Origin of the sequence: Marinifilum sp. RC60d5 (assembly GCF_052400665.1) — a bacterium.
Taxonomy (GTDB): Bacteria; Bacteroidota; Bacteroidia; order Bacteroidales; family Marinifilaceae; genus JBQTGK01.
The window spans coordinates 197,445-255,115 of sequence record NZ_JBQTGK010000003.1 but is presented as its reverse complement, the minus strand read 5'-3'; the positions used below and the strand labels follow the sequence as shown (position 1 = coordinate 255,115).

General features: G+C 33.2%; 48 protein-coding genes and 1 pseudogene (2 of these 49 cut by a window edge). 11 read left to right on the top strand and 38 right to left on the bottom strand.

The window, feature by feature from the left end; genetic code table 11:
• Positions 1-1,625, bottom strand: partial view of an L-lactate dehydrogenase (quinone) large subunit LdhH gene (ldhH, locus tag ACT3CE_RS08595; protein ID WP_444709358.1) — the 5' portion only. It extends 520 nt beyond the left edge of the window; 1,625 of the gene's 2,145 nt are visible here — the first part of the coding sequence; the start codon lies at positions 1,623-1,625; its stop codon lies beyond the left edge, outside the window.
• 9 nt (positions 1,626-1,634) lie between these two features.
• The gene (locus ACT3CE_RS08590; protein WP_444709357.1) at positions 1,635-2,108 is read right to left on the bottom strand and encodes a LutC/YkgG family protein; all 474 of its coding nucleotides are present in this window, start codon (positions 2,106-2,108) and stop codon (positions 1,635-1,637) included.
• 657 nt (positions 2,109-2,765) lie between these two features.
• On the opposite strand from ACT3CE_RS08590, the gene ACT3CE_RS08585 reads away from it, so the two are divergent.
• Both ACT3CE_RS08585 and ACT3CE_RS08580 read left to right on the top strand, forming a co-directional pair.
• The gene (locus ACT3CE_RS08585; RefSeq protein WP_444709356.1) at positions 2,766-3,146 is read left to right on the top strand and encodes a PH domain-containing protein; all 381 of its coding nucleotides are present in this window, start codon (positions 2,766-2,768) and stop codon (positions 3,144-3,146) included.
• A gap of 75 nt (positions 3,147-3,221) precedes the next feature.
• Positions 3,222-3,398 (top strand): hypothetical protein, encoded by a 177-nt coding sequence (locus ACT3CE_RS08580; protein ID WP_444709355.1) that lies wholly within the window; start codon positions 3,222-3,224, stop codon positions 3,396-3,398.
• A gap of 74 nt (positions 3,399-3,472) precedes the next feature.
• On the opposite strand, the gene ACT3CE_RS08575 is transcribed toward ACT3CE_RS08580, so the two are convergent.
• From ACT3CE_RS08575 to ACT3CE_RS08540, 8 genes are all read right to left on the bottom strand, one after another.
• Positions 3,473-3,988, bottom strand: a complete 516-nt coding sequence (locus ACT3CE_RS08575; RefSeq protein ID WP_444709354.1) for an LUD domain-containing protein — start codon at positions 3,986-3,988, stop codon at positions 3,473-3,475.
• Between the two features lie 533 nt (positions 3,989-4,521).
• Positions 4,522-5,874, bottom strand: coding sequence for an FAD-dependent oxidoreductase (locus tag ACT3CE_RS08570; protein ID WP_444709353.1), 1,353 nt, complete (start codon positions 5,872-5,874; stop codon positions 4,522-4,524).
• 537 nt (positions 5,875-6,411) lie between these two features.
• A complete protein-coding gene (locus ACT3CE_RS08565; protein ID WP_444709352.1) occupies positions 6,412-7,857 on the bottom strand; it encodes a sigma-54-dependent transcriptional regulator in 1,446 nt (481 codons plus the stop codon).
• 29 nt (positions 7,858-7,886) lie between these two features.
• A complete protein-coding gene (locus ACT3CE_RS08560) occupies positions 7,887-10,280 on the bottom strand; it encodes an ABC transporter substrate binding protein (protein WP_444709351.1) in 2,394 nt (797 codons plus the stop codon).
• 199 nt (positions 10,281-10,479) lie between these two features.
• A complete protein-coding gene (locus ACT3CE_RS08555) occupies positions 10,480-11,652 on the bottom strand; it encodes an ATP-binding protein (RefSeq protein WP_444709350.1) in 1,173 nt (390 codons plus the stop codon).
• Between the two features lie 142 nt (positions 11,653-11,794).
• Complete coding sequence (locus ACT3CE_RS08550; RefSeq protein ID WP_444709349.1) at positions 11,795-12,385, bottom strand: porin family protein; 591 nt, start codon at positions 12,383-12,385, stop codon at positions 11,795-11,797.
• 171 nt (positions 12,386-12,556) lie between these two features.
• On the bottom strand, positions 12,557-13,768 hold the full coding sequence (locus tag ACT3CE_RS08545) for an aminopeptidase C (RefSeq protein ID WP_444709348.1): 1,212 nt from the start codon (positions 13,766-13,768) through the stop codon (positions 12,557-12,559).
• A 242-nt stretch (positions 13,769-14,010) separates the two neighbouring features.
• A complete protein-coding gene (locus tag ACT3CE_RS08540) occupies positions 14,011-14,721 on the bottom strand; it encodes a cytidylate kinase-like family protein (RefSeq protein ID WP_444709347.1) in 711 nt (236 codons plus the stop codon).
• Between the two features lie 169 nt (positions 14,722-14,890).
• On the opposite strand from ACT3CE_RS08540, the gene ACT3CE_RS08535 reads away from it, so the two are divergent.
• Genes ACT3CE_RS08535 through kdsA form a run of 3 tightly spaced genes read left to right on the top strand, consistent with a single transcriptional unit; the run spans position 14,891 to position 19,027 of the window.
• Positions 14,891-16,861 carry a tetratricopeptide repeat protein gene (locus ACT3CE_RS08535; protein WP_444709346.1) on the top strand — a complete coding sequence of 657 codons (1,971 nt, stop codon included), beginning with the start codon at positions 14,891-14,893 and terminating at the stop codon, positions 16,859-16,861.
• 34 nt (positions 16,862-16,895) lie between these two features.
• Positions 16,896-18,170, top strand: coding sequence for a replication-associated recombination protein A (locus ACT3CE_RS08530; protein WP_444709345.1), 1,275 nt, complete (start codon positions 16,896-16,898; stop codon positions 18,168-18,170).
• Positions 18,171-18,208: 38 nt separating this feature from the next.
• The gene (kdsA, locus tag ACT3CE_RS08525; protein WP_444709344.1) at positions 18,209-19,027 is read left to right on the top strand and encodes a 3-deoxy-8-phosphooctulonate synthase; all 819 of its coding nucleotides are present in this window, start codon (positions 18,209-18,211) and stop codon (positions 19,025-19,027) included.
• A 52-nt stretch (positions 19,028-19,079) separates the two neighbouring features.
• On the opposite strand, the gene ACT3CE_RS08520 is transcribed toward kdsA, so the two are convergent.
• The 20 genes from ACT3CE_RS08520 to gcvT form a co-directional block, all read right to left on the bottom strand.
• Positions 19,080-20,870: an NADH-dependent [FeFe] hydrogenase, group A6 gene (locus ACT3CE_RS08520; protein WP_444709343.1), complete on the bottom strand. Its 1,791-nt coding sequence runs from the start codon at positions 20,868-20,870 to the stop codon at positions 19,080-19,082.
• A 45-nt stretch (positions 20,871-20,915) separates the two neighbouring features.
• On the bottom strand, positions 20,916-22,103 hold the full coding sequence (locus ACT3CE_RS08515; protein ID WP_444709342.1) for a complex I 51 kDa subunit family protein: 1,188 nt from the start codon (positions 22,101-22,103) through the stop codon (positions 20,916-20,918).
• A gap of 43 nt (positions 22,104-22,146) precedes the next feature.
• Complete coding sequence (gene nuoE, locus ACT3CE_RS08510; RefSeq protein WP_444709341.1) at positions 22,147-22,614, bottom strand: NADH-quinone oxidoreductase subunit NuoE; 468 nt, start codon at positions 22,612-22,614, stop codon at positions 22,147-22,149.
• 343 nt (positions 22,615-22,957) lie between these two features.
• Entirely contained in the window at positions 22,958-24,034 is a 1,077-nt protein-coding gene (gene buk, locus ACT3CE_RS08505; protein WP_444709340.1) for a butyrate kinase, read from the bottom strand.
• A 203-nt stretch (positions 24,035-24,237) separates the two neighbouring features.
• Positions 24,238-25,575 carry a serine hydrolase domain-containing protein gene (locus tag ACT3CE_RS08500; RefSeq protein WP_444709339.1) on the bottom strand — a complete coding sequence of 446 codons (1,338 nt, stop codon included), beginning with the start codon at positions 25,573-25,575 and terminating at the stop codon, positions 24,238-24,240.
• A gap of 333 nt (positions 25,576-25,908) precedes the next feature.
• Positions 25,909-26,466: a porin family protein gene (locus ACT3CE_RS08495; protein WP_444709338.1), complete on the bottom strand. Its 558-nt coding sequence runs from the start codon at positions 26,464-26,466 to the stop codon at positions 25,909-25,911.
• A gap of 96 nt (positions 26,467-26,562) precedes the next feature.
• Positions 26,563-27,867, bottom strand: a complete 1,305-nt coding sequence (locus ACT3CE_RS08490; protein ID WP_444709337.1) for an adenylate/guanylate cyclase domain-containing protein — start codon at positions 27,865-27,867, stop codon at positions 26,563-26,565.
• Positions 27,868-27,893: 26 nt separating this feature from the next.
• Positions 27,894-29,165 carry an ion transporter gene (locus ACT3CE_RS08485; protein WP_444709336.1) on the bottom strand — a complete coding sequence of 424 codons (1,272 nt, stop codon included), beginning with the start codon at positions 29,163-29,165 and terminating at the stop codon, positions 27,894-27,896.
• A gap of 102 nt (positions 29,166-29,267) precedes the next feature.
• Complete coding sequence (locus ACT3CE_RS08480) at positions 29,268-30,386, bottom strand: ABC transporter permease (RefSeq protein WP_444709335.1); 1,119 nt, start codon at positions 30,384-30,386, stop codon at positions 29,268-29,270.
• Between the two features lie 19 nt (positions 30,387-30,405).
• Positions 30,406-31,512, bottom strand: a complete 1,107-nt coding sequence (locus ACT3CE_RS08475; protein ID WP_444709334.1) for an ABC transporter permease — start codon at positions 31,510-31,512, stop codon at positions 30,406-30,408.
• Positions 31,513-31,530: 18 nt separating this feature from the next.
• Positions 31,531-32,277, bottom strand: coding sequence for an ABC transporter ATP-binding protein (locus ACT3CE_RS08470; RefSeq protein WP_444709333.1), 747 nt, complete (start codon positions 32,275-32,277; stop codon positions 31,531-31,533).
• A complete protein-coding gene (locus tag ACT3CE_RS08465; protein WP_444709332.1) occupies positions 32,270-33,196 on the bottom strand; it encodes an ABC transporter ATP-binding protein in 927 nt (308 codons plus the stop codon). Before ACT3CE_RS08465 ends, ACT3CE_RS08470 begins: the two co-directional genes overlap by 8 nt.
• 6 nt (positions 33,197-33,202) lie before the next feature.
• Complete coding sequence (locus ACT3CE_RS08460; protein WP_444709331.1) at positions 33,203-34,084, bottom strand: HlyD family secretion protein; 882 nt, start codon at positions 34,082-34,084, stop codon at positions 33,203-33,205.
• A gap of 12 nt (positions 34,085-34,096) precedes the next feature.
• Positions 34,097-35,335, bottom strand: a complete 1,239-nt coding sequence (locus ACT3CE_RS08455) for a TolC family protein (protein ID WP_444709330.1) — start codon at positions 35,333-35,335, stop codon at positions 34,097-34,099.
• Positions 35,336-35,395: 60 nt separating this feature from the next.
• Positions 35,396-36,010 (bottom strand): TetR family transcriptional regulator, encoded by a 615-nt coding sequence (locus ACT3CE_RS08450; protein WP_444709329.1) that lies wholly within the window; start codon positions 36,008-36,010, stop codon positions 35,396-35,398.
• A 189-nt stretch (positions 36,011-36,199) separates the two neighbouring features.
• Positions 36,200-37,450 (bottom strand): DUF1015 domain-containing protein, encoded by a 1,251-nt coding sequence (locus ACT3CE_RS08445; protein WP_444709328.1) that lies wholly within the window; start codon positions 37,448-37,450, stop codon positions 36,200-36,202.
• A 53-nt stretch (positions 37,451-37,503) separates the two neighbouring features.
• Positions 37,504-37,794: a four helix bundle protein gene (locus ACT3CE_RS08440; protein WP_444709682.1), complete on the bottom strand. Its 291-nt coding sequence runs from the start codon at positions 37,792-37,794 to the stop codon at positions 37,504-37,506.
• A gap of 142 nt (positions 37,795-37,936) precedes the next feature.
• A complete protein-coding gene (locus ACT3CE_RS08435) occupies positions 37,937-38,857 on the bottom strand; it encodes a 3-phosphoglycerate dehydrogenase (protein WP_444709327.1) in 921 nt (306 codons plus the stop codon).
• 202 nt (positions 38,858-39,059) lie between these two features.
• Positions 39,060-40,136, bottom strand: coding sequence for a 3-phosphoserine/phosphohydroxythreonine transaminase (gene serC / locus ACT3CE_RS08430; protein ID WP_444709326.1), 1,077 nt, complete (start codon positions 40,134-40,136; stop codon positions 39,060-39,062).
• A gap of 430 nt (positions 40,137-40,566) precedes the next feature.
• Positions 40,567-41,670 (bottom strand): glycine cleavage system aminomethyltransferase GcvT, encoded by a 1,104-nt coding sequence (gcvT, locus tag ACT3CE_RS08425; RefSeq protein WP_444709325.1) that lies wholly within the window; start codon positions 41,668-41,670, stop codon positions 40,567-40,569.
• An 817-nt stretch (positions 41,671-42,487) separates the two neighbouring features.
• Here gcvT and ACT3CE_RS08420 point away from each other — a divergent pair.
• From ACT3CE_RS08420 to ACT3CE_RS08405, 4 genes are read left to right on the top strand one after another with little or no spacing between them, the layout of a single operon-like run.
• The gene (locus tag ACT3CE_RS08420) at positions 42,488-42,943 is read left to right on the top strand and encodes an Hpt domain-containing protein (RefSeq protein WP_444709324.1); all 456 of its coding nucleotides are present in this window, start codon (positions 42,488-42,490) and stop codon (positions 42,941-42,943) included.
• 14 nt (positions 42,944-42,957) lie between these two features.
• Complete coding sequence (locus ACT3CE_RS08415) at positions 42,958-43,308, top strand: STAS domain-containing protein (RefSeq protein WP_444709323.1); 351 nt, start codon at positions 42,958-42,960, stop codon at positions 43,306-43,308.
• A 9-nt stretch (positions 43,309-43,317) separates the two neighbouring features.
• The gene (locus ACT3CE_RS08410) at positions 43,318-44,886 is read left to right on the top strand and encodes a response regulator (RefSeq protein WP_444709322.1); all 1,569 of its coding nucleotides are present in this window, start codon (positions 43,318-43,320) and stop codon (positions 44,884-44,886) included.
• Between the two features lie 52 nt (positions 44,887-44,938).
• A complete protein-coding gene (locus ACT3CE_RS08405; protein WP_444709321.1) occupies positions 44,939-45,253 on the top strand; it encodes a PQ-loop domain-containing transporter in 315 nt (104 codons plus the stop codon).
• Positions 45,254-45,279: 26 nt separating this feature from the next.
• Here the strand turns inward: ACT3CE_RS08405 and citC are convergent, their stop codons facing one another.
• The 7 genes from citC to clpB form a co-directional block, all read right to left on the bottom strand.
• Entirely contained in the window at positions 45,280-46,353 is a 1,074-nt protein-coding gene (gene citC, locus ACT3CE_RS08400) for a [citrate (pro-3S)-lyase] ligase (protein ID WP_444709320.1), read from the bottom strand.
• A gap of 178 nt (positions 46,354-46,531) precedes the next feature.
• Positions 46,532-47,911 (bottom strand): triphosphoribosyl-dephospho-CoA synthase, encoded by a 1,380-nt coding sequence (locus ACT3CE_RS08395; RefSeq protein ID WP_444709319.1) that lies wholly within the window; start codon positions 47,909-47,911, stop codon positions 46,532-46,534.
• Between the two features lie 101 nt (positions 47,912-48,012).
• Positions 48,013-49,569: a citrate lyase subunit alpha gene (gene citF / locus ACT3CE_RS08390; RefSeq protein WP_444709318.1), complete on the bottom strand. Its 1,557-nt coding sequence runs from the start codon at positions 49,567-49,569 to the stop codon at positions 48,013-48,015.
• A 29-nt stretch (positions 49,570-49,598) separates the two neighbouring features.
• Positions 49,599-50,471 carry an HpcH/HpaI aldolase/citrate lyase family protein gene (locus tag ACT3CE_RS08385; RefSeq protein WP_444709317.1) on the bottom strand — a complete coding sequence of 291 codons (873 nt, stop codon included), beginning with the start codon at positions 50,469-50,471 and terminating at the stop codon, positions 49,599-49,601.
• 23 nt (positions 50,472-50,494) lie between these two features.
• A complete protein-coding gene (gene citD, locus ACT3CE_RS08380) occupies positions 50,495-50,782 on the bottom strand; it encodes a citrate lyase acyl carrier protein (RefSeq protein ID WP_444709316.1) in 288 nt (95 codons plus the stop codon).
• Between the two features lie 925 nt (positions 50,783-51,707).
• On the bottom strand, positions 51,708-53,141 hold the full coding sequence (locus ACT3CE_RS08375) for an ADP-dependent glucokinase/phosphofructokinase (protein WP_444709315.1): 1,434 nt from the start codon (positions 53,139-53,141) through the stop codon (positions 51,708-51,710).
• Between the two features lie 204 nt (positions 53,142-53,345).
• Complete coding sequence (gene clpB / locus ACT3CE_RS08370; protein ID WP_444709314.1) at positions 53,346-55,937, bottom strand: ATP-dependent chaperone ClpB; 2,592 nt, start codon at positions 55,935-55,937, stop codon at positions 53,346-53,348.
• Between the two features lie 233 nt (positions 55,938-56,170).
• Between clpB and ACT3CE_RS08365 the strand changes: the two genes are divergently transcribed.
• Together ACT3CE_RS08365 and ACT3CE_RS08360 are read left to right on the top strand one after the other, a co-directional pair.
• A complete protein-coding gene (locus ACT3CE_RS08365) occupies positions 56,171-56,584 on the top strand; it encodes an OsmC family protein (protein ID WP_444709313.1) in 414 nt (137 codons plus the stop codon).
• A gap of 259 nt (positions 56,585-56,843) precedes the next feature.
• Positions 56,844-57,425 carry a peroxiredoxin-like family protein gene (locus tag ACT3CE_RS08360; RefSeq protein ID WP_444709312.1) on the top strand — a complete coding sequence of 194 codons (582 nt, stop codon included), beginning with the start codon at positions 56,844-56,846 and terminating at the stop codon, positions 57,423-57,425.
• A gap of 140 nt (positions 57,426-57,565) precedes the next feature.
• On the opposite strand, the pseudogene ACT3CE_RS08355 reads toward ACT3CE_RS08360, so the two are convergent.
• A pseudogene (locus ACT3CE_RS08355) lies at positions 57,566-57,671 on the bottom strand (glycoside hydrolase family 47 protein) (its annotated part continues 38 nt past the right edge of the window); the annotation flags it as partial.

The following is a 57,671-nucleotide window of genomic DNA, read 5'->3' as shown; positions in this document are numbered from 1 at the left end:
TTAATCTCAGGTAAATTATCCAGAGTATTATAAATCATTGTTTTAGCATTCTCTGGATCACCCGAAGCTATTGACGGTATACCACAACAAGCTGCTTTCTTAGGAATATCAACTTGTATCCCACTTTTTTGCAATAGTTTTACCATAGCCAATCCCATTTCAGGATAGAAATATTCTATCGCACAACCTGGATAAAAAAATACTTTTCTTTCGGAAGTAAATTGATCATAACCTTCTTTAAAAAAACGTTTGCTAAATGTCTTAGAAGCCAGAGCTGGAAATTTTCTAAAATCCATCTCTTTTGGTATCATTGGAACCGTACTTATAATTTTCTCCTGATTGGTCTTATTTATTTTTGTTAACGGAAATTGAAATGTTGAGCCTACACTTAATAAAGATCTCATGCGATCGGGCTTAGCAACAACATTTTTAAACACTTTCTTTTTAATTGGATTGATACCATATTTTTTACCAACCACTAGTTTTAATTCCGAAATTAAAGACTGAAGATCTATTCCTGAAGGACAATTAAACGAACAGGCACGACAACCAATACACATTTTTAGAATATCTTTTGCAGCATCATCACCCTGATAAAGCGCTGTTAATATAAGTCCAATAGAACCAATATAACGGTCACCATAAACATGTCCTCCCACCATTTCGTAGGCTGGACAAATATTAGCACAACTACCACAACGAATACATTTTAATGCCTCTTTAAACTTTGGATGCTCAAAAAATGCCAAACGCCCATTATCTAAAAACACATAATGAGTTTCTTTTATTCCATCTTCGTTTTTATAGGAAGGTGTTCGTCCCTTAATCCATGTAGTATATGAAGTAATAGTTTGTCCTGTTGCACTCTTTGGTAAAACGCGAACAATATCCAATGCCTGATTAAAATCATCGCAAAGCTTTTCATATCCAACCAATACAATATGTACAGGAGGAACAGTTGACGACAAACGTGCATTTCCCTCATTGGTAACTAAACCAATGGTACCCGTGCTTGCAACAGCAACATTCGCACCTGTCATTCCAATACCAGCTTTAAAATACGATTCGCGTAAAAAGCGGCGAGCAATTTCAACCATTGCTTTGATATCATCAGGATCAACATCTTCACCCGAATAATCGGAAAATATTTTTGCTACCTGCTGACGTGTTTTATGAATAGCAGGCATAACCATATGTGATGGATGTTCATTCGCCAATTGAAGAATCCACTCACCCAAATCAGTCTCAATTGGTTGCAATCCTTCTTTCTCTAAATAATGATTTAACAAAATTTCTTCTGAAGTCATCGATTTAGACTTTACCATATATTTGGTATTGTGCTTTTTCATAACTTCAGCAATGTATTTACAAGCATCCTCACCAGTTTTTGCCTGAAATACTTTACAACCATGTTTCTCTACATTTTCACGAAACAGGTTAAATTGTTGCATCACTTTATTTAAATCCCGGTCTTTTAAGTCATGTACACGAGTACGCAAAGCTTCAAAATCCATACCTTTATATGCATTCTCTTTTGATGCTTTATAAGCTGTAGCAAAACCTTTTAGGTTTTTATACAAAACCTCATCATTAATTTTCTCTTGTATTTTGTCGTGAATTCCCATCGCTTCTAATTATAAATCATTCAAAATATAAACTGTCATCTCCTTAGGTCCGTGCACACCAACGGTAAGTACACGTTCAATATCAGCTGTTCGACTAGCTCCTGTAATAAAAGCAACATACCCCCCCATATCTGCGGTTCGTTCCTCAATAAAATCTGCTACATCATTCAAACTGGAAACCAATTTACTTAGCGGAACAACTACCAATAATTTTTCGGCAAGACAAGTTGCCAGTCTTTTATTTTCATTGCAGCTATCTATTACCACAGTACCGGTTTCGGCAATTGCGTAGTCTACTTCAACAAGTGCATTAACAATTCCTTTCTCACCTGCTCTAATATCTTTTACTTGCTTAAAAACAGGAACATTTATATATTCGAAATTCTCTTGTTTTAATATTTGCGAAAATTCTTCTTTGGACAAGATTATATTCTCATTTCCAACTAAAGAGGACTTCTCTAAAAAGCTTTCTAAATCTTTCATTACACTTAGCTTATTTTATTAGAATTCTGTTTACACCTATTATTTTGCATTTCTCCTAACCAATAGCAATGCCAAAAATCACCACCCCCTTTTATCTAGAATCATTCTAACATTTAACCTTCTATTAATATGTACTTTAGTTATCGAAAAGGTTTTCGAAACCCTCATATACAAACGATTTCGCTCATGTTCAATTTTGAACGTTTTAGATTTTAAGGATGTGCATTTTTGCACAATTGTGCAATTTGACACGCTTTATTTTTTGGATTTAAATAAAAGAATACACCGTATTTAAGAATAGTAAACTTACATCAGTTATGTTAATCATTGGAGGGGAGTTATTTTACGAAAACAGACAAAAAATAATTTATAAATCAGAAGTACTCATTAATTATTTTACAAATTGTCACATTAAAAATATCTGCACAAAACAAAATATCTTACCTTTATTTACATATTTTTGATTTATGCACAATTTAAACTTAAACAACTTCTTTTAATTAACTAAACCATAGATCATCTAGCTAAATCAGCTCTTTCAAAAGTGAAATACTATAAATACATTTTGTTTAAAGTCAAAAAAATAAAAGAATTGAGTAATATCAGTAATACAAATGCGAGATAAAAAAATTTCAAAATCATATAACTACTAAAAATATGGGAATATTTTCATCCTTATTGGGCAATGCAGATGCTATTAGTCAAGAAAAACTAAAAAGTGAATTTGAACTGCTTTTAACAGACAATGAAGAAATTGAAATTGGCTTTAAACTTATTCGTGACACATTTATATTTACCAATAAAAGATTAATTATAGTTGATAAACAAGGAGTAACAGGTCAAAAAACTGAATATTTATCAATTAGTTACAAAAGCATATCGCGCTTTAGCATAGAAACTGCCGGCACCTTCGATCTGGATGCAGAACTCAAAATCTGGGTATCGAGCGAACAAGTACCTAGTATCGCAAAAAAGTTTAATAAATCGGTTAATGTTTACGATGTTCAAAAAATACTTGCCAAACATGTCTTGGGATAATTTAGCTGTAAACAACAGTCTCAATTACAGGAAAATAAAATAATTTCATATCAAAAAGAAAAGCACTAATTAACTATGAGAAAAAAGAAAATAATATACGACTTGCTTTTTGTATTGCTATCAGGTATATTTTTAACGGTTTTAGATAAGTATGGCTTATTACATAAATATGCTGGCTTTGCACTTATCCCGCTAGTAATTGCATATTATACAGGTCAAATCGTAGAAAGAAAATTTACTAACAAAAAATAACAAATACAATTTACATCATAAAATTAGCCTCCCAAATTGAGAGGCTAATCATCACTTTACACCCAAAAATTTCACTATAAATCTTCGATAAGATAAACCATTGTTTTTAGAGCTTTTAAGGATAAACTCAAACCTTTATTAGTTGCCGATGCATTTAGACCAGCAATTCCTCTGCCAATAGTCACTACTGTTTTATCTGTTATTAGTTCCAAATCATCCATTGTTTGCAAAACTTTACTAGCTGGCACTATAATATGTAGGGTTTCTGCTAAAAATATGGTAAGCAACTGATCCGAATCATGCAAATCCAGAACAAGAATTCCAGATTCAGCAATAGCATATTCAGCTTCTAGTATAGCATTTCGCGCGTTACTAATATTAAATGATTTTTTATTGATATCAAGACTGTTTAAACGCACAAATTCGAATTGAATATTCTCTTTACATGCTGCTTCAATAAATAATTCCTGATCTACTTTTAGAGAGTCGTTTCCAATTCGATTTGAATTCGCTAAAAATGAATCCAAAAGGTCTCTCCTCTTCTCTACCGAGAATAAATTCTGATTTTGTGTACAAGCTTTTACTTCCATACCCTTTAGATTTTAATTAAAAACATAACAAGTCTAGATCAAAGAAAATGCCAAAATATTCGAATTTAATCGAATAAAGAATAAATAAACACTAATCCTTGATTTACTGACACTTAACTACTGCACACTATCCGTAGAAACAATAAAAAACAGTGTTCAGTATTGAACATTTTTACAAATTTAGAACGCAAAATTGAACATTTGCCCTATAATGCACATTTTCAACACATTAATAAACGTGGCATTTCTCCACGACTGTGGACTATTTTCACACGTTAAGTAAACTTAAAAAGCAATCGAATTACCCATTATGTCATATTATACTTAACCAATAGACTTTTTAAATATTATCACATAAAACCCAGATAAGTTATTATGCTTATCTATTTATAAATCTAAAAGCATAAATGTAAACAAGCAGCACAAAAAAAAACCGTTAAAAAGAAACAATCACTCTCTTTAACGGATTTATTATAAACACCTTAAGCTAAAACAAAAGATTTACTGTATTTATACGAACTTCGATAATCTTTCTAATTATAATTATACATTTGCTGAACAGCTCGCATGGCAGCCAAAGCAACAGGATAAGCTGTAGGTCCTGCAGTAAGTTTAGGTTGCGTTCCGTATTGCATTAATGCAATTTCAGAAGCAGTCATATTTTTTTGAATAGCCAATCCCAGCATATTTATCATTTCACCAGTTGAATCGCCGCCAATAACCTGTGCTCCCAAAATCACCCCACTTCCTTCCGAAAAAATTAGCTTAACCATCTGTTCTGAAGTATTAGGAAGAGTTGCCGGATGATGGTCGACACCACTATGATGCCCAACAATTATTTTAAAACCTTCGGCTTTTGCCTGCTTTTCGGTAAGACCGGCAGCACCTACTGAAATATCATCAAGCGAACTGGAGAAAATAGCAATACTGCCTTTTACCTGACGAATAATTCGTAAATCGAAAAGATTCATACCAGCAACACGAGCTTCAGAAGCCGCAGTTGAAGCCAACATTAATTTTGATTGTTTACGGGTAAAAAAGTCATGATGCTCTACACAATCTCCCACTGCAAAAACATCTTTCACATTCGTACGCATGTATTCGTCGGTTACAATGCCACCATAAATACCAATCTCTATTCCACATTGTTTTGCCAATGTAATATTTGATCTATATCCAATGGCTAATATTACACGGTCAGCTTTAATTTCTTCACCACCTTTTAATTTTACCGCACTTACCTTTCCATTTACACCCTCAATTTTATCTACCATGGTATTTGTGCGAATATTTACTCCATGACTTTTAAGTATTGCAGCAGCTGGTTCAACAACATCATTATCAAAAGCAAGCGGTAAAATAGAATCCATCGATTCGATAAGCGTAACATTTTTACATACTTTGCTTAACTCATCACTCATTTCAACACCAATAAAACCAGCACCTACTACAACAATATCTTCACCTTGCTTTAGTTGAGGCTGAATTGATTTAATATATTCCATCTCTTTACGAATCGTTACCACACCTTCCAAATCGGCACCAGGAATTGGCGGAACAAAAGGTACAGAACCAGTAGCAACAATTAGCTTATCGTAAGAAACGGAATCACTATTTTTTATGCTTAATCTCTTATTATCTGTGTCTATTGATGTTACTTCATCTATAAGAAGATCTACCCCACCTTTTTTAAAACGTTCTGGATTAATGGCATTAGCCTCAATATTTTCAAGAGTCCCAAAAGTATAAGGAATACCACAGGGAACAAGTGATGTTGCTTCTTTTTTAACTATTAATACTGATTTGTTTTTATGCAACATTTTTGCAGAAATTGCTGCTGCTCCTCCAGCTGGATTACCACCAATTATTACTACGTCGTAATTCATTATTCTAATTTTAAATTGATTTTACTTTACTAAAGCGTTCCGATTAATTGTTAATCATCTTTTTAATATTTAAATACTGCTATAATTTATAACTAGAATAAGGCCTATTTATAAGACTGTAGCATTACATTTAAATATGATACAATATTAAAGAGGTATTAGACCATGAACAAAAGAGGTGTATTGGGATATTCGTAAGGTTAAATTGAAATTTAATAAGTTTTTTTTGATGAAATGATAATTCGAAAAAAAAGTGACAAACTTGTTTCAATAAACAATTGATCTGTTAAAATACAAGATAATAAAAAGAAAAGCTTAAAAATACTTTCTGGAGTTTTATAAGCTGGAAACTATAGCTTTATACATATTAAATAGAGTACAAAAAAACCGGTATTTCATGAATACCGGCAAACAGACTTCTGCCCTATTTTATTTATCTATTAAAAAAAGGTCTGAATAACTTTACTTACCCTCTTTATAGGATATTAGCTAAAAACTATTATTTGGGAAATTCTAGCTTAAAATAACTTTCTAATTCTATAGCTTATTCATTCTACTACGAAGAGCACTTCTTGTTATTCCCAGATATTCGGCTGTTTTCGACTTATTATTATCGAATTTTTTTAATGCTTTTCGTACAATTTCTAATTCCAATTGTTCAATGTGCAATCCATCATCGGGCAATACAATTCTACCAGGTGTTAATGGCTGATCTCCAGTATTTAGTTCTTCCTCGTCGGCTTGCAAAAATCTAATGTGTTCGGGTCTTAATTCCAAATTGTTATATAAAAGTGTTGCCCGTTCAATTGTATTTTTTAACTCACGAATATTTCCCGGCCATTCGTATTCATGCATTATTTTTTTCGCATCCTTACTTATAAATTTAAATTTACGTCCTCGTTTTTTAGCGTACTCATCTAAAAATATCTGCGAAAAAGATAAAATTGCTTCTCTCCTTTCACGCAATGCAGGAATATAAATTCTACCTGTATTTAATCGGTAATAAAGATCACTACGGAAAGTCTTCTCTGCCACCATTTCTTTAAGGTTTCTGTTGGTAGCACAAATTACTCTAACATCAAGCTCTATTGGCTTGCTTCCTCCAACCCGATACATTTCTCTTTGCTGCAAAACTCTTAATAGTTTGGGCTGCATATCGAGTGGCATTTCACCTATTTCGTCGAGAAACAAAGTTCCACCTTGTGCCAATTCCAGTTTACCTGGTTTTCCTTGCTTTCGAGCTCCTGTAAATGAACCATCCTCGTATCCAAATAATTCGCTTTCAAATAAAGTAGGAGAAATTGCCGAACAGTTAATAGATATAAAAGGTTGAAGCACCTCCTCTTCGTCTCCAAAATGAACTAATCGTGCCATTACCTCTTTTCCTGTTCCGGTTTCTCCTTCGATTAAAACAGGCACCGATCTATCGGCATGAAATTGCACAGCCATACGCACAACTCCTCTCATAGCATCGGAAAACACACCAATTTTTCCTACACTTGTAATTTCACGAATAGTAGTTTCATAGTAATTAATACGCTCGGCCTCTTCCCTTTTTACTGAAGAAATTTCTTTCTGGAAATTTTCTTTCAGATCTCTATTTTCTTCCTTTAGCCTCATATTTTCGGCCACACGTTCAATTAAAATTGCAAGCTCTTCAATATTAACAGGCTTTAACAAATAATCATAAGCTCCTCCTCTCAAAGCCTCTATAGAAGTTTCCATATCACCAAAACCAGTCATAATAACCACTTCAGTAGATTCTCCTTCGGGAGTTTCCTTAATCTTTTTTAAAAGATCTATTCCAGACATACCTGGCATTCTCATATCAGAAATTACCATTTTATAAGTATCCGTCTGCAATAAATTCAAAGCATCGTCGCCCGAATGGCAAAGACTAATCTCATAACCTAATTGTTCCTCAATAAACTCTGCAACCGCTGCCCCACTCGACCTGTCATCATCAACGATAAGTACCTTCATAAAATCAGTAATATATTAATTAAGAAACTTTATTCCTGTAATTTAAATTTTATAATAAAACTAGCCCCTCCATCTGAGTTGTTATAGTTTGATATTTCTCCCTGAAAACGATCAATAAAAGACTTAACAATAGCCATACCTAGACCACTTCCCGATTCGGGTTCTTTTGTTGTAAACAAAGGATCATATATTTTTTCCTGAATACTTGCTTCAATTCCTGTTCCATTATCATGAATTTCGAGAATTCCATTCGCTTGATCTTTTCGCACCACAATTTTAATTTGCTTGTTATCTCTTTTCACCTTATCCAAAGAATGAATTGAATTTACTATTAAATTTACGACAATTTGCTCGAACTGAATGTAGTTAGCATGTACCATCACTTTTTTATGGAGCAGTTCATACTCTAAATCAATACTATGATCATAAATTTGGCGTTTTATTAACGATAAAGAACTACTAACAGCTTTAGCTACATCAACTGTTTCAGTTAATATATTCTGAGGTTTTTCCCAAAAAGTTCTCATGTGCTTAATTATGGAGTCTATACGAGAAGTTCCTTCGGAAATTGTTTTTATTTTTCGGGCAAACATTTCTGGCAGTTCACCTGGATTTCTTTTTTGCCAAAACAAAACACTATCAGCCGTAATTTTAATGGCATTTAGGGGTTGGTTTATTTCATGGGTAATTCCTGCAGCCATTACTCCTATAGATGCCAATCTGGAAGATTCCTCTAATAAGCGAAGGGCTTCTATATTTTTTTGTTCTGCTTCAATTCTTGCATCCATTAACTGGTTACGCTCCCATGCATTGGCAATCATATTAACTGTTGAAAAAAAGATTGAAATTTCATCTCTCGACCAATTGTGAATTTGGCTTTGTGAAAATCCCATTATGCCCATTACTTTATTTTCAACCATCACAGGTAATATTACTACTGCACTAATATTTAATTTACGATAGTACTCCTGCTCACTTTGCTTTAAGTTAAGTAAATCATTTGAAACAAGACTCCTATTCATTTGTAATCTAGCAATTACATCTTTCAAGTCCGAAAAATAGAACTGATCAACATCTTTAATATTTTTCCCTTTAGTTGAAACACGACTTGTAATTTTTACGGCTGAATCGTTAAAATCGTGCAAAGAATACAAACTAATACGAGCCACATTTAATTCTTCAGTCATTACCTTAAGTACATCATCTAATACATGTTTAAAATCGGATGAGGCATTTAATAATCGACCAGCAATACCAAGTAAGCGCTCATGCTTTATAGATACTTTTAATCGATCTTGCTCTTTTATTAATGCTCTTTCAGCTCTTATGCGTCTTACAATTGCTTTCGATAAAACCACAATTATAACTGAGGCTAAAATTGTGATTCCCAGAATTATATCTATCCATTCTTTATTTTCGCTATAAAATGAACGAGGAGAATTTATAAAAAAAGTTTCTTCTGGAAGCGATTCCTTATTTATCTTAAATCTTTTTATCTCGTTATAATCTACCACATATTGATCTAATGGCTTACGATAAATTGGAATTGAATCGGCAGGAATCCCTCTCAACACTTTCTGTGCCATTCTCGCTGCCATTTCCCCATGAAAACTACCATTCACAACCTTACCTCCAATAACACCTTCATTAATATAAAATGCCCACGCAATATATATGGGTACTTTACTTTGCGGAATTAATAAATCAAGATTATCCTGAAAACTAATAAATTTACCATCCTTATCTTTATTAAATGTTAACAAAAGTATGGAAGTATCTCCCTTTATATTCTTTACATTATTGATCAATTCATCCATTCCCTGATCTTCGTAATACACAAACTTCAGTTTATCTTTGAATTTTTGCTCTAAATCGAGCATCAATAATTTATTTAATTTAGCAGTAGTTGTTTTATTATCGTTTATAACAACCAGATTTTTTGTATTTGGCTGTGTGGTAAGAATCAGATTAATTACACCATCCCAGTCTATCTCTTCTGCCACACCAGTAATATTTTTCATTCCTTCAATCATTTTATCTTCGAAATGATTAATTCCACAAAAAATTATAGGTGTATTCTTAAAGTATTTAGTTCGATGACTTTTAACAAAAGATAAAGCATTGTTATCCGAGACAATAATAGCATCGTATTTTTCTCTTTGTAGCTTTAAATCATATAATTCTATCAGTTTACTCAGATAATCGGAGGATGGATTTCTTTTTGTATCTAAATACTCATAATCGATTTCAAATTTGTTTCCTGTTGAATCCAACACCTGCTGAATTCCTCGATTTACATTATCGGTCCAACGCAAACCCTGATGATATGAATGTAGAACTAATACTTTTTTTCTATTACTGGAATATCCAGTAAGAAAACAGAAAATAAAAAATAGAATTGATGCAAACCGTAAAATTCTCATAACATACCGTATTGAGGAAGTTAATAAAGCCCTAAAATAATTTAAAACAAGATAATTTTAGTACTTAAAAAGATGTTACGTGAAAGGTTTTAAAAACTAATTAAATATTAAAGTTAAATATTGTAACTTTTACAATCGTAAAACACTTACAAACAGACACTTTTCTTGACATCACAAAAAAAGCTTATTATTTTAAAAACTAAACCGGCAGAGTAAAAGCAAAAATACTTCCTTTACCTAACTCACTTTTAAGGTAAATTTGTCCTTTGTGCTGTTCTACAAACTCTTTACACAAAATTAAACCAAGACCAGTACCTGTTTCATGTTCGGTTCCAATTCCAACAACACTTTCGCCTATCTTAAAAAGTTTATCTATTTTATCTGAATCTATTCCCACACCATTATCGGAGACTGATATTTCTATAAAGTCGTTTAGTAGTTTCGACTCTACAATAATTTTACCACCTTTGGGCGTAAACTTTATTGCATTTGTTATCAGATTCCGAACTACTGTATTAATCATATTAGCATCGATATAAGCAATAAGATTTTCGTCTATTTTTGCTTCTAAACTAATTTGCTTTTGCTCTGCACTTCCGGTAAGCAAGTTTACTACTTCGTTCACCAAATCCCACAGGTCAACCTGTTTTGGTTTCCAGGCAATCGATCCGGTTTGCATTCTCGACCATTCCAGTAAATTTTCTAACAAACGATACCCTTGCCGAGCAGAATTATTAATAATGGAATGAAAATTATGAAGCTGTTCATTTGATAATTCGCCACTACTATTTACCAAAAAATCGGAAGCTCCAATTAAGGAAGCAAACGGATTTTTAAGATCGTGAGCAATAATAGAGAAAAATTTATCCTTTGTGGCATTTAACAGTTCGAGTTCTTTTCTTTGCCTCTCTATCATTAATTTTTGTCTGGTAAGCTCTTCTTCCAAATGATCTTTCACAATCATTCTTTCTTTTAAATTTTGCAGTGGAATAAGAATTGAATCTATTATTTTAATGTCAAACTTTTTTTCTGCTTTTTTTAATTGCTTAAGAGTACATATTAATAAACTGGTTTTATTTTTTGCTGTTGCCGAGGCCGATCTACTTTCAGTATCAATTAAGGCATACTCTCCAAAGCACCGGTCCTTTTCCAGTTCTATAAAAATATGCTCCTGATCGTGAATTTGTACGCAACCTTTAGCTATAACATATACAGCTCCTCCCGATTCACCTTTTTTAAAAATAACTTGCCCTGAAGTATAGTCAATAACATCTACTTCCTGTGCTAAAAATTGAAATACTTCCTCGGTCTGATCTAGCATAAAATCGAGTTTTTTAAGCAGATTTATTTTTGAATTAAGAGAAAGTGACATGGAATTATATTTTTAAAAATTTAGATTTACCACAAAATTATGCCTTTGAAAGATTAAAGAAAGAAATTTTCTTTGAATAATAACAAAAAAAAAGACCACCAATTTATATTGGCAGTCTTAATCAATATGTTTTTCTCGGTTTTTAGAACAATTTAAAACCTAAGGTTACATTAAACATTTTATTCTTTTTCAAAAACTCAGAAGATACATCTGATAATCCAAATTCATAATCAACATCAAAAGTTAATTTCCAAACATCAACTCCGGCTCCCACTTTGGCATTCCAAACAGCTCCTTTTAAATCTTCATTTTGGAATTGATTCTTTAAGGTCGCTGAAAAACTATCGTCAATATTAAAAGATGCCACAGGCCCAGCAAATGCTCTCAATTTAAAAGCTGGCAATTTAACAAGCTTATACCCTAATAGAATAGGAATATCCATGCTTTTTGTTTTAACATCACCACTTTCACCATTATATACAACTTCACTTTTACGAGAAACATAATTTAACTCAGGTTGCAAATACCACTTATTTAAATTAACTCTTAAAAATGCCCCCAACATCATTCCATTGTCAGCTTTATCCTTAATAGTGGTCGCACCAGGAATTTTCGAATCCATTTTTGTACTAACCAATCCTGCATGTAACCCTAAACTAATAGGTGAAGATAATTGAGCAAACATTGCTGTAGAGAACAAGCAAATAGCTACAGATAAAATAAATTTTTTCATAGTTAAATAATTTTCAAATTTTAGAACTACTAATTTAATGCTTTTTTCACACTTATCATTAGACTAATGTTATTAATAAACAGAAAAAGTCTGTTTACTCTATAAATCAAATAGTTTAAAACAAAAGAATCCCGACTTTTAGTCGGGATTCTTTATTTTATTCAATTAGAATTACAATCCCAATTTTGCTTTCATTTCTTTCGACAAAGCATCTTTATGAATCATAAACGACATTGTTTTGTAGGATACAAATGGGTAAGATGCATAAAAGTAACCATCGTACTTGTTGCTATCGGCAGCCCATGAGTTTTTCACGATAAAATACTTGTTCTCTTTTTGATCTTTAGCAATACCAACAATATGCATTCCATGATCGTCGGTAGTTGTATAGTTATCGAATGCCATCTGGCGCATTTCCTGAGTAATTACTTTCTCTTTAACAGGACCAGCTTCACCATTTAACTTTGCATCTTTCTCGTCTTTCGAAAGCGATTCCCATTTCGAAATTTCAGAATCAGTCATATTTTTTGTTGTAGCATCCGGAACAATTGCAATTCCTTTTCTATACATGAATCCTTTTTCACTTACATCTGATGCCCAGCCGATTGTATAACCTTTCATAATGGCACCTTCCATAATTTCCATCATTTCGTTCATAGGTACATTGTAAACCTCATCCCACAACCAGTTATCAGGTACTTCGATAATAAATTTTTCGTAAAATGGATGATGAGTATATGATGAAATCTCGATATAATCGTCGGCATTAACACCTACAAAATCTTTAGCAAACGATTTTGGGGTGTACTCTTTTCCTTCATACTCAAATTTCTCTGGTTTCTCGCCAAGATATGCATCTAATATACCATCGAAACCTTTATGCCAAACCGGAGATAGCTTACGATTTTTATTTTTAATAACAGCACTTACATAATCATTTAAAACTGCATCCAGCTCTCCATGAGTATGACCTTCTTCGCCATATTTAATTCCATGGTATACACTTTCAGGTACCAATCCAAAATTTCTCATAACGTAAGTTACATCATGAAAAGCACCACCACCGCCAAAGTTGAATTTTCCATTCATTCTTACGTGCTTAACAGCTTTATCAGAGTAACAATTATACACAACAAACATTTCAGATAAATCAACCTCTGGTTTTCCCATTCTTATCATTTCCGATTCGATAAATGATAATCCGGAAAATGCCCAGCAAGTACCCGATCTGTGCTGATCTTTTACCGATGTAGCTGGTAATCTTTTAATATCAGTAAACTGATAGGATTCTTTTTCTTTCTTAACTTCTTTTTTAGCTTCGGCCGATGCGGAAAATAATAAACCGGCAGCCAAAAGCCCAATGGTAAGGAACTTTATTTTCATTGCTTTTGCTATTTATTAATTATCTATTCAAACGGTTGCAAAAGTAACAAAAACAATATGCCAGACAACGATATTTGTCAGTTTACCGATATTTTTCGATTAAACCTGTATTTTTCTAGTTGTATATTGTCACACAATTATAATATAAAAGTAACCGCATAAAATTTTAAGCAAAATTATATTTTTAAAGAGTTGCCAGGTATCCATAAAATTCCCAACAATTCACACACAAAAAACTTTAGTTAACCTATTACTATTTGTTTTCCTAAAACACCTTTTTTCTCCATTAAAGATATTGTGGAGTCCACAATTTGTTCTTCGTTCAGATTCTTTGCGTTGTATATCACATCAAAAACAGTATTTGCAAGTGACTTTTTATTAAAATAGTTTCTAAGTATTTCTCTTTTTTTATCAATATCCTTAGCATATTTTATCATTTCATCCATACTAAGTTTATATACTTTTTGCAATTGTGCAGCCCTCCACTCTATAGGAGCCTGCAACTTAATATGAAAAGATCTTGGAATATTGCTGGATAAAACCACTCCTCCACGACCAATAATTATACAATTCCCTTTACATGCAAAAGATTGAACAACATCTGCAATTGTTTTTTTTATCTTCCTGTCACTTTGATAGTATTTACTAGATAAAGCTGCAAAAATTTCGTCCCAGGTTGATTTCTCTTTTGAGTTAAATACATACTCAATTTTAGAAGGATTAAGATTCAATGCTTTCGCAGATTGCTCCAGAATCTCTTTAGTTAAACAATTCCATTGTGTACCTGTTTTTTCGCTTAATTTCTCAACCATAATGTTTGCAATATTAATTGCAGAACATCCGCATTCGCGTGAAATAGTAACAACAGGTCCTTTACAGAATATTTCTTTATTCGGATCTATAATTTTAGACTCGAACCTCTTCTCCATATACTTTAATAAAATATTGCCCATAACCACCTCCTGATTAGTTCGTTTCTCTTCTAATAATTTAAGCTTTTTTAATAAGAAAAGAAAATAGATAGGCTCAATTTTTGTTATTATAAACCGATTATTAAAAGAAGGAAATATTAATTTTATAGATTTGTAGATCAAATTTAAGCCTTACCCAAAACAATTTACAATGCGCAAATTATTTTCTGTAATCATTACACTCTTACTACATTTCACTGTATCAGCTCAGCTTAATACAAATAACATTTTCGACAAAGGGCGAAATGCTATCTATTTTGATGATTATACCGAGGCAATCACAAAGTTTAATGATATTATTAGGGTAAAAGCGTACCTACCTGAACCTTATTTTTTTAGAGGATTAGCAAAATCGTATCTTGAAGATTTTAATGGTGCAATTGTTGATTATACAAAAGCAATTGAGTTAAATCCGAATTATACTTTCGCATATTTATATAGAGGAATTGCCAAGCAAAGCCTAAAAAAATATACTGAAGCCATCGAAGATTTTGATAAAGCTCTACAATTTAAGCCCAATTTAGCCGATATATATTTTAGCAAGGGTAACAGTTTGGCCTCTTTAAAAAAATACAAAGAAGCACTTAAAAATTATAGCAAAGCCATTCAAATTGATTCTGAGCTAATGGGAGCTTATTTAAACCGAGCACTTGTTCGCGATAATTTAGGCGATACCGATGGAGCAATTCAGGATTGTAATAAAGCCATTCAGCTTAATAATTTTTCAACCGATGCCTATGGCAACAGAGGATATTTAAAATTTAAGAAAAAAGAATACGAAGAAGCCATTAAAGATTATAACAGAGCTTTAAAATTAGCACCCGAGAATACACGAGTTTTAATGAGCCGTGGAATGGCCAACCATGAATTAAAAAATTTACAAAAAACCTTAGATGATTATAATAAAGTTTTAGAGATTGATCCAAATAATGCGCACTGTTACTACAACAGAGCAATTTTAAAGTCGGAGATTGGTGATTATAATTCTGCCATTGATGATTTTAATAGTGTATTGGAGATGAATCCGGATAACATGCTTATTTATTTTAACCGTGGTTTTGTTAAAATGGATATTGGTGATTATTACGGTGCAATTAAAGATTATAGTACTGCTATTCGAATTTATCCCGATTTTGCAAAAGCCTATTTGGCCAGATCGTCGGCAAAAATTCAATTAAACGACCGTAAAGGATCTATGCAAGATAGAAATCAGGCAATGCTGATTATCGAAAAGTATAAGAAAATGAAAAACGATGGAGCCATGTCGGCCCTTGTGGATACAACCGAAAATTTCCAAAAACTAATCGATCTAAACTCGAGAGATTCATTCACGGAAAAAATTATAAAAGGACGCGTTCAGGATAAGTACGTAAGCATAGAATTGGAAGACAATTTTCATATTACACACCTAAGTATGGATAGTCTTCGTGCCGGAAAAATTCAATATTACGATCAAACCATAATGCGTTACAACCAAAAGCAAAACTACAATCCAGCATTTACCCTATCAAATAACCATTTAAGATATCCTAAAAAACTTATCGATAAACAACTAAACTCGGCAACGCAACAAATAGACGCAAAACAGTCGGGTGCTTATTTCCAAAGAGGAACCTATCAGCTTATGGATAAAAAATACAACAATGCGATTGAAGATTTTAGCAAGTCTATCGAAGAAAATCCAGATTTCGTTTTCGCGTACTTTAACAGAGCCAATGCTGTTGTTGCCATGACCGACTATATTCAATCGGTAGGATTAACCAACGAATCGGTTATTAGCCTGCGACCAGGTGAGAAAAAAAATAATAAGGAAGTAATTGTAGATTATGGAAGTGCCATAAAAGACTATACCAAAGCCATACAAATTGATCCATCCTTTACTTTTGCAATTTACAATCGTGCAAATGCTTATGCAAAATCGAAACAACTTAAAAAAGCCATTGCCGATTACGACTGGGTCATTCAATTGGATCCGAATTTTAAAGAAGCCTATTACAACCGAGGTTTAGTTTATTTAATTATGGACAATAAAGCTTTAGCCTACGAAGATTTAAGTTTAGCCGGAGAATTAGGATTACCCAACGCTTACAATGTGATAAAACGATATTGTAACAAAGAGTAGAACATATTTATTTCACCTGATATTACAAGCATAAATGACAGCGAACCAACCTTTAGCAGAACGATTAAGACCTACAGATTTAAAAAACTATTTGGGGCAGAAACATTTGGTAGGAGAAAAAGCCGTTCTTAGAAAAATGATTGAATCGGGAAATATCTCCTCTTTTATTCTTTGGGGGCCTCCTGGTGTGGGAAAAACAACACTGGCTAAAATTATCGCCAAACAATTAAATCGTCCTTTTTATACCTTATCAGCTGTAAATTCGGGGGTAAAGGATGTTCGTGAAGTAATATCGAAAGCTGAAAAACAGAAATTCTTTTCTACACCAAATCCAATTTTATTTATCGATGAAATTCATCGGTTTAGCAAATCACAACAAGATTCTTTATTGGGAGCGGTAGAAAATGGCACAGTTACTTTAATTGGGGCAACTACCGAAAATCCATCATTCGAAGTAATTTCTCCTCTTTTATCAAGATGTCAGGTTTATGTACTAAAAGCTCAGGAAAAGGAAGATTTACAGCAATTAATCGATTTTGCAATAAAAAATGATAGCTACTTAAAAGAGAAAAATATTGAGATTGAAGAAAGCGATGCATTATTAAAATTTTCGGGTGGTGATGCACGTAAACTGCTAAATATCTTAGAGCTGGTTGTTAATTCTCAAATTACCGATGAAATAAGAATAAACAATAAATTAGTGCTAAAAGAACTTCAGGAAAATCCATCGATGTACGATAAAGATGGAGAACAGCACTACGATATTGCTTCTGCTCTTATCAAATCTATTAGAGGCAGCGATCCTGATGCTTCGGTATATTGGCTTGCCAGAATGATTGAAGGAGGCGAAGATGCTAAATTTATAGCTCGCCGATTAGTTATTTCGGCTAGCGAAGATATTGGCTTAGCCAACCCCAATGCCCTATTACTTGCCAATGCTTGCTTTCAGGCTGTTAATGTAGTTGGAATGCCCGAATCAAGAATTATTTTATCGGAAACTACCGTATATTTAGCCACATCGCCAAAAAGTAATGCTTCCTATTTGGCCATTGGCAAAGCTCAGGCTTTGGTAAGAGAAACCGGAAATCTTCCTGTTCCCCTACATTTAAGAAATGCACCAACCAAACTTATGAAAGAATTAGGCTATAAAAAAGATTATAAATACTCTCACGATTATCCAGGGAATTTTGTCGATCAGCAATTTCTTCCTGACGAGATTAAGAACCAAAGAATTTACTTTCCACAAAAAAATCAGCAAGAATTAAAAATTTGGGAACGATTAAAAGGCTGGTGGAAAAATCGATTCTAAAAATTAATTACTTTTGCTGTGTAAAAAAATAAGAAATCATGATAACAAACATTCCAAATATTAAACATACCAATAGTGGTAACTTTTTTCTTTTAGCCGGTCCTTGTGCTATAGAAGGAGAAGAAATTGCAATGAAAATTGCCGAAAGAGTTGTCGAAATTACCAATAAACTCGAGATTCCTTACATTTTTAAAGGATCGTACCGAAAAGCAAACCGCTCACGATTAGATTCGTTTACTGGAATTGGAGACGAAAAAGCCCTTAAAATCCTAAAAAAAGTAAGCGATACTTTTGGAGTTCCTACCGTAACCGATATTCATACTGCTGAAGAGGCTGCAATTGCTGCTCAGTATGTTGATGTATTGCAAATTCCTGCATTTTTATGTCGCCAAACCGATTTACTGGTTGCTGCTGCCAAAACAGGAAAAGTAGTAAACATTAAGAAAGGACAATTTTTAGCTGCCGAATCTATGAAATTTGCAGTAGATAAGGTTCGCGAATCGGGTAATAACCAAGTTGTACTTACCGATCGTGGTAATATGTTTGGATATCAGGATATGATTGTTGATTACAGAGGAATTCCTGTAATGCAAGAGAACAATTGCCCAGTGGTTTTAGATATTACTCATTCACTACAACAACCAAATCAGGCTGGTGGAGTAACTGGTGGACGCCCTGAGCTTATCGAAACTATTGCCAAAGCAGGTATTGCTGTTGGTGCAGATGGTATTTTCATCGAAACTCATCCCGATCCTGCAAATGCAAAATCGGACGGAGCAAATATGCTTCACCTCGACTATCTGGAAGATTTACTTAGCAAATTGGTTGCTATAAGAAAAACAATCAATCAATTTTAATAATATTTTAAAAGATCCGGTTTACACCGGATCTTTCTTTTACAACAAATTACTAATATTGCTCGCGCTTTACATAGGATGTATGAAGTAATTTATGTGATTTATGGCTTAATGGCTTCTCTAAGAAATCCTTATAAATCTTAACAATTTCGGGGTTTTCATGTGATTTTCGGATTGGAAGATCCTCATCCTCAGCATAAATAGCCTGCATACGCTTTAAACGAATTTCATCATCAACAGGATATGGCTGACCACCACCACCAAGACAACCACCCGGACAAGCCATAATTTCGATAAAATGATAGAATCTATCTCCTGCTTTAATTTCCTCTATTAATCTATGAGCATTTTCAAGACCATTTGCAATGGCACATTTTAAGTCTACACCTTCTAAAAACTTCCATTCCTCAAGAGTTCCTTCAATTGGAATTACTGCTTCTTTTACACCATCTAAACCACGAACTGGTAAAATATCCAAATTCTCGAAAGGAACCTCTCTTCCTGTAACTATTTCGTAAGCCGTTCGCAAAGCAGCCTCCATTACTCCACCTGTAGCACCAAATATTACTCCTGCACCAGATGATGTTCCCATGATGGAATCAAACTTATCGTCGGGTAATTTTTCAAATTCGATACCTGCTTGCTTAATCATTACTGCCAACTCTCTTGTTGTTAGCACATAATCCACATCTTTATATCCACTATCCTTCATTTCGGGGCGATTAGCCTCATATTTTTTAGCGGTACATGGCATTATTGAAACTGATACAATATTTTCAGGCTCAACATTAATATTTTTAGCGTAGTAAGTTTTAGCAAGAGCACCAAACATTTGCTGAGGCGATTTACAGGTAGATAAATTAGGTAAATATTCGGGATATTTGTGTTCGATATACTTTACCCAACCAGGCGAACACGATGTTGCCATTGGCAAAGCCACGTTAGGATCATCATCCACCAAAGCACGTTTCAAGCGAGTTAATAGTTCGCTTCCTTCTTCCATAATAGTTAAATCGGCAGTAAAATCGGTATCTAATATGGAATCGAAACCCAAACGTCGTAATGCCGAAACCATTTTACCAGTTACACGAGTTCCCGCTTCCATTCCCAGTTCTTCTCCAAGTCCTACTCTCACCGCCGGAGCTGTTTGCACCACAACATGAACATCCGGATCAGCTATTACATCCCAAACCTTTTCTACATACGATTTTTCGGTTAAAGCTCCCGTTGGACAATGAACAATACACTGCCCGCAATTTGTACAAACAACTTCATCTAAAGGTCTATCGAAGAATGTGGAAATTTTCATTTCGGCCCCTTTATGAGAAACTGCAATAGCACCAACAGATTGAATTTCGGCACATGTTCTTACACATCGCTGGCAACGTATACATTTTGAATCATCCTTTACTATTGCAGGAGATAATTGATCGATAGTATAATTTTTATCAGGCACTAAATCGATAAAATCCTGATTGGTAATTTGATATTCTGCAGCCAACTCCTGCAACTCACAATGCCCATTTCGATAACACTTGGTACATTCTTCGTTGTGTTCAGTAAGCAATAACTCTATAATATGTTTTCTGCAATTTCTAACTTTAAGGGTATTTGTATTAATTTCCATTCCCTCCGCCACAGGAGTAGCACAAGAAGCAACAAGCTTATTATTTCCAACTTGCTCAACAACACATACTCTACAATTTCCTGCCACACAAAGATCTTTATGATAACAAAGTGTAGGTATTTTTATATGTAATTTTTTAGCTGCTTCCAGTATCGTTTTTTCTTCCTCAACACTAACAGCTATTCCATTGATTGTTAAATTTACCATTTGCGACATATCAAACGTTTTTAATTATTATAGTTTATTGGAACAACTTCTCTATTAGTAGATCATCTCCTCTCGGAAATTCTCCACAATAGAGGAAAAAGAATTAGCCACCGATTGTCCCAAACCACATTTTGCAGTTAGTTTCATCGTATCGGTAAGCTTCAATAGCTGATCGAGATAAGCAACTGGCTTTTCTCCTCGTTTTACCGCTTTAATACCTTTTAAAAGCTGCTGACATCCAACCCTGCAAGGCGTGCATTGTCCGCAGGATTCTTCTTCAAAAAATTCGAGATAATTATTTAGCACATTATACATGGAACGGGAACTATTAAAAAGCATCATCGAACCTCCTGTAGGCAAAGAAATACCAGTTAACTTACCCTGATAACCAATATTTGTTTTCTGAAAACGTTTACGCGGCACCAGAAAACCGGAAGCACCTCCTACCTGAACGGCCTTTGTATCGCCATCACCAAAATCATCTACAAATTCCTGAACGGTCATACCCAGTTCCAACTCATATATTCCAGGAATAGGCGTATCTCCCGAAACTGAAAATACTTTAGAACCTCTGGAATCTTTTACCCCAAGATCTCTAAATTTTTTCGCTCCATATTTTAAAATTGTATAGGAATGAGCCAGAGTTTCAACATTATTAACCACTGTTGGTTTTCCTTTAAAACCACTATCGCTCGGAAAAGGAGGCTTATTCCTTGGTTCGCCACGTTTTCCTTCCATCGACTCTAAAAGAGCACTTTCTTCACCACATATATATGCTCCACTTCCAAGAAAAATTTCAACGCGAAAATCAAAACCCAGATCATCCAGAATATCATGAAATTTTCTCATTTCTTTTTTTAAATCAGGTACCAAAAAACGATACTCTCCTCTCAAGTAAATGTATCCTTTTCGTGCACCAATAATTTTAGCACACACGGCCATTCCCGATAGTACTTTATGAGGTACTCTTGTTAATATCTCTCTATCTTTAAATGTTCCGGGTTCACCTTCATCTGCATTGCAGATTACATATTTCTCTTTTTCCTTAGGCTCTGCCGTAAGCTTCCATTTTAATCCGGTAGGAAATCCTGCTCCACCTCTACCTTTCAGCCCAGAATTTACCATCTCATTAATTACTTCCTGATTCGATCTTGTTAGTGCATGTCGAAGAATTTCCTTACAATCCTCTTCATTCTTAAAAATTAAATCGATTCTATGCAATTGTTTCTTTATTGTTGCCATACCTAAGGGTATTTAAATGTTAGATTTACTAAAATTTATAAGATTAGTCTTTCTCTCGATATTGGCGAAGAATATCAACCACTATCTCGGGAGTTAATTCGGTGTATACATCATCATTCACCAACATTGCCGGAGCCTTATGACACCAGCCCAAACAATTGGTTTCTAAAATTGTAAACTTCTTATCAAGTGTAGTTTCACCAACCTTTACCTTTAAATAATGCTCGATAGCCTGGATAATTTGGTTTTTACCTTTCATTGCACAGGTTATGGTTTTGCAAACACGAATAACATATTTTCCTCTTGGTTCGGTATCTAAAAAAGAATAGAAACTCGCTGTTCCGTAAACATCGGCTGCTGGAATATTCATTTCTTTGGCAATTTTAAGAATAGCCTCTTCAGATAAATACCGTTCCTGATCAATTACCCCTTGAAGAATGGGCAGTAAATTTTCGCGTTCTGTTCCATGCTTGGTAACCAAATCGTTCACTAATTTTTCATGAAAATCCATAAACTAAAGGTTTAAAGGTTAATAATAATAGAGTTTCACTAATAAGTTAAAAAAATTAAAGAAATTTTTCTCTATTTAATTGATTTAGTTTAAAACCCAATAAATTAATTGTTTAGGTGAAAAAATAGTTAACTTAAAAATATAAAAATGCCAAATAGCCTATAAAATTTAATATTCCAGCAGCCCTAATCACAATAAATATTTTTATTTTGATCAACATAACACATAAACGAACATACTTAATTTGAATTTAGACTTCTTAAAAACTATACAATTTCAGAAAAAAGCATAAAAAAAGCCTTCGACAATTATCGAAGGCTTTAATTATTAAAAGATTAGTAATCTAATTATATATTTTTGGTTCAATTTCGTTTCTTAATACCATAAAACCATTCATGGCAAGAGCTTTCATTTCATCTTCGCCCGGGTAAACAGCAAGTGGTGCAATAAAAGAAACCATTTCCTTAATATAATTTACTAAATAAGGATTGTGAGCAATACCTCCGGTCAATAAAATTCCATCGACATCACCCTTTAAAACTGCTGCCATTTCGCCAATCGATTTAGCAACCTGATACGACATAGCATCCTGAATTAATTTGGCTTTTTCATCACCATCTTTAGCTTTTAATTCTACTTCGTAAGCATCGTTTGTTCCCAAATGAGCTACAAGTCCGCCTTCTCCTTTAATCATTTTCTTAACATCGTTAAGAGTATAGTCACCACTAAAACAAAGCTTTGCTAAAGCTCCCGAAGGTAATGAACCCGAACGTTCCGGAGAAAATGGTCCTTCTCCATCGAGAGCATTATTTACATCAATCACTTTTCCTTTGCGATGTGCTCCAACAGAAATTCCTCCTCCTAAATGAGCAACAATTACATTAATGTCTTCATATTTTTTATCGATAGATTGTGCAAAGGCTCTACCAATTGCTTTCTGGTTTAAAGCATGAAAAATTGATACTCGTTGAAATTCAGGATGACCGGAAATTCTGGCAACATCAATCATTTCATCAACAACCACAGGATCTGCAATATATGCTTTAGCATTTGGTAATGAAACAGCAATATTATCGGCAATCAATCCACCCAAATTACTGGCATGCTCACCTAAAACTCCAACTTTAAGATCTTCTTTAAGGCGATCGTTCACTTCATAAATACCCGATTCAATTGGTTTTACCAATCCTCCTCTACCAACTACAGCTTCGATTAGATCGATTCTAATTTCAGCATCAAGCAATTCTTGCATAATGATATTCTTGCGAAATTCGAACTGTTCCGAAATATGAATAAATTGTGAAAGATCTTCGGCAGTATGCTTTATATTTTTTAAAAATACAGATTTATCGCCTTGAAAGACAGCGATTTTTGTAGACGTGGATCCAGGATTAATAGCTAAGATTCTACGAGTTTCCATTGTTTAAAATATGTTTGTGTTTAAGTTGTTTTTCTAATTATTGCAAAACTACCAAACTAGATTAACAATTAATAGAATTTTTACAGTTTTTAAGTATCAAATTGTAATTAATTGTAATTTTAACTTACAATTTAATACAAAAATCAACATATTACTTAAACATTTACATATTATACCTGTTGATCATTCAAATGGATTTAAGATTAACTCCAATCTTCGAATTGTGGTAATTTATCGAGAGCAATCACTTCCGGTTTAGCCTCGAAGTGATTAAATAAATCCTGCGAAGGCCAGTGTTTAACTGAGCGTAACACACGGCTCATAAGCACACTTAAATCTTTAGTAAAGTCGGAACCTCTCCATGTAGAGCTGTTGGTAATAATTACAAAACTATATCCTCCAACCTGATGCTTAAGTAAAGCCGAGCTACCTGCAAGTGTACCTGTTCTCCACCAGGTTCCTTTTCTTGTACCTTTCCAGCCAATAGGACTAAACCCCTTTTTATTTGTCTTAGTCATATACCTCACACTCTTTGGCGATAAAATATCAGGATGAGCATTATCTCCATCAATTGCCAGCATAAATTTCATTAATTCGGCTGCCGAAGCAACCCAAGCTCCAGCTCCACCCAGAGCTTGCAGATTATTACCTCCATTAGATCTAAATACTGTTTTACCAGATCCATTAAAAGCTGATATTTTTATTGCATTAGATTGTTCGTAATAATTCACCTCATTCACAAAATGATCTTTTTGCAAACTTTTTCCGAGATGCATATCAAAGACTCCTGCTGGTTGTAAAATATGAGTTTTCACATAGGTTTCATAATCTTTACCCGAAGCTTTTTCTATTATTTTTTCAAGAATTACATAACCCAAATTAGAGTAACCACTACGACTACCTGGTGTAAAGTGTAATCTTCGAGAAAGAACAAATTGAATGGTTGTTTCTGCACTAATTGGTGGCTCAACCTTCATTTTTTTAGCAATGGACAATGGTAAAAACATGGGGTCACCATATTTACTGGAATATCCCGCCGAATGTCTCAAAAGATGCTCTACAGTAATCCGTTTAGTTCTTTTATCCCGAATATTGGAGTAAATACTATCATTAAGAATACCGTGTTCCCCAAAGGCATAATCGTTAATATGAAGTTTTCCTTCTTCCTGCAATTTCATAATGGCAGTGGCAGTAATTAATTTTGATACACTGGCAATTCTAAACAAATGAGAAGGCTTTACCAATTCCTGTTTTTCTTTATTGGCATATCCATATCCTTTGGCAAAAAGAAGCTTTTCATCTTTTACCACAGCAACAGTTGCTCCAGCAACTTCCCACTTTCTTAAAAATCGTTTAATTAAGCGATCTGCTCTGGCTGTTTCAACACTTTCTGAAAGCTCATTGGACAACCTATGAGATACAGCCTCGATAGTTTTATCGAAAGGAACAGCAAGGCTCCCTTCTTTTGAAAAACTAAAATTCTGGTCTAAAAACACCAGTAATAATATAATAAGGAAGGAAAAAATTCTTCTTGTAATCATTTAATAAAATATTGATTCAACATGCAATTCCAACAACACAATTCATTTACTCAACACATTAGCATGTTTCTTTGTACTGAACTCGATACAAAAATGTTTATATTTTTTGAAATATCGTTCTAAATTAACAACAATTTAAAAATAGTAAAAATAAGTATGTTTATCCTATTTTTTAATCATTTAATCACAAAATACTTTACTTTAAGCATAATAGATGAAATAATAATTCTATTTACTTAAAGCAAAATAACAAGTACGATACACATATTTAAACAGAAAAAACCACCGAAATAAAAAAATAACGGTGGTTTTATAAATATATTATCTGCAAAATTAAAATTTAAAAGATGCTCCAATCTGTAAAACTGAATGCTTTGGATCTCCGTCATCATATATCTCAGATAATCCTAAATTATATCTAAGGTTAATACCAAAACCAGATTCCATTTCGTATTCACAACCTAAACCTAAACTAAAATCTACTCCTTTAGTTTCATCTTTTATATCTACATCCACATCATCTAGCTCATATTCTGATTTTACTAAAAATCCAAGCTGTGGCCCCACTTGCAAATTAAAACCTTCGCTAACATAAAATTTAGCCATAATAGGAACATTTAAATAATCGGTTCTTAATTTTTCATCAGCGCCACCTTCATCACTTTTACTTCCCTGCTGAGAATAAATTAGTTCTGGTTGCAATGCAAATTTTTCTGTTAGTTTAAAATTCACAAAACCACCAAGATAAAGACCAGCTTTCATATCTCCATCGATATCATCACCAGTCATATTTGCAAAGTTCATTCCCGCTTTAACTCCAAAATGAGCTTCTTGTGCAAAAGTTGTAGCAGATACAAACAAGGCAACTGCAATAAAAATAATTTTTTTCATTTTAAATAAATTTAGTTTAGACATTCAAAGTCGAATGGATCATAAAAATATTTATTATGTAGATAATATCCAAACCTATCGCCTATTTAGTTTAATTTATTTTATACAACTACATTTTTCTCCAACCTGATAAATACCAATTTTATTGTCAATACCTTTCAACTTAACCGAACCTAAATCAATTAAATCTTCTTTACAATCCAATAAGTTTGCAAATTGTTCACTCACTAAAAATTGACTTTTAAATTCTTTATTTAGTTGCTCGATACGAGAAGCCATTATTACATTTTTACCGGCAATAGAGAATTGTTTTCTTATTTCGTTACCAATATTACCTGTGATAACTTCTCCACTATGAATACCTATGCCTATTCGGGTGCATTCTGATTCTGCATTAACGCATAAACTATTTATCACCTCAACAATTTCTAATCCTGCATTATAAGCATCAATAGCATGATTTTCATTTTTTACAGCAATTCCAAAAGAAGCCATAAATCCATCGCCAAGTATTTGATGAATTATACCATCGTTTTTCTCTATAATTCGAATTAAAGGATCGAAAATTGCATTCTGATATTCAATTGTTTCTTCAGGACTCTGATGATCGGCCATTGTAGTAAAGTTCCTTATATCCATAAACATTATTGAGCCAACTACCTTATGCCCAACCGAATCGTTTCGATGTGAGATTAATTCTTTTGCCACTTTATGAGAAAGCTGTTGCCCGAGTAATGATTCCATTTCGCTTTGATAATCTTTAGTTTCGAGAAACTTATTAACCCTGGTTCTAATTTCTACAGCTACAACACCTGCAATAATACCTGCAACTAAAAGTCCGAAACTTCTCATCACATATATCTCCAACATCTGATTTATATCTCCTTTGGGTTGTAAAAACTGAATTCCCCAATAAGAAACACCCAAATATCCTAGAAAAGCTAATATTCCTGCTCCTAATGAAATTTTAAAATCAAGATGCATTGCCGACAACATTAACAGTAGAAAATAGAATATTAATCCATCATACTCTAATATCAACAATGAATTATCGTATTTTACTGCTTTAAACAAAATTATTGCTGGAATTCCAAATTCCATTATCAAGTTTAATATCAGTAATTTTCTGGGGATTGATCTATTGTATTTTATGCCGAAATGTATTCGAATAAAAACAAACACTTCGAATAAAAAGAAAACAAACCACCAGGTATATACCCCCCCTACAAACTGTGTGTTATTTATTGTAGACTGCAGTAAATCGGGCACAAAAAAATGAAGTACCGGAATAATTAGTGTACCAATTAAAAATAACAATAAAATAATTCCAACCCGTTTTCTTTCAATTTTAAGAAATTCCAAATGCAGTAATTCATTTATTTTATGATAATGAGCAAACATGATGTAAATTTAATAGGTCGTAATGGTTAAATATATCTTTTCTCTCTCAATTTTGATTTTGCACTAATTTTTTCAGCTATTTGCGGATACTTTTTAAGCACCTTCTCAAATTCCTTTTTCTGTAATTCGTATACGTCTGAATATCCCTCCGATTTAACCGTTGCAGTTCTATTCGATTTTTTAAACAAGGCTATTTCCCCCATAAAATCACCCGCCTTAAGAATTGCTAGTTCTTCATTTTCCGACATTACCTTAAATTTTCCTCGCTGTATAAAAAACATTGAATGTGCAATATCTCCTTTTCTAAACAAATAATCGCCGGGCGTTAAAACCATAGGAGTTAGGTATTGAGCAATATCTCTAATAAAATGATCATTAACACAATCGAACAAAGGAATATCTTTAATTGCATTTTTCTTAAACTCTAATTGCAATTCATTTCTTAAACCATAAGGTAAAGTCTCCATTAGTTCAGTTTCGTCGTAACCCAATTTTTGTTTCCACTCGTAAGTAAAATAATCGCTAATTCTTTGTTGTAAGTTTTTTGATATTTTCTGATAATGAATTAATGCTCTTAGCCTTTCCATATTCTCCTCAAACCGCTGATCGGTAGGATTTTTCTTTGCATAAATACCAACCATAGTACCCACCAGTAAGGCAAGAACTCCAACACCTAAAATCTGCAATAATATGGTAAAAAGCATCTCTATATTTCCGTGAGGGACAATATCTCCATATCCTACAGATGTTAAAGTTGTTATAACCCAATACAATGCTTTCACATAATTATCGGCATTGGAAAAATTACTTCCCAAGCCATGAATCCACAACCAAATACAGGTAAACCAATGAGAAAAAAGAAAAAATCCTGATACCAAAAACCAAAGAGAAATTTTTGTTGACATTCGGATATTACGAATCTGAAAAAAACGTACTGTTCTATACACTTTTATCCATTTAAACAAGCGAAAAAATTGAAAATACGGATTTGAGAATATCAATGCATAAGGCAATATTGAAAGAACATCGCTAATAAAAAATTTCCAGGACGAATAAGAATCCCAATAAATATCTTTAAGTCTTGTATTATTTTTAATATTCCGATAAATAAAGATGTTTACAATTAAATCTATAAAAAAAATGATTGAAATGAACAAATCCAGCATGCGATACCAGTGCATACTTCTTAGTTCGAACAAAAAATCTAATGGCATTAAACTTGCCTGAAGTAATACCGAAAAAACAATTAATACTCTCCAGACTGTATTATAAATTGGCTTTAAATATGTTTTAATCATTAAATTAGATTTTATTCAAAGAAAGCAGATTTGTACAAATTTTCATTGCAAAAATAGGTAAAAACAGTCTTTTAATCGGTAAGCAAAAACTCAAGTGCAAATTTATGATACTTTACGATGCATTTTAACAGCAAAAGTTATAGCTGATAAGGCAAAAATACTTAGTATTATCAGTTCTTTTATGATATCAAAAAATCCAGATCCTTTTAGCAATATCATTCTAATGATTTTGATAAAATATGCAATTGGATTTAGAATATTTAGTTTCTGTCCCCATTCTGGCATACTTTCAATTGGCGTAAACAAACCACTCATTAAAAGAAAAATAACCATAAAAAACCAGGCAATAAACATGGCCTGCTGCTGTGTGTCGGTTTGGGTAGAGATGAGTAAACCAAAACCCAAAATAACCAACAGATATACAAATGCAACCAAATAAATTAGCCAAACAGATCCCAGAAATGGAATTTTAAACCCAAAGGCTGCAATCAAAAGACCAAGGCCTAATTCTAAAAAGCCAATTACCATAAAAGGAATTAGTTTTGCCACTAAAAACTGCGATTTTCTTATTGGGGTAACATTAATTTGCTCTATGGTTCCTATTTCTTTTTCACGAACCACATTCATTGCAGACAAAAACAAGGCAACAACCGTAACCAAAAGTACTAATATACCTGGCAGCATATATGGTATGTACTTCATCTCAGGATTAAATTGGTGAGAATAAGTTGAGTAAACTAAATTGTGCTGGCTTTTCTGACTATTCCCTGCAAAATTCAATTTTATACTTTCGTTGTAATCTAATATTACAGAATTAATATAAGCATTGTACAAACCTGCCGAGCTTGCATTTATGGCATTTACCAAAACTTGTACCGATGCTTTGTATTTTAAATCGACTGCTTTTCCAAAATCTTCCTTAAAAACAAGAATAGCATCGATATTATCTTTAAACAACTCTTTTTCTGCTTCCTTCTCGGAAAAACCAACTTCTTTAACTGTAAAAAATGGTGATCCGTTAAATTTGGATATTAATTCTCTTGAATGACTTGATAAATCTTTATCAACAACATACAAGTTTGTATTTTTCATATCGTAGGTAGCCGCAAACGACAAAATACAGAGTTGAAGAATTGGCATTACAAAGATGATGGGCAACATTCCTTTGTTACGAAAAATCTGTAAAAATTCTTTTTGCAATAAATATTTTAATACTCTCATAACTGTTCCTTATCTGTAATTACTCCAATCTTGTTTTAAACTTTTTTAAGCTAAGAGCAATAAAACCAATTGTCATTGCAATTAATACCAATGTTTCCTTCCATACATATTCTATTCCAACACCTTTTAGCATAATATTTTTCAAAATAATAATAAACCATTTGGGCGGAATTATATTGCTAAAAACCTGCAGAAGAAAGGGCATGTTTCGAATTGGAAAAATAAAGCCAGAAAGAATAATGGTAGGCAGCATTAATGCAAACATGGAAAGCATCATAGCTACTTGTTGGTTTTTTGCCACTGTTGATATAAATATGCCAAGTGACAAGGCCAAAAATATAAACAAAACACTTTCGGCCATTAACAATATAAAACTTCCTAAAACCGGAACTCCAAATACAAAATAGCCCATGCCAACAATTACCATAGCATTAATAAATGATAAAGCTAAGTAAGGAGTAACCTTTCCTAATATTATTTGCAAAGGATTTAATGGAGACACCAATAATATTTCCATGGTTCCCAATTCTTTTTCTCTAGCTATTGATATCGAAGTCATCATGGCCGACACCAACATTAAAATAGTAGCCATAATACCGGGAATAAACATGAATACACTCTCTAAATTCGAGTTAAAATACATGCGCGATTTGGCTCGAATAGAAAATGGAATTTGCTTTCCGCTATTAATTTCGATATTATAATTCTGAAGAATTCCCTGCAAATAGTTCACCTCTAAATTTGCAGTATTAGGATCTGATGCATCAGTTAGAATTTGAACATTCCCTTTTGAATTTTTCATTAGATTTTTTCCAAAATCGGGTTCAAAAACCAAAATTAATTTCACATCTCCTTTTCGAAAAACGGCATCGGCCTCTTCTAGCGTCTGCAGATTATCGGATAATGTAAAATAGCCCGACGAAGTAATTTTATTAATAATTTCAACTGAATACTCATCCTTAGAATGATCTAAAACAGCCATTTTAACATCTTTAAGATCGGTACTTATTACATAACCAAAAAGCAAGATTTGAACAATGGGCATTCCAAACAGAATCAACATTGATCGTTTGTCTCGAAAAATATGGTAAAATTCTTTTTTTAAAAATCCGATAAATCGATTCATTTCGTATTATTTTTATCCTTACTCAATATTTGTAGCATGTCTTGCTAAAGTCAAAAATACCTGATCCATATCGGCTGCATCAAACTGTTTTTTCAACATTTCAGGTGTATCCAGCGCTTCAATTTTTCCATCTACCATAATCGAAACCCGATCGCAATATTCTGCCTCATCCATATAATGAGTAGTAACAAATACAGTAATCCCGCTTCGTGCTGCATCGTAAATCAAATCCCAAAACTGTCTTCTGGTTACAGGGTCAACTCCTCCAGTAGGCTCATCAAGAAATACAATTTCAGGATTGTGAAAAATAGCAACCGAAAAAGCCAATTTCTGCTTCCAGCCCAAAGGCAAAGCACTAATCAATTTATTTCTGGCATGCTGCAAATCTAATTTATTCAGCAACTCGTTGGCTTTCGATTGAATTTCGGTTTTCGATAAGCCATAAATTCCACCATAAAAACGGATATTCTCAAATACGGTTAAATCCTCGTAAAGAGAGAATTTCTGGCTCATATAACCAATATTTCTTTTGACCATTTCGCGTTGTGTATAAACATCGAAACCCGCTACACTAATTTGTCCTGAACTTGGATAAGATAAACCACAAAGTATTTTAATTGCCGTTGTTTTACCAGCTCCATTGGCTCCTAAAAATCCAAAAATTTCACCTTTCGATACGTCGAACGACAAATTGTTATTCGCAGTAAAATCTCCAAATTTCTTATACATATTCTTAACACGTATCACTTTCTCCATATCACTCATGAGCTTCTGATTTTGTGCTTAGTGCCATAAAACAATCTTCTATACTAGCTTGTATTTTTTCGATTACAATATTTAAGCGACCTTTATTTTTTAAATATTGCTTTATTTCCCCGAATGAAAATTCATTTCGGATATCGGTGTAATGTAAACTTTGTCCAAAAAGAAAAACCGAATTGGTATACTTGTATTCTCTTAAATCGAGTAATGTTTGATAATTGTCTTCACATTTTATTGAATACAAACCTCTTTCAAATTGATCAATAATCTCTTTAGGAGTGTTAACCTGTAAAATTTGACCATCCTGAATTAAGGCAACACGTTCGCACATATTAGCCTCATCCATGTAAGGAGTTGCTACCACAATAGTAATTCCACGACTTTTTAAACCTCTCAGCATTTGCCAGAATTCACTTCTCGAAACAGAATCAACACCAGTAGTAGGCTCATCTAACAAAAGAATTTTTGGTTGATGAATTAGCGCACAACACAAAGCTAATTTCTGTTTCATTCCACCCGATAATTTTCCTGCCAATCGATTCTTAAAAGGTTCAATTTGCACCCAAATATCATGTATCATATCCATATTTGCCTCGATAGTTGTATTAAATACCGTTGCAAAAAACGTAAGATTTTCAATTACACTTAAATCCTGATAAAGCGAAAATTTACCAGGCATATAACCGAGTAATCCTCTAATTTTTTTGTACTCGCTTACACTATCTATATTGCATAGTGTTGCCGTTCCCTTATTGGGTAAGAGTAAAGTAGCCAGCAATCGAAAAAGTGTTGTTTTACCCGCACCATCGGGGCCAATTAATCCAAACAGTTCTCCTGATTTAATATCTAAATTGATATTATTAAGTGCTTGAATATCCCCATAACTTTTCGACAAATTGTTTATGCGTATACTTGCATCCATAAGAAATTAAAATCTAATTTCGCCAGGCATCCCAATTTTCAGATGACCATCGTTCACAACATTTATTTTTACTGCATACACCAACTTTACCCTCTCCTTTTTAGTTTGAATAATTTTAGGTGTAAACTCCGATTGAGATGAAATCCATGTCACTTTTCCTTTAAGCGTATGATTTTCTTCTTTATTTTTATCAATCAATACATTTACTTCCATGCCAATTTTCAACCTCGAAAGTTGATCACCACTCACGTAAACCCGTAAATCCAAAGTTCTTAAATCGGCCAATTTAAATAATGGAGTTCCTACATTCACCATTTCGTAAACCTCACGATATTTTTCTAAAACCGTTGCAGTCTCAGGAACATAAATCTTACTTTTCTCAATTAAATCATTTAAAGCATCAATTTTTCGATTCACATTTTCTAAATCACCAAGCACTCTGGCATTTTCTGTTTTTACCGATTTAATTTGTTTCTGAACCACCAATATATTTCCATTGATATCGTCCACTTGCTTACTTGTAGCTGCTTTATCTGCAAACATCTTATCAATACGAATTTTATCTTTTTTAAGAATATCCAACTGCTCTTGATAAACTGCAATTCGTGAAAGAATATTTTTCACCCCAGATGCTATCGATTTTCTCTGTGCTTGTAACTGTTCTTTCTGGAAAAACAACTGACTTGTATCAATCAATCCAACCTGTTCAGCCTTGGTAAATACATCACCTTCCTGGATATCGAGAAATAGTATTTTCCCACTATTTTCGGCCGATATGGTATATTCGGTTGCTTCAAAATTACCATAAGCGTCCGACTCGTTATTGTTTTGATTGCATGCCGATGTTAAAAACACAAGGGCGATAGCTATTATTATTGTAATTCTCATTTTTTTGATCCTTTAAATTCCTTTAATTCTGTTGTATTCAGCTATTGACTGCTGCAATTGTATTTTGTGATATTCTTTATTTAGTTTTGCCTGAACTTCTTTATTCAAATCCTCTAAGTAGTCACTTGAGGTGATTACACCATTATCTAACTGAGAAGCAGAACTTTTACTTACTGCAACCTGCAATTCAATTATAGCATCATCCTTTTCAAGCAAAACATTAAACTTTCTAATTTTACTTGTTTCATTATCCATTTCGATTAACTGATTTTGAGTAAAACTTAATTGCTGGCTATTAATTAAATCTTTTCGAATAATTATTTCTTTTTGCTTGCGCCTATTTGCTTTCCAATCAAAAATATTCCACGATATTTTTGCTCCCAACATATAATAAGTGTCAAATTCATCCTTTAACTGATTATAAGTCGGATTACCATAACCCGCTTGTCCGAATCCGGTAATTACAGGAGATCTATCTTTCTTTAATAGTTCCTTTTGAGCTTCTAATAAAGACTTTTGGCTAGAGTAAAGCAAATATTCCGGTCTTTGCTTAAGATCTAAATCTATATTGCTCATAAATACTTCTTCGTAAGTAGTTTCCTTAAGCTTTACATCCGTTTTTAAATTTCTTCCTGACAATTTAGATAAAACCGAAAACGAAGATTCTTCCATTGAGTTAAGCTCTTGCACCTGTTGATCGATTAATAGCAATTCGGACTGCAATACTTTTAAATTGGCAGGTAAAACAACACCATTCTCTACCGCCGAAGCAATTTGTTGCAGACGATTCAAAATGGCTTTTTGCTTATCCAGCAATATCAATTTACTTTTTCGTACCAGTTGTATTCCGTAAAAAGCAGCATTTACTCTTGCTCTTAATTGATACATTTTAATTTCGAGCCCATTAATTTCTACCTCCGAATTTTTCTTTTCCACCTTAATCCGGCTTTTGGTTTTTCCGCCATCGTAAATCAATTGCTCAATATCAAGATTAAGGGCATACCTATCTTTTGGGGCTTTGGGCGCATCTACACCTGGCAAACTAATTCCCGTTACATCCGATTGGTAACTAACTTGTCCGTTTACAAAAAGCCTTGGCAAATAGGAAATTTTCAAATTTTCTACATTTAAAACCGAAGATTCATTTAAAAGCACCTTCCCTTTCATTAATGGATAATTCTTTTGTACTTCTTCTTGAATTTGCTCTAAGCTCAAAACCATTTCCTGTCCATAGCCTATCTGAATCTTCAAAAAAACGATTAGTAAAAAAATGTATTTACTATTTCTAAAAATTGTGTTCATATCAAAAAATTATATTCTTATGGATTGAATTACAAAATCGGCAACTTGATTTGCTCTTGTCTTAAGCATTTTATCCATATCGATATTCTTAAACAATAATTCCTCTGCAATAGGGCGAGCTACAAAAGGAAATACAGATAAACTAACAATATTTAAGATCAGTTCCTGAGGGTCAATCGCCCTTATTTCACCCAATTCAACTGCTTTATTTATTTGCCGTACCGTTTTTTCTTTTCCTTCTATTACACCTTCCATTTCCATCATCGAAAAAACTCGAAAAGGATCTGTAGTCACTTCATTAAGCACAAAGTTGGGAAGAAATGGAAATTCGATTAACACTTCATGATAAACATGACAAATGCTTCGGATCTTTTGAAACAAATCTGAATCATCTGCCAAAAACAAAGCAAGCGGCCTCATAATTTTCATAAAAGCTTCTTCAAAAACCTGTTCAAATAATTTTTCCTTACTTGTAAAATAATAATGCAGTAATGCTTTATTTATTCCTGCTGTATCCGCAATTTCCTGCATTCTTGCTCCTGCAAGACCTTTCTTCGCAAAAATCTGTCGTGCAGCAATTAAAATATTCCCTTCTGTTTCTATTGATTTTTTTTTCTCTTTCATATTTTAACCATTTGGTTAATTGATATTCAAAAAATAAACCATCCGGTTTAACCGTTTGGTTAATGCAAATATATTGGAAGAAATGGAACAAACAAAACATTTAAGTATTTTTTTAACCAAATTGTTAAGAAAATACAAAAAAAAGAGGATACCCACAGGCATCCTCTTAATATATCAAGTAAGTTTTTCTTAGTCTAACTTGTGAATTAACAAACCAGAACGAAGCTTAGGCTCGAACCAGGTTGTTTTTGGAGGCATGATATTACCAGTATCGGCAATATCAATTAATTGTTGCATAGATACTGCATACAATGCAAATGCAACTTTCATACTACCAGAATCAACACGTTGCTTTAATTCTCCTAATCCTCGAATACCACCTACAAATTCTACGCGAGTAGTTGTACGAAGATCTTTAACATCAAGAAGCTTATTTAAAACATGGTCTGAAAGAATGGTTACATCTAATACTCCAATAGGATCTTTATCGTCGAAAGTACCATTTTTAGCACTAAGTTTATACCATTTACTATCAAGATACATAGAGAATTCATGCAATGCAGAAGGCTTGTAAATATCTTCTCCCATGCATTCTACATCGAAAGTAACTTCCAGCTTATTTAAGAATTCTTCTTCAGACATTCCATTTAAATCTTTTACAACACGGTTGTAATCAATAATCTTTAATTGATTATCTGGAAAATGTACAGCCATAAAATAGTTGTACTCTTCATCACCTGTATGATTTGGATTTTTAGCAGCAAACTCATCGCCAATGCGAGCAGCAGCTGCTGTTCTATGGTGTCCATCAGCCACATAGGTAGCAGGAACTTTTGTTGCAAATAATTTTTCCAACTCTTTGTTGGTCGCTGGATTATTTACAGGCCAAAAATGATGACCAAATCCATCTTCTGCAACAAAATCATATTCTGCAGCTTCATTCTCTACGATGTTTGCAACAATCGCGTCGATCTCAGGAACAGCTTTATACGAAAAGAATACTGGCTCAAGGTTAGCCTCGGTATAACGAGTTAAAATCATACGATCTTCCTCTTTATCCGGACGAGTTAGTTCATGTTTTTTGATTACACCATTTCTGTAATCTTCGCAAGCAGCATTAGCTACAATACCATACTGAGTTCTTCCATCCATCGTTTGTGCGTAGATATAAAACTTAGCTTCCTGGTCTTGTTTTAACCATCCTTTTTCCTGGAACATTTTAAAATTGGATACGGATTTTTCATACACCTCTTCCGAGTGAACATCTGTTCCTGCAGGACAATCAATTTCTGCGCGAGTAACATGAAGCAAAGAACAATCTTTTCCTTCAGCCATTCTAGCAGCTTCTTCCGAATTCATTACATCATACGGCAAACAAGCCAAATCTTTCGAAATTTCTTTTGGTGGGCGTAGGCCCTTAAATGGTTTTACGATAGCCATTGTTAGTTGTGTTTGTGTTGTTAATTTTGTGTATTTCTTATTTTGTAATTTCGTTATTTTGTAAAATTAACATCAAGTTTTCGTTCAAGATATTTTTTATAACCTGAAGACATCTTAGATAAATCTGTTAATATAGTTCTCATCTCGTTATAATGAATTTTATCAATATAATTTTGCTGTAATCCTATTTCAGCACACACCAAACATTCTCGAATCGAACCTTTGGATATTCTTAAATATTTTAAAGAGAGGGGGATAGTTTCACCATACCCCTCTCCAATATTTAATGCTACAGAATTTGCTGCTCTTCGATATTGATTTGTTAATCCAAACTTTTCATCAATTGCAAATCTTTTGTTTGTTCATAAACCAACTTAATCATATCTAACGATTTTTGATAAAGGTCTAGTTTTTCGAAATCAAACATTAACAATCTATCTATTTTCTATATTACAAATTCACGAATTCACAAAGTCACTAGATTTTCTAGTTTACCTTAAAAGTTTCGTCTCCTTTTTCGATACAGTTCACAATTTGATTTGCTCCGGCGATACCAGCATTGATATTTGCCTCGGCAGTTTGTGCACCCATTTTCTTAGGAGTAAAGAAGAAACGGCCTTCGAATTTAGCTGCGATTTCGTCTTTGCAATCCGGAGCAATATCCGAAATGTAAGAAAAATCGGCACGAGCCTCCATCAATTTAACCAAGCCTTCTTCGTCGATAACCTCTTTACGAGCTGTGTTTACAAGAATACCGCCTTTTGGCATCTTGTTTAATAAATCAAAATTAATTGAATTTTTTGTTTTATCGTTTGCTGGAATATGCAAGGAAACATAGTTACAGGTACTATACAATTCTTCAACCGAATCAACAACAGTAACCCCATCGGCTTCAATTGCTTCTTTAGCTACAAATGGATCGAAAGCATAAACTTTCATTCCAAAACCTTTAGCAATTTCGCCAACATATCTACCTACATTACCATAGGCATGAATACCAATTTTCTTACCTCTGAGCTCAACTCCTGCTTTTCCATTGTATCCATTTCTTGCTAAGAAAACCATCATTCCTAAAACCAACTCTGCAACAGCATTTGAATTCTGTCCGGGAGTGTTCATAGCAACAATTCCTTTTTCTGTACAAGCTTCAAGATCGATATTATCGTATCCTGCACCAGCACGAACAATTACTTTAAGCTTTTTAGCTGCTTCTATTACCTCACGAGTTGCTTTATCACTTCTGATAATCATTGCATCAACATCGGCAACTGCTGCTAATAAATCAGCTTTATCTGTATAAGATTCTAACAAAACTAATTCATAACCTGCGCCCTCTACAACACCTCTAATACCGCTAACAGCGGCAGGTGCAAAAGGTTTTTCGGTTGCAATTAATACTTTAGTCATTTTATTTGAAAATTTGAATTAAAAAAATAAAATGTCATTGTCAGCCAAATCGAAGTAATTTTTAAGCTACAAGCTTCAAGTAATTTCAGTTTAAACCTTTTTACTTAATACTTTTTACTTTATTGAATTACTTTAGTCGTTCCTCATGCATCTGAATGACGAAAAGCAGAAGTATTTCTCTCTCCTGCTTATCAAATATACATTATTTTACGTGCTTTGCTTCAAATTCTTTCATGCAGTCAACCAAAGCCTGCACACTTTCTTTTGGTAAAGCATTGTAGGTAGAAGCACGGAATCCTCCAACAGAACGGTGCCCTTTAATTCCAGACATTCCTTTAGAAGTTGCAAATTCCAAGAAATCTTTTTCAAGTTCCTTGTATTCATCTGACATTACAAAGCAGATATTCATTAAAGAACGATCTTCTTTATTAAGAACAGTACCTTTAAACATTGGGTTACGATCGATTTCGTCGTATAGAACAGCAGCTTTTTCTTGGTTTAGTTTTTGCATTGCAGCGACACCACCTTTTTCTTTGATCCATTTCAAAGTTTGAAGAGCAGCAAATACAGGAACTACTGGAGGAGTATTAAACATAGATACACCTTTAATGTGAGTTCTGTAATCTAGCATGGTAGGAATCTGACGATCAACTTTACCTAAGATCTCATCTTTAACAATCACAAAAGTTACACCTGCAGGAGCAAGGTTCTTTTGAGCACCACCATAAATTAATGCATATTTAGATACATCAACCGGACGAGAGAAAATATCTGAAGACATATCGGCTACCAATGGAATATTGATATCCAAATCTTCTTTTATTTCGGTACCATAAATTGTGTTATTGGTAGTAATGTGGAAGTAATCAGCATCGGCAGGAATTTCATATCCTTTAGGCAGATAGTTGTATACGGTATCTTTCGAAGATGCCACCTCTACTACCTCACCAAAAAGCTTTGCTTCTTTTTGAGCTTTATTTGCCCAAGCACCTGTGTTTAGGTAAGCTGATTTTTTTCCCATTAGGTTGTAAGGAATCATGCAAAACTGAGTTGATGCTCCACCACCTAAAAATAAAACTGAATATCCTTCTGGGATGTTCAATAATTCCTTGAATAATGCGATAGCTTCATCCATAACTGCAACAAATTCTTTGCTACGGTGTGAAACTTCCATTACAGAAAGACCTGTTCCAGCAAAATTTGTAATTGCTTCAGCAGTTTTTTCAACTGTGAAATCCGGAAGGATTGAAGGGCCTGCAGAAAAGTTGTGTACTTTCATTTTTCAAACGTTTTAAATTTTTGTATTATTCCATATCCTGAGGCAAATTTTGCAAATAAAAATTTATTTTGAAATGATTTTAAGGTTTATTTTTGATGTTTTTTAACAAAAAAAAATCATTTCATCCCCCTTCATATAGATTAATATTTACAGTCTGAATTTCAGTACCTTAACCCACAGAAATTATTTTAAATATTTCTCTTATTCAAAATATTATAGTTTGTTTATTTCAATTTTCACGATTTATCAATTTTTTTTTCGAAAAAAACCAAAATTCGAGTATCAAAAAAGCGCAAAAACAGCAGAATATTCTTAATAAGAATTACAAATGTATAAATTTATGTTTGAATTAAGCCTTGTTTTCACAGATAAAAAAAGCAGGCATACCAAAGTACACCTGCTATATAATTTGAAGTAAAAACCTGTAAGCTTATCCTTTATAAAAAGGCATTTTTACAATTTTAGCTTTTAAAGCTTTCTTTCTTACCCTAATATAAATTTCTGTATCTACTTTATAAAAACCTTCTTTCACATATCCCATACCAATTGCTTTACCAACCATAGGAGCCATAGTTCCCGAAGTTACTTCACCAATTTCGTTTCCATCAGCATCTTCAATTTTATATCCATGACGAGGAATTCCTCTATCAATTAATTCAAAACCTTTTAGTCTGCGTTTAGGTTTATCGGCCTTTTGTTTTTCAAAGAAATCTCTGTCGATAAAATCATTTCCTTCAACAAATTTAGTAATCCATCCTAATCCTGCTTCAATTGGAGTATGCTCATCATCAATATCATTTCCATATAAGCAAAAACCTACCTCTAAACGTAACGTATCGCGGGCTGCCAAACCAATTGGCTGAATACCGAACTCTTTTCCTGCTTCCATTACAGCATCAAGTAATTTCTTACCATCTTCGTTTGCTACATAAATTTCACATCCACCTGATCCGGTATAACCAGTTGTAGAAAAAATTGCATTTTCGATACCCGCAACAGTTGCTTTTTTAAAAGTATAATATTCCATATCTTCAACAGGAACATCAACAATTTTTTGCATTGCCTTTAATGCCAAGGGACCCTGAACGGCTAACTGACAAATCTCATCTGAAGCATTATATAATTCGCTACCGACTTCTAAACCTATTTCTTTGGCATTTTCGCAACACCAATTCCAGTCTTTTTCGATATTAGCCGCATTAACAACCAATAAATAAGTCTCGCTATCTACGCGATATACCAATAAATCATCAACAATACCACCTTTACCGTTAGGAAAACAAGAGTACTGAACTTTACCATCAGCTAAAGCTGCAACATCATTAGTCGTTAATTTTTGAACAAAATTAAAGGCTTTTGGACCTTTAACCCAAAACTCGCCCATGTGAGACACATCAAAAACACCTAACTTCTCACGAACACATAAGTGCTCATCTTTAATTCCAGTGTATTCAATAGGCATATTATAACCTGCAAATGGTGCCATTTTTGCACCTAATTCTTCGTGAAAACTAGTGAAAGCTGTTCTTTTCATTGTATTTTGTGTTTAAAGTAATATTTAAGTAAAAGTTATTTTACTTTGAAAAATCACCCAAGAAAAAACTAGTGTATTATGTTTGCGTTATGCATTTGCAAATGTAAAAAATTTTCTCAGATATCGTTTGCATAACTAAATTACTTTATGCTTTTCATTTTTTCTATGCAGAAAACTAATACACTCCTTCCAAATAAACAACATAATACTGGTTGAATCTGCGAAATTAAGATAATCCTGCAAATAAAAATCATTATTCCATGCCAATAACAATAAGATTTGTACTAAGAGTATTTCTATAAATACAAATAGGAATAACCGACAAATTATAACCACTTAATTACCAATATAAAAAACCAATATAACTTTTAGCTTAACAAAGTTAAACCTTAATAAATTGCTTTAGATATATAATATATTAGCAACATACTAAGAGAGTATTCTTTTTCTTAGCACTTTTAAAAAAGTAAATCTACATTCCATTATTCATCGATTTTAATTAAATATTACCCATAATTTAAAGCAATTACCTCAAATAAGAAAAAAGGTAAAACATATAAATACATTCATACGAGATCTAAATTAATTATACAAACCAAGTCTAAACCATTAATAAACACAAGCAATATGAGACAATTTATCGATTCTTGTTCAATAGGTAATTTAAAATTAATTTAGTAATATTGCACTAGCAAAAACAATAAACTGGAGAGGTTTCTAGATACTAATCATATTATAAACTATTATTTTTTTCGTTTTAAATATGTATCTTAATATTTATAAACAACTTTTTATATAACAAGATCATCCTGCAAAAATGACTCAAAAAGGAAAACTCACAGATTTGTCCTATTTAAAGGAGATGTCGGGTAACGATAATAGTATTATCGGAGAAATGATTGAAATTTTCATAGAACAAATACCTGAGTTTACAGGTGAAGTTTCGTCATATTTCGAAGCCCATGATTGGAATAGATTAGGAGCTGTTGCCCATAAAGCAAAATCATCTGTTCGCACAATGGGAATGGAATCTATTGGCGAATGTTTAGAAAAATTGGAACATTATTCAAAAGGAAATCTTAAGTCTGAATTACAATTAAAAAAAGATAAAGGTATTGAGCTAAGTTCTGAAGATGAAAAAAATTGGAATAATGTTATGCATGAACCCCTAAGTGACATTAAATTAGATTACATTCCAGAATTAGTCAGTACTTTTTTGTCAAGCTGTCCATTAGCCGTTAACGAATTAAAATCAACCTTACAAGAACTTTAACTGCATCATTTACTATGAATATAGAAACCAAAAACATCGACACAATTACAGTTATGAAACTGATTGAAACTAATCGTTTATATGCTCTTAATGCTGGTGTTGCTAAAGAAAAAATGAACGAAGTTTTGAGTGTTCCTAAATCAAAACTAATTGTAGATTTTGAAGCCATAAGCTTTATTGACAGTTCTGGTTTTGGAGCTCTTCTATCGGCTCTTAAAACTTCAAAAGAACACAAAAGCCAAATAAAGCTTTGTAATATAAACAAAGACGTAATGGAATTAATAGAATTAATGCAGTTGGATTCAATTTTTGATATTCTGCAGAATCCTACAGCTTGTATAAACAGCTTTTCTAAGGCAGAATAATTTGCCAGTATGGCTAAGGTCTCTCCACATATTCTTGTTGTTGATGACGATATTGTAATTCTAAAATTTATTGAGTTTACTCTTAAAAATTTAGGTTATCAAACAACGCTTGCAAAAAACGGAAGAGAGGCAATAGACCAAGCCAAAAACGAACATTACGATCTTATTATCTCCGATTTATATATGCCATTAATGGATGGCAATGAATTGGTGCGTCATTTTAGAAAACTAGCTGAATATCAACATACACCATTTATATTTTTATCTGGCAACAACGAAGAGGAAACCTGGATTAAAAACTTAAATGATGGTGCTGATGATTTTATCACAAAACCTATTAAACAAAAGGTTTTCGTATCTAAAATTCAGTCTCACTTAAAAAAATCTTTTCTTAGAAAAAATATTCTTGACGACGCTCGCAAAAATGACATAAGCTTTAAAAAAGGCATTCTAATATATTGCGCAAATAGAATAAAACCTTTTCCACTACCAAGAAAATTAATTAAAACCAATATTAGAGTTGTTTACACCGACTCTGATTTTTTTATGGCCTTACAGGACGTAAATACATGGGAAATAATTATTGATGATGCCGCTAGCTGGGCTGTTTCTATTCTGGAAAAAATCAGCGAAATAATTTCTAACCATTTACCATTAAGCATTTTAATTACAGATCCGAACAATAAGGAACAAATGGATTTTTTCCTAAAATTTAAAATCAATAGTTTCCTATACAAACAATTGGATCCTAAATTAATCGTACACCAAATTAATTCAAATATTCAACGAGAACATGAATTAAAAAACAAATATTTAAATGCTTTAAACACAGCTGCTAAAAGATCACCAATTAGATTTGAAAATAATTTTTCAGATCAATTGAAAGATTACAATATTGAAATACTACACCAGCCTTATGATAAATTACCTGGTGGCGATTATTATGAAATAATTAATGTTGATGAAAACCGGAAAATTTTAATTGTTGGTGATGTTATGGGTAAAAAATGGGATGCCTGGTTTTTTGTTCCTGCTTATATCGCATACATTCGAAGTACAATTAACTTTTTCCTAAATAGAAAAGAACTGGATTTTGTCGAATATCCGGGAAAATTTCTCGAGATAATTAATCAGTATGTTTTTAAAGACATGCAGCTAACCGAAGTGTTTACAACACTAAGTATAATATCCATATCAGCAAATACCAATAAAATAAGTGTTGCTTCGGCAGGAGCTCTGCGCCCTTATTACTACGATTATACCGAAGATACCATATCGCAATTAAATATTGTTGGAACTTTATTGGGAGTAATAAAAAATGCACAATACCAAAGTTTAGTTCACGATTTTTATGAAGGAGATAAATTATTGTTTTACACCGATGGATACACCGAAGCTGTTAACGACAAAAACAATGAAATGATTGATGATGATGCACTCTATTTAGCATTGAATAAATACAAAAAATCAGAACACCTAACTCCCCAAGAAATTGAGGAAGAAATAATTCACACATTCAACGTTTCTAAATTTGACGATGACAGAACCATGCTCCTTATTGAAAGAAACCAAAAATAATCGTTCCTATTTAATTTTTTAGCACATTTGCAAAAAAATAATACCCTTAAATATGAATGATATAATTGGATGGATAGGAAGTCTTTTATTTGCTGTTTGTGCTCTTCCTCAAGTTATTCACACTTTTAAAACCAGAAGAACTGACGATTTAAATGAAGTGTTTTTATGGCTTTGGTTTGGAGGAGAAGTTTTAACTTTTTCCTACATTATAATCGATGATATTAGTAATAAAAATTACCATATTCCTCTCTATTTTAATTACTTATTTAATATTATTTTATTGTTTTATTTAATTTTTGCAAAATATACTTACAATACAAAACCCACTAGTTTGTCTTTTTTGCTTCAAAAAATTAAAAGAAAATAAAAAAGCCGGATAAAATCCGGCTTTCGTTAATGTCTTGTCACTGTTTCTCTTATTTTTTTCCTGATCTCAGACGATTCCTCTGACAGTAGAAAATTCTTTGTTGAATTTGGAAGAAAATCCAAAACTTCATCTAATTTATCTTCTCGAATTGCCTGCCTTACCTTCGAAGCAGAAATGTAATTATCCTCCCCACCACAGGTAATTCTGGGTATTTCAAGTAATTCTACTCCATTTGCCGGCAAATATTTTATCATAGCCTGGTTATAGGCTGCTGTTACCGGAGAATACATTTCGGTTCCTACATATCTTTTATTAATATTAAGAACAGGAACAATATAACGCAAGAAGGTAATTACATCCAGTTCAGCCTGCTTATCGGCAATATCGCACTCCTTTTCCTGTTTTAAGAAATAGCATGGGAAAATTGTTCCCGAAACAACATAATTTCCACCTTTTACCATTACCAGATTCTCAATATTACCAAGCTCTTCTTTTATTAGATTCCAACGTATATCGAAAGTAAAAGAAGAACGATCTTCCTCAACCACAAAAAGATAAACCAATCGATTTTCTTTACAGGCTTTTTCAATTAAATATTTATGCCCTTTTGTAAAAGGATTACAATTAACAACAATCGCTGCAATATCGCCTACATTAACTTCTCTCCTTATGGATCTTAAGTAATCCTGATACGTTTTAATGTTTTCGTATCCAAATTCGAGAACCGAAAATAAAGGCTCGGCTGTTGCAATTTCGGTAAATCCCAAACCTTTAAAAACTTCTAAATTTCGAGGTTTTGTATAAACAAAAATATGCTTATGCTTAAGTATTACCAAATCGATAAGATGCGTAACAATTTGAGCAAATGCTGCACCTTCGCGAAACTCAGGAGCAACAGCAACATATTTTAAAACTCTCCCCTTATACGATCCGGTTCCAATAACTTCCCCATTCAAGTTATACAGAATCATTGTATAATCAACATCCCGTCTTTCAAAATCGAAACCCAAAGCGCCCAGAAATTTGGAAATCAATTTTATGTCATAGGGGTTTTTTAAATCCAAAGATTCTTCTCTGTAATCTGTATTTTCAACTCCCATCTCTATTTCTTTGTTTTGTTAGTTTAAGTATTCTTAGTGTGTGATTTATTACTTGTTTATCAGTGTTCAATAATAAAGATTTTAGTGAAAATAAATTCTTTATTTAAGATGTTAAAGAGATACTTATGCCTCTTTAAATCATGACAAAAGTTATTTGTTTTGTTGTTATTATTTAGTATTAATTATAATCTTGATTTACCATATAAATAAAAAAGCTTACTGCCAGCAGATCTGCCGAACCTCCTGGCGAAATATTTTCTGTATTGCAATAATCCCGTAAATCTTTATAATCACTATTAAACTTATTGGTATTAAAACTATTAAAAGCAATTCGTGCTTTATCTTTTAACTGTTCTAAAACTTCAATTCCCTTTCTAAACAAAATATTGCTATCGTTATTATTGGCAATTAATGCAAGTAAAGTATGACTTAATGATTTCTGCAATAAACTATCAGTAAACAAGCTAATACCCTTTAAATGAGTTGATAAAATCGGGATAGCATGATTAAAAACACAGGGTAAACCCGATTGCACCTCACCACGAATGCCTAATCCTTTAGATCCGTATTTTTCGAAACATTCCTCTCCATGAGTTTTTGCTTTAGAATACAGCTTTTTACCAAGTTCCTGCTCAACTAAATTCCCATTTAACTTTTTTAACTGATCTGCAAAAGCAGAATAAGAAAATTTATTTTTGGCTATAAGATTTGCACTAATAAAAAGAGAAAATCCCAACAAGAATATTGCTCCTTTATGAGTGTTTACACCTTGTGTTTCGCGGAACATATCCTCCTCCATTAACAAGCCTATGCGACGTAATTCTGGTAAGGCATCCTTCGGGTTTTCCTGGTTAAAAATAAATCCATATTGTGCGATATCTTTAAAATAAACCGAAAGTACAGCGCTTGAATTTAAAAAAGTAGAAAAATCCATATCCTGATGAGAACCATTTGAAAACCGATCGACCAAACCAGGTTTTGGCGACAATGAAACCTCGTGCAATAGTGCTTTTAGGGCAGTTGCCGAAAGAAAATTACAAAGCCTATCTTGACGAACCGATTCCATAAAACAGGAAATATCCCGATCTATCTTATTCCTCATATCTTCGTAAGAATGCGCTTTTTCTCTCATGCAAACAATGGCTGCCTGCTGATTACAGAAATAGCATACCTTTGCTTTACCCGACGAAACGGGACTTCCCTCTGAATTGGTAATATCGATATCTAACAATCTCCCAAGTGGATGTTTAATTTCGAAAGACTCGGCAAGCTCCTTAATTTGGCAAACAGATATATTACCAGTTAATGGAACAATATAAAAATCGCCGGCTTCATCGGCCTTACATTGCTCATTTTCCTGCTCAATAACAATACGATGAGATAACAAATATCGTTTTAAGTCTTTTAATGTATGCTCAAAAAAAGATTTAATTTTATCGTTTGATTTTGGATATCCAGGTACATTCAAATTAAAGCTTAAAGAGGCCTTTTTCTGATTTGCAATTTGAATTCTTGCCTCAGCTCTTTGATCTTTCGCGGCTAATATTTCCTTAATCACCTCATCCATATTTTTAAAGCCTACTGTTTACCTGTTTAAAATAACACCCTAAAAGTAGAATTACAATTAGGGTGCATAATAAATATATTTTCGGAATCTACCTAAAGATTTTCGACATTGTATATCACATCAATTATGGTTCCGTCTCGGTATTCAACTAAAGCAACAATTTTATCGCCCAATTGTTTTTCTGCCGGAATACCGGTCATTTCATCTACTTCTTTTTTAAGCTCGCAAATATCGACAACCTTAAGACCTGCTTTTTTTAATGCTGCCGCAAGATTTGGTTTCGATGGATTAACACAAACTCCTCGCTCGGTAACCACCACATCAACACTTTCGCCAGGTGTTACAACCGTATGAACACGATCTTTAACAATTGGCAAACGACCACGGAATGATGGACATACCACAACTGTTAGATTTGCCCCTGATGCAGTATCGGAGTGACCTCCTGAAGCTCCTCTAATTTCTCCAGACGAACCTGTAATTACGTTAACATTAAAATCTACATCAACCTCTAAAGCTCCCAATACAACTACATCCAACTTGTTAGTCATAGAACCACAATTATTAGGATTAGCGTACTGATCGCAGGTAATTTCGATATGATTTGGGTTATTTAATACGGAAGTACTAACTGCTGCATCGAAGGACTGAACATCGAAAATTGCCTGAAACAATCCTTCATTCAACATATCAACACCGTAAGATGTTACACCACCAATCATAAAGCTTCCTTTAATTTCTTTGCGTATCATATCTTCGCGAAGAAATTTAGCTACTGCCAAAGAAGCACCACCGGCCCCCACCTGAAATGACATTCCGTTCTTAAATAAGCCAGAATGCTCAATTACATTTGCTGCAATTCGCGCAATACGTAAATCCATTGGCGATTTAGTGATACGAGTGGTACCCGAGGCAATTTTAGTTGCATCTCCAATTGAATCTACTTTTACAACATAATCAATAAAATGTTGTCGAATAGTACTTGGCAAGCAAGGATAATCAACCAAATTATCGGTTACAACAATTACATTTCTGGAATATCTGGCATCGATATCGGCATATCCCATCGATCCGAAGGCAGAAGGTCCGTGGGAACCTGTTGAATTTCCTTCCTCGTCGGCTGCCGAAGCTGCTAATACCGATAAGTCTGGCTTAATTCTACCAGTTAAAAAATCTCGTACACGACCACCATGAGAGTGAATTATTGCGGGATATTTTAACTTACCTGTCGAAATAGTTTCCCCTAATCTTCCTCTAATACCTGAGGTAAAAATTTTGGTAATCATTCCTTTTTCTACATAAGGAACTAAACCATCGTGTGCCGATGTTAAGGATGAAGAAGCCAAAGTAATATCTTTGATTCCCATTTCATCAAGAATTCTAATGGTTTCCATTAAAACTCCATCTCCACCTCTTAGATGGTGATGACAAGTTACTGTCATACCATCAAAAACATCGCATTTTTTTATTGCATCTTCAAGGCTTGTACAAAGTTTTGAAGTATGCGGTTTTTTTGCTTTTAGTGTTCTGGAAATATTTGTAGCCGGAGCTTCATCTTCAATAATACTTTGCCATACACCGCGGAAAGGTTTTAACTCACCCAATCCTTCTATATATTCAGGAATTTCAACTCCTATTGCGTTTTTCATTATCTCTTAATTAAGAATCCAAACCTAATTTACTCTATGCTGTCTTCGATTTCTTTTAAATCGACCTTTGCATATTCTAAAACTGTGATAGCACGTTGTACAACTGGAGCATCGACCATTTTTCCATCGATAGCAAATACTCCAATACCAGCTTTCTTATTCTTAATAAATTCAGAATAAACGCGGTATGCTTTGCGCACCTCATTTTCTGATGGATTAAATACTTCATGAACTGCATCAACCTGACGAGGATTAATTAAGGCTTTTCCTGCGAAACCTATTTTTTTAATATATTCGGTTTCCTCTTTAAGTCCTTCTTCGTCGTTTACATCGGCAAAAACAGTATCTAAAACATCTAAACCGTAAGCTTTACCAGCCATTACAATTCTTTTTCGGGCATAATCAATACCTACACCATCTGGGGTTTTAATAATTCCCATATCTGCAGTTAAATCTTGTCCTCCAATTGTAATTGCATCGATACGAGGATCGGCAGCAGCAATATCATAAACATTAGCTACCCCTTTTGCTGTTTCGATCATTACGTGAATGGTCATTGTAGGATTCTTAATTCCATGTTCCTTTTCGATTCGACGGACCTCTTTCATAAATTCTTTTACATCGGCTACCGTTTCGGTTTTTGGAAATCGAATATTATCGGGTTGCAGAGGTACAATTTCTTCAAGGTCGGTAAGCCCAAAAGGAGTATGAAAATTATTTACACGCACACAAACTTCGGTATCGTAAAATTCAACCGTTTGTAACATGTTACGAACCAAAATACGGGCAGCATCTTTCTGATTAAGTGCTACTGCATCTTCAAGGTCTAATAATACGGCATCACATCCATACACTCCAGCTTGTTGAATCATTGCCGGATTGTTTCCAGGGATGTATAACATTGATCTTCTTTTCTTTTTAGCCATTACATGGTTCCCTCCTGAATACCTAAAGAACGTTTGATTGCGGTTTCTACTCTAGCTTTAATTGTTGGTGTTAGCGCTCCTTTATCTTTTGCAATTAAGTGTACATCTTTAATGTCAAGATCATCTAACACTTTATTTACTGTAGATTTGATATCCTCTTCGAACTGAAGCATTACTGTCGAAGAAATATCTACTCGGCGTCCGGCATCCTTTTTAACAGGCTCAATCAAGATCATAATATCACTCGATTCGAAAGTTCCGGCTTGCGCTTTTAACTTAGGTGTCATTGTTAAGAATATTTGTTTAATTATTCCGTTAAAATTCTCTTATTTGATTATGCAAATTTTAAGGACTTTGAATAGAAATCAAAGCACTTTTAAAGATTTTTGTCCATAATTACCTTGTGTTATAAAACACACTTAGGAAACGATTGCATATCAACACGTTATTAACATTTAAATTATTTAATGTATATAGATTCCTAGATATTATATAGGATATAGCTATCATTTTCATATTAATTTTCCTTTCCTAATTCTAAATTCGGCAGTAACAAAGAAAAATTTCGCTGTTTTACTGTAAAAACTATTCATTATTGCAATACAACAAAGGCTCCGAAAAAAATCGAAGCCTTAATTATTAGTGATTAGTTAGTGGTTAGACTTTCTTGAGATAAAAACAAGAAAATCAACAGTATGAAAAGCATATCACAAATGGTTAGTGTGTTTTACTTATTAAATACATTACAATATAAGTGTATTTTTTCGTCCTATGCAAACGTTTTCTAAGAAAATATACTTTTATGTATTTATATTTTACAAAATAGCTTTATTTAGATGCATAACAACTCCAAACTTAAATTTCAATAAAGATTTTTTTCTTTTAATATACTTTTCTTTCTCTTTTTTTTCTTTTTTATTCGGCAGCAAATTTGGTGTGCAAAATTTAAAAACTACTTTTTTCGCCAGATTAATAAATTTTTGGCTTGTTTCAATGGGTAATTAAAGCAAAATTAAGTGGTCTACTACATTTTAGCTTTATCAAATTAGAATTAAAGAAAGTTAGATTAGTTAGAGCTAATTTGAACTGCTCCACACAATCGGTTCATTAGGTGAATAGCCTAGGTACCACGAAGCTATTTATTTTTGCATTAAAAAAGGAGTTTTTAGCTCAAGTACCTAAAAACTCCTCCTGCAATAAATTATTTCTTGTTTATAATGCACCTACTAAAGATACAGACGAAATAGTATCTCCCATTCCAACTAAAGTAACAGGCTTTTCGATAAGAATTGTTGGAACTGCAATCACTTCTAAATCCTTATTTTCAAAAATTCCTGTTGACAATAAATCATTATCACCCAAATGATTTTTAACTGTTTGGCTTAACGCTTTAAGTTCGTTTAAACCTACTGCCGATACTTCGTGATTTTTTGCCCACAACAAAACATCTTTGGTATCAATAGCTCCGGTTCCTGCTTTTGCTGCAGCAACAGTAGCTGCCAATTGCATTCCATTGCGGTTCTGCAATGCCGACACTTTAAATCCTTTTTGCTGAAGAGTTACATATAAGCCAAACATGTGCAATTGCATTCTTGGACATTTTGTGTACTCATAAATTTTTAGCATTCCCTCGAACAGGTTCGAAGAATTTGTATGTTCTTCACACCTTGCAGCCAGTTCTTCTTCTCCAATAACTTCCAGAATATCTATTAATTCACGTTCATTAAAACCTAAACTATCTACACTTTCTACCAAGCTATCAATTAGATGTTTTCTAATTACTTTATCCTGAGTTGAAGCAACCTCTAAATGCAATAAATTATTTGGACAAGATTTTCGCCATTCAGCAATCATTTTTTTCGATAAATCGATACGCTCTGTTCCTTTGGTTCCATCCACTAAATTTTCCTGCAACATCTGATATCCCGAAAGAATAATGTATTCAGGATTAATGTCCTCTTTTGACATTCTGCTATCGAAATTCTGATCGACATGTAATTTGAAATTTAAAGGATCGTAGGTTGCAATAAATCGATTTGCCTTAGGACAGATATAACTTTCCCCATTAATAGTAATTGTATCTCCTTTATCGAATTCGATTATCCAGTGAATAAGAGCATTTTCGGCAGAACGATCGACTGTATATGCTTGTTGCAAATCTCCTTTTTGATTGGTCGTTACAAGATTGGGTAAATCTAAAAATAGCTGTCCCTGTTCTTTGGGTGCCGATGCACAATGCACATAAACCTGCTTAACACCACAAACGGCCATTACATTGGCAACAATACCTCCTTGACCTCCCATTTGCATTTTATCATAGCCAACATTTTTATTCAACCACTCAAAAACTTCAACCTCTTCAATCAGCCACTCTTCTGCAATACCACTTTTAAAGCAATGTAAAAATCCCCGAAGAGCATCTTCATTTTTACGGATGGCTTTCTCTCCTTCCGAAACAATAATATTAGCATCTAAATTATTATCGGCAATTAACGTTTCTATGCTTTTTCCACTCACCTTAATTACTGCATCAACATTTGCATTGAATGCACTAATTAATCCGTTAATTTCGCTCATTTTTTCGAGCTGAGCAGGAGCTGTTTTATAGTTCTCGAGCCAGGCAGCTTTTAATTCACTTAATGACATGTGGGACTGATTTATATTATTAATTTGATATTTTCATTTTAAATATAATGAGCAAAGAAATGGAATAAAAATTCAAACTCTTAAAAATTACAATTAATTCAATAAAAAATCGTTGCAAACCATTGCAATATACAAACAGAGAGCTTTGCTAATAAATCTGCAAAACTCTCTTTACATTTTAAAATATAATTACATAAATATGAGCTATACATTTTTAAATACAAGTTTATCGCTCATAACATCGATTAATATATTCTGCTTGGCAATAATTTTTTCGGCCAATATCTGCTTCGACAATTCATTTAACACTTGTTTTTGGAGAACACGTTTTATTGGTCGGGCTCCAAATTGCGGATCGAAACCTAAATTACCGAGATAATTTACTGCTGATTCACTCAAATTAATTTGTATATCATTTTTCAGTAGCATTTCCTGAATAATCTTAAATTGGAGTTTTACAATTTCCTTTACCTCTTCGCGCTCTAATGGCGTAAATACAATACTTTCATCAATTCTGTTTAAAAATTCGGGACGTATGCTCTTTTTTAATAAAGCAAGAACCTCTTCTCTGGCTTGCCATAATAATTCGTCTTTATTATCAGAAGTAAAACGTTCAATTTTCTCCTGAATTAACTGAGAACCAACATTAGAAGTCATAATAATAATTGTATTCTTAAAATCGACCACCCGACCTTTATTGTCGGTTAATCTGCCATCATCCAAAACCTGAAGTAGAATATTGAAAACATCGGGATGCGCTTTTTCAATTTCATCTAACAAGACAACAGAATAAGGTTTACGACGAACCGATTCGGTAAGCTGTCCACCTTCATCGTAGCCCACATATCCCGGAGGTGCACCAATTAGCCTGGACACAGAATGTCTTTCCTGATATTCCGACATATCGATACGAGTCATCTGATTTTCATCGTCGAACAAAAACTCGGCCAATGCTTTTGCCAGTTCTGTTTTTCCAACGCCTGTTGTTCCCAGAAATATAAAGGAACCAATGGGACGCTTGCGATCCTGTAGTCCAGCTCTACTTCTTCGTACTGCATCGGCAACAGCTGTAATGGCTTCTTGCTGACCTACGACACGTTTGTGCAGTTCTGATTCAAGAGATAGTAATTTCTGTCGCTCACTTTTAAGCATTCGGTTGACAGGAATTCCTGTCCATCTTGAAACTACTTCAGCAATATCATCATTACTTACCACTTCTTTAATTAAAGCATCCGAATTCTGATTTTGTTTTAACTTTTCATTTAGATCTTCAATCTCTTGTTCAACTTCTTTTAATTTTCCATATCTAATTTCGGCAACTCTTCCATAATCACCTTCACGCTCAGCTTTTTCGGCCTCATATTTAAGCGATTCCAATTCTTCTTTATGCTTTTGAATTCCATCGATTACTTCCCGTTCAGCCTCCCATTTAGCACGATATTTTAATCGCTCATCATTTAATTCTGCAATTTCACGAGCCAAATCTTCTTGTTTTTTAGCATCCCCTTCTCTTTCAATAGCTAACTTTTCAATTTCCAATTGCTTGATTTTACGCTCAATCTCATCTAACTCTTCGGGAAGAGAATTCATCTCTAAACGCAATTTAGCGGCAGCTTCATCAATTAAATCAATTGCCTTATCGGGCAAAAAACGGTCTGAAATATATCTTTGCGATAACTCTACGGCAGAAATAATTGCTTCATCTTTAATTTGAACTTTATGATGATTTTCATATCTCTCCTTTAATCCACGAAGAATAGAAATGGCACTTAATGTATCTGGTTCATCTACTATTACTTTCTGAAAACGACGCTCCAGGGCTTTATCTTTCTCGAAATATTTTTGATATTCATTTAATGTTGTGGCACCAATAGCGCGCAAATCGCCACGTGCCAAAGCTGGTTTTAAAATATTAGCTGCGTCCATTGCACCTTCACTTTTCCCTGCACCCACCAGAGTGTGAATTTCATCGATAAAGAGTACTACTTCACCATTGGACTCTACAACTTCTTTCACCACCGATTTTAATCGCTCTTCAAATTCTCCTTTATATTTTGCACCTGCAATTAATGCACCCATATCCAATGAATACAACTGCTTACTTTTTAGATTATCGGGAACATCTCCTTTTACAATCCTATGAGCCAAACCTTCGGCGATGGCTGTTTTCCCAACTCCAGGCTCTCCAATTAATATTGGATTATTCTTTGTTCGTCGAGAAAGAATCTGTAAAATCCTACGAATTTCCTCATCTCTACCAATTACAGGATCTAACTTTCCATTCCGAGCTCTTTCGTTTAAATCAACAGCAAAACGCTTTAACGAGTTAAAAGTATCCTCCGCAGTTTGAGAATCAACTTTAGCTCCTTTTCGCAAGTCCTTTATTGCTGCACTTAAATCCTTTTCGCTTACACCATTATCTTCAAACAGTTGAGCTATCTGATCTTTTCCCTTCAAAAATGCCAGCAAAATATGTTCGAGGGAAACAAACTGGTCTCCCATTTTTTTCGAAACATCAGTAGCTGTTTGTAATACAGCACTTGCATCTCTGGATAAATATGACTCTCCTCCGCTTACTTTAGGATAAGATTCTAATATCCTATCTAAAACTAAGGTGAAATTCTGAACATGCACACCTAATTTATTCATTAAAAAGCCAACAATATTCTCACCTTCCGAAACAATCCCCTTAAGTAAATGACCTGTTTCTATTGCTTGCTGATTATTTCCCTGAGCAATCTGAAATGCTTTTTCAATTGCCTGCTGCGATTTAATTGTAAAATTATTAAAGTTCATATCTCCATTATTTGTATTCAGAATTTATATTTTCAAAATTCTTACCAACTAGAGTAAACAAGAATTTAACTGAAAAAATGTCACTTAATTAACACTTTATAAGGAAATATTGTCAGTTTACTGTAAGCTAAACTGAAGAATAAACAGATTTGTTTAATTTACTTTTAAAACTAGATGTCAATTTGAATATTTATATATATTTACAATAACATATAATCAAAAAACTAAAATCGATGAAGGTTACAACAAAATGGACTAAAGGTTATGCTTCTACTACCACTAACAATAGAGGTCATAACGTAATTTTAGATTTACCCGTATCAAAAGAAGGAAGCGATACTGGGGCAAGTGCTTTAGAATTATGCTTAATGAGTTATTCAGGCTGTGTACATACAATTTTTAATGTCGTAGCTCAAAAAATGAGAATTTCTTTTGACTATCTGGATGTTAACATGAGTGGAGAACAAAAAAATGATGCTTTAACTTTTACAGATGTTGAAATTCATTTATCTATTGATACACAAGCAAGTGATGTTAAAATAAAAAAATGCCTGGATCAAACACTAAAAACTTGTCCGGTTGGTATTCTTTTTAAACAATCTGGCGTAAATACCAGCTATAAAATTGAAAAATTAAATGATGCATAATTGAGTACTTCTTATTATTAAAATCCCTCGAAATATACGAGGGATTTTTTTTATGCCTTCGCAAATTATTTTTGAATCAATTCTCAAAATAAAATGTTATCAATTACAAAACACCAATTTTATCAAAACTGAGTATGATCTTAATTTTGCAATTACTACTACAATTAACAAATTATTAACCTTATACATGGCAACAAGGTTTGATTTGCGAATAATAAAAGACTACTTTGTATTTTATTTTTAATCAATTCGAAAAATCATGAAAAATTTATTGATATTAGTATCATTACTAATTAGTTTTGCCAGTTACGGACAAAAAAATCACAGCAGTATTTTAGTAGGTCAAAAAGCTCCTATGTTTAAAGCTATAGATCAAAATGGAGAAAAGGTGATAAGTAGTGAAATACTTAAAAGTGAGCAATTAATTCTTGTATTTTACCGAGGACAGTGGTGTCCATTATGCAACAAGCACCTATCTCATTTACAGGAAAATATCGGAAAATTTAAAAAAGCAGGTGCCCGCTTGATTGCGATTTCACCCGAAATTCCTGTAAGCATTGAAAAAACAATTAAGAAAACAAATGCAGAATACTCTATTGTTCACGATACAGATTCTAAAATTATGAAACAGTATGGTGTTAACTTTGTATTAGAAAAAAAGTTGATAGAAAAATACAAGGAGTATGGAATTGATCTTACGATTTCTAATGGCAATAATGACCAAACACTTCCCGTGCCAGCAACTTATGTAGTAGGGAAAGACGGCAAAGTAAAATATGTACAATATGATCCAAATTATAAAAACAGATCGAATGCAGAAGAAATCTTAAAACATTTATAATACGTAAAGAGTCGAATTTTCGGCTCTTTTCTCATTGCAGGATACTACATTTATTAAAAGGTATTTATAACTTAAAGACGTACAAGACAAAATTTCAAAATAAAAGAGCTGTATTAAAAAAAACAGCCCTTTTAAATAATTTATTTTAATCCAAAATTCTTCTTCACCTTATCAGGATCAAATGATTTTTTAGCAAATGGATGTACTTCGGTATAAAACAAATAGTCATCTAAATTAAAAAATCTT

What these genes read in the sequence shown, in the direction of transcription:
- ACT3CE_RS08590 (WP_444709357.1), bottom strand. Translation starts at nt 2,108, where the DNA reads ATGAAAGATTTAGAAAGCTTTTTAGAGAAGTCCTCTTTAGTTGGAAAT.
- ACT3CE_RS08585 (WP_444709356.1), top strand. Translation starts at nt 2,766, where the DNA reads ATGGGAATATTTTCATCCTTATTGGGCAATGCAGATGCTATTAGTCAA.
- ACT3CE_RS08580 (WP_444709355.1), top strand. Translation starts at nt 3,222, where the DNA reads ATGAGAAAAAAGAAAATAATATACGACTTGCTTTTTGTATTGCTATCA.
- ACT3CE_RS08575 (WP_444709354.1), bottom strand. Translation starts at nt 3,988, where the DNA reads ATGGAAGTAAAAGCTTGTACACAAAATCAGAATTTATTCTCGGTAGAG.
- ACT3CE_RS08570 (WP_444709353.1), bottom strand. Translation starts at nt 5,874, where the DNA reads ATGAATTACGACGTAGTAATAATTGGTGGTAATCCAGCTGGAGGAGCA.
- ACT3CE_RS08565 (WP_444709352.1), bottom strand. Translation starts at nt 7,857, where the DNA reads ATGAAGGTACTTATCGTTGATGATGACAGGTCGAGTGGGGCAGCGGTT.
- ACT3CE_RS08560 (WP_444709351.1), bottom strand. Translation starts at nt 10,280, where the DNA reads ATGAGAATTTTACGGTTTGCATCAATTCTATTTTTTATTTTCTGTTTT.
- ACT3CE_RS08555 (WP_444709350.1), bottom strand. Translation starts at nt 11,652, where the DNA reads ATGTCACTTTCTCTTAATTCAAAAATAAATCTGCTTAAAAAACTCGAT.
- ACT3CE_RS08550 (WP_444709349.1), bottom strand. Translation starts at nt 12,385, where the DNA reads ATGAAAAAATTTATTTTATCTGTAGCTATTTGCTTGTTCTCTACAGCA.
- ACT3CE_RS08545 (WP_444709348.1), bottom strand. Translation starts at nt 13,768, where the DNA reads ATGAAAATAAAGTTCCTTACCATTGGGCTTTTGGCTGCCGGTTTATTA.
- ACT3CE_RS08540 (WP_444709347.1), bottom strand. Translation starts at nt 14,721, where the DNA reads ATGGGCAATATTTTATTAAAGTATATGGAGAAGAGGTTCGAGTCTAAA.
- ACT3CE_RS08535 (WP_444709346.1), top strand. Translation starts at nt 14,891, where the DNA reads ATGCGCAAATTATTTTCTGTAATCATTACACTCTTACTACATTTCACT.
- ACT3CE_RS08530 (WP_444709345.1), top strand. Translation starts at nt 16,896, where the DNA reads ATGACAGCGAACCAACCTTTAGCAGAACGATTAAGACCTACAGATTTA.
- kdsA (WP_444709344.1), top strand. Translation starts at nt 18,209, where the DNA reads ATGATAACAAACATTCCAAATATTAAACATACCAATAGTGGTAACTTT.
- ACT3CE_RS08520 (WP_444709343.1), bottom strand. Translation starts at nt 20,870, where the DNA reads ATGTCGCAAATGGTAAATTTAACAATCAATGGAATAGCTGTTAGTGTT.
- ACT3CE_RS08515 (WP_444709342.1), bottom strand. Translation starts at nt 22,103, where the DNA reads ATGGCAACAATAAAGAAACAATTGCATAGAATCGATTTAATTTTTAAG.
- nuoE (WP_444709341.1), bottom strand. Translation starts at nt 22,614, where the DNA reads ATGGATTTTCATGAAAAATTAGTGAACGATTTGGTTACCAAGCATGGA.
- buk (WP_444709340.1), bottom strand. Translation starts at nt 24,034, where the DNA reads ATGGAAACTCGTAGAATCTTAGCTATTAATCCTGGATCCACGTCTACA.
- ACT3CE_RS08500 (WP_444709339.1), bottom strand. Translation starts at nt 25,575, where the DNA reads ATGATTACAAGAAGAATTTTTTCCTTCCTTATTATATTATTACTGGTG.
- ACT3CE_RS08495 (WP_444709338.1), bottom strand. Translation starts at nt 26,466, where the DNA reads ATGAAAAAAATTATTTTTATTGCAGTTGCCTTGTTTGTATCTGCTACA.
- ACT3CE_RS08490 (WP_444709337.1), bottom strand. Translation starts at nt 27,867, where the DNA reads ATGTTTGCTCATTATCATAAAATAAATGAATTACTGCATTTGGAATTT.
- ACT3CE_RS08485 (WP_444709336.1), bottom strand. Translation starts at nt 29,165, where the DNA reads ATGATTAAAACATATTTAAAGCCAATTTATAATACAGTCTGGAGAGTA.
- ACT3CE_RS08480 (WP_444709335.1), bottom strand. Translation starts at nt 30,386, where the DNA reads ATGAGAGTATTAAAATATTTATTGCAAAAAGAATTTTTACAGATTTTT.
- ACT3CE_RS08475 (WP_444709334.1), bottom strand. Translation starts at nt 31,512, where the DNA reads ATGAATCGATTTATCGGATTTTTAAAAAAAGAATTTTACCATATTTTT.
- ACT3CE_RS08470 (WP_444709333.1), bottom strand. Translation starts at nt 32,277, where the DNA reads ATGAGTGATATGGAGAAAGTGATACGTGTTAAGAATATGTATAAGAAA.
- ACT3CE_RS08465 (WP_444709332.1), bottom strand. Translation starts at nt 33,196, where the DNA reads ATGGATGCAAGTATACGCATAAACAATTTGTCGAAAAGTTATGGGGAT.
- ACT3CE_RS08460 (WP_444709331.1), bottom strand. Translation starts at nt 34,084, where the DNA reads ATGAGAATTACAATAATAATAGCTATCGCCCTTGTGTTTTTAACATCG.
- ACT3CE_RS08450 (WP_444709329.1), bottom strand. Translation starts at nt 36,010, where the DNA reads ATGAAAGAGAAAAAAAAATCAATAGAAACAGAAGGGAATATTTTAATT.
- ACT3CE_RS08445 (WP_444709328.1), bottom strand. Translation starts at nt 37,450, where the DNA reads ATGGCTATCGTAAAACCATTTAAGGGCCTACGCCCACCAAAAGAAATT.
- ACT3CE_RS08435 (WP_444709327.1), bottom strand. Translation starts at nt 38,857, where the DNA reads ATGACTAAAGTATTAATTGCAACCGAAAAACCTTTTGCACCTGCCGCT.
- serC (WP_444709326.1), bottom strand. Translation starts at nt 40,136, where the DNA reads ATGAAAGTACACAACTTTTCTGCAGGCCCTTCAATCCTTCCGGATTTC.
- gcvT (WP_444709325.1), bottom strand. Translation starts at nt 41,670, where the DNA reads ATGAAAAGAACAGCTTTCACTAGTTTTCACGAAGAATTAGGTGCAAAA.
- ACT3CE_RS08420 (WP_444709324.1), top strand. Translation starts at nt 42,488, where the DNA reads ATGACTCAAAAAGGAAAACTCACAGATTTGTCCTATTTAAAGGAGATG.
- ACT3CE_RS08415 (WP_444709323.1), top strand. Translation starts at nt 42,958, where the DNA reads ATGAATATAGAAACCAAAAACATCGACACAATTACAGTTATGAAACTG.
- ACT3CE_RS08410 (WP_444709322.1), top strand. Translation starts at nt 43,318, where the DNA reads ATGGCTAAGGTCTCTCCACATATTCTTGTTGTTGATGACGATATTGTA.
- ACT3CE_RS08405 (WP_444709321.1), top strand. Translation starts at nt 44,939, where the DNA reads ATGAATGATATAATTGGATGGATAGGAAGTCTTTTATTTGCTGTTTGT.
- citC (WP_444709320.1), bottom strand. Translation starts at nt 46,353, where the DNA reads ATGGGAGTTGAAAATACAGATTACAGAGAAGAATCTTTGGATTTAAAA.
- citF (WP_444709318.1), bottom strand. Translation starts at nt 49,569, where the DNA reads ATGAAAAACGCAATAGGAGTTGAAATTCCTGAATATATAGAAGGATTG.
- ACT3CE_RS08385 (WP_444709317.1), bottom strand. Translation starts at nt 50,471, where the DNA reads ATGTTATACATCCCTGGAAACAATCCGGCAATGATTCAACAAGCTGGA.
- citD (WP_444709316.1), bottom strand. Translation starts at nt 50,782, where the DNA reads ATGACACCTAAGTTAAAAGCGCAAGCCGGAACTTTCGAATCGAGTGAT.
- ACT3CE_RS08375 (WP_444709315.1), bottom strand. Translation starts at nt 53,141, where the DNA reads ATGTCATTAAGTGAATTAAAAGCTGCCTGGCTCGAGAACTATAAAACA.
- clpB (WP_444709314.1), bottom strand. Translation starts at nt 55,937, where the DNA reads ATGAACTTTAATAATTTTACAATTAAATCGCAGCAGGCAATTGAAAAA.
- ACT3CE_RS08365 (WP_444709313.1), top strand. Translation starts at nt 56,171, where the DNA reads ATGAAGGTTACAACAAAATGGACTAAAGGTTATGCTTCTACTACCACT.
- ACT3CE_RS08360 (WP_444709312.1), top strand. Translation starts at nt 56,844, where the DNA reads ATGAAAAATTTATTGATATTAGTATCATTACTAATTAGTTTTGCCAGT.